Source organism: Aeromonas sp. 604176 (genome assembly GCF_049170755.1).
Classification (GTDB): Bacteria; Pseudomonadota; Gammaproteobacteria; order Enterobacterales; family Aeromonadaceae; genus Aeromonas; species Aeromonas veronii_A.
The window spans coordinates 1-57,671 of sequence record NZ_JAAKNE010000002.1; the positions used below are offsets into that span (position 1 = coordinate 1).

Consider the following 57,671-nt stretch of genomic DNA (forward strand, 5'->3'; position numbering starts at 1 on the left):
GGGCGCTGCTATCTCTCCTCCTACATGACTGGCGAGAGCCCCAACACCGTCGGCGCCTGCTCACCGGCCAAGTTCGTCCGTTGGGAAGAGACCACGAATGGTCTCGAGTCGCGGCTCAACGAGGTGCTGATCGATCGCTATGGCCCGGGCGAAAATGCCGGTTACCCGACCCTATGCAAGGGGCGTTTCGACGTGGATGGCCAGACCTACCACGCGCTGGAAGAGCCCACCAGTCTCAATACCCTGGGTCTCTTGCCCGAGCTGTTCAAGACCGGGATCCGGTCGGTCAAGATTGAAGGGCGCCAACGCAGCCCCGCTTATGTGGAGCAAGTGACCCGGGTCTGGCGTGCGGCCATCGATGCCTATCAGGCCAATCCCGAAGCCTATCAGGTCAAAGCTGAGTGGGATGCCCAGCTCGCCCGCGTCTCCGAAGGTAGCCAGACTACCCTCGGCGCCTACCATCGTCAGTGGCAATAAGGAGTCCACCCATGCAATTTTCTCTCGGGCCCCTGCTCTTCTACTGGCCCAAAGCCGATACCGAAGCCTTTTACCATGCCGCTGCCGACAGTCAGGCCGACATCATCTATCTGGGGGAGACCGTCTGCAGCAAGCGGCGCGAACTCAAAGTCGATGACTGGATTGCGCTGGCCCGTCAGATGGCCTGCTCCGACAAGCAGGTGGTGCTCTCGACCCTCGCCCTTATCTCCGCCCCCTCCGAACTCAAAGAGGTGAAGCGGCTGGTCGACAATGGCGACCTGATGGTCGAAGCCAACGATCTCGGTACAGTGCAACTCGCCTGGGAAGCAGGGATCCCCTTCGTCTGTGGTCCCGCCATCAACGCCTATAACGCCGATGTGCTGCGCATGTTGCTCAAACAGGGGATGAAACGCTGGGTCATGCCGGTGGAGCTCTCCCGTGACTGGCTGATCCAGCTCAATCAGGATCTGGGCTCCCTGCGCGACCAATTTGAGGTGGAGGTGTTTGCCTACGGCCATCTGCCGCTCGCCTACTCGGCGCGCTGCTTCACTGCCCGCTCCCTCGACAAACCGAAAGACAACTGCGAGCTCGCCTGCATCAACTATCCCACCGGACGACTGGCCAACAGCCGCGAGGGGCAGCGGGTGTTCAATCTCAACGGGATCCAGACCCAGTCCGGCTACTGCTACAACCTGGGTAACGAGCTGGCTGGTATGGAGGGTCTGGTAGATGTGGTCAGGCTGTCGCCGCAAGGGATGGATACGTTGGAGATGCTGGCCCGCTTCAAGGCTAACCAGCAGGGCAATCAGCCCCTCGTTCTGCAGCAGGATCGCGATTGCAACGGCTACTGGCGCCAGATCCCCGGCATGAGCTTGGTGGAATAAGCCCAAGGGCAAAACATAAGATAATAACGATCAAAAGGGGGCAATTAGGGCCCCCTTTCTAATCTACTCATGTCGATAGTGGCTTACTTGGCGCCATGCTGCTCCGCCAGATAGATCCAGGTATCGACCACGGTATCGGGGTTGAGCGACACCGAGTCGATACCCTGCTCCACCAGCCAGGCGGCAAAATCCGGGTGATCGGATGGCCCCTGGCCACAGATCCCCACGTACTTGCCCGCCTTGCGCGCAGCCTGAATCGCCATCGCCAGCAGCGCCTTGACCGCCTCGTTGCGTTCGTCGAACAGATGGGCGATGAGCCCGGAATCCCGATCCAGCCCAAGGGTCAGCTGGGTCATGTCGTTGGAACCGATGGAGAAGCCGTCCACGTGTTCGAGGAACTTGTCTGCCAAGAGGGCATTGCTCGGGATCTCGCACATCATGATCACCTTGAGCCCCCGCTCGCCACGGCGCAGACCGTTCTCGGCCAGGATGTCGATCACCTGCTCCGCCTCGCCCACGGTGCGCACGAAGGGGATCATCACCTCGACGTTGGTCAATCCCATCACATCGCGCACCCGCTTGATCGCCTCGCACTCGAGGGCAAAGCAGGGGCGGAAGCTGTCGGCGATGTAGCGGGATGCGCCACGAAAACCGATCATCGGGTTCTCCTCGTGGGGCTCGTAGCCACGACCGCCCACCAGATTGGCGTACTCGTTGGACTTGAAGTCCGACATCCGCACGATCACCCGCTCCGGCCAGAAGGCGGCCCCCAGAGTGGCGATCCCCTCGGTCAGCTTGGCCACATAGAACTCCCGCGGGCTGTCGTAACCGGCGATCATCTTGCCGATGGTGGCCTGCAGCTCTGGGGTTTGCTGGTCAAACTCCAGCAAGGCCTTGGGGTGCACGCCGATCATCCGGTTGATGATGAATTCAAGGCGTGCCAGTCCTACGCCAGCATTAGGCAACTGGGCAAAGTCGAACGCCCTGTCCGGGTTGCCGACGTTCATCATGATCTTGATGGGCAGGCGTGGCATATTGCCCACCTCGGTCACTGCCACATCGAAGTCCAGCTCGCCGTCATAGATAAAACCGGTATCCCCTTCCGCGCAGGAGACGGTGATCCGCTGGCCCGGCTGAATATGGTCGGTGGCGTTGCCACAGCCCACCACTGCCGGAATGCCCAGCTCGCGGGCGATAATGGCAGCATGGCAGGTGCGGCCGCCACGGTTGGTGACGATGGCGGAGGCCCGCTTCATGATGGGCTCCCAGTCCGGATCGGTCATATCAGTCACCAGCACGTCGCCGGGTTGCACCTCGTCCATCTGGCTGATGGAGGAGATGACCCGCGCCGGGCCCGCGCCAATCTTGTGGCCGATGGCACGCCCCTCGATCAACACCTTACCCGCTTGCTTGAGTGCAAAACGCTCGAGGGTGTTGGCCTCCTGACGGCTGCGCACGGTTTCCGGGCGAGCCTGCACGATATAGAGCTGGCCATCCTGACCATCCTTAGCCCACTCGATATCCATCGGGCGGCCATAGTGCTGCTCGATGATAAGGGCCTGTTTCGCCAGCGCCATCACCTCCTCATCTGTGATGCAGAAGCGGCTGCGCTCGGCCTCATCGGTGTCGACAATCTTCACCTGACGGCCGTGACCGGCATCGTCCGAATAGGTCATCTTGATAAGCTTGGAGCCGAGGGTCTTGCGCACCACCGCCGGGCGCCCCCCCTTGAGGGTCGGCTTGTGCACATAGAACTCGTCCGGGTTGACCGCCCCTTGCACCACCATCTCGCCAAGACCATGGGCCCCGGTGATAAAAACCACGTCGTTGAAGCCGGACTCGGTATCCAGAGTAAACATGACGCCGGAGGCGGCGAGATCGGAACGCACCATCCGCTGCACCCCGGCCGAGAGGGCAACGCCCTTGTGGTCATAGCCCTGATGCACCCGATAGGAGATGGCGCGATCGTTGAACAGGGAAGCAAACACATGCTTGACCGCCGTCATGACGGCATCAATGCCACGTACGTTGAGGAAGGTCTCCTGCTGACCGGCAAAGGAGGCGTCCGGCATATCCTCGGCGGTGGCGGAGGATCGCACCGCAAACGAGGCCTCGACTCCTGCACTCAACTTTTCATAGGCAACCCGGATCGCCTGCTCCAGCTCGGGCTGGAACGGGGCTTCGATCACCCAGTCGCGGATCTGCTGACCGGCCCGGTTGAGGGCGGCGATATCGTCCACGTCCAGATTGTCGAGAAGATGGTGGATCTTGCCGTTGAGGCCGCTTGACTCCAGAAACTCGTGAAACGCAAAGGCGGTGGTGGCAAAGCCCCCCGGCACGGATACGCCGGCGCCAGAGAGGTTGCTGATCATCTCGCCAAGGGATGCGTTCTTGCCGCCAACTCGTTCTACGTCCTGCATTCCGAGTTGTTCGTACCAGAGCACGTACTGTTGCACTTGGATGTCTCCAGGTTGGTGGGCACCGATGCCATAGCACCTCGTGCGCCCGATTTAATCGATGAGGTTATGGGTAAGTCAGGTGCGTTATTGTCTGTTTCTTCTGTTGCCAACGACCATGAAAACGTTTTCTATTGGTTTTCAAAAAAATCCCCGAGCAAGCATTGGGGATGGTCGAATGACCGGAACATTCTACAATGGCGACACAAAAAGATAACGATTCAGGTTTGCAAGCCACTTCACAACTTGGGCACAGCAGACTGGTTGACAAAACTGATATGGTTTCGGGAGATACTTCTCACCCCTTACCCCATGCGACCCCACCCGCGGTATCACAGGAGCCCTACGTGCACACCGTATTTTATGTTTCAGACGGAACCGCCATCACCGCCGAAGTGTTCGGCCACGCGGTACTGAGTCAGTTTCCGCTGGCCTTCGAGCAGATCACTATCCCCTTTGTGGAGACACTGGAGAAAGCCCGTCAGGTACGGATGCGGATCGACGAGCAGTTTCGCCAGACCGGGGTACGCCCCATTCTGTTTCACACCATCGTCGACCCGCTGGTACGGGAAGAGGTACTGAAATCGGAGGCGTGCGGCCACGACTTTCTCAATACCTTCGTCAGCCCGCTGGAGCAGGAGCTGGGGGTCAAAGCCGAGCCCCGCCTCCACCGCACCCACGGCATGGAGAACCGCAAGCTCTATGACGATCGCATCGAGGCGGTCAACTTCGCACTTGCCAACGACGATGGCATCACCACCAGGGAGTACGATGAGGCGGACATCATCCTGATCGGGGTCTCCCGCTGCGGCAAGACCCCCACCAGCCTCTATCTGGCGCTGCAGTTTGGCATTCGCGCCGCCAACTACCCCTTTATCGAGCAGGACATGGGGATGCTGGAGCTGCCCGCCCCCCTCAAGGCCAACCGTCACAAGCTGTTTGGCCTCACCATAGCGCCGCAGCGGCTGCACGAGATCCGTAACCAGCGCCGTGCCAACAGCCGCTACTCCTCCATCGAACAGTGCGAGCAGGAGCTGGCCTGCGTGGAGCGACTGTTTCGCCAGGAGGCGATCCGCTTCCTGGATACCAGCTCCCACTCGGTGGAGGAGATCAGCGCCAAGGTTCTCGAGGCAACCGGTCTGCGCCGCCAGCTCTGTTAAGCCAGCTTGACAGCTATCGGCATCAACAAAAGATAAAAATTACAGTGTCGCGGCGAAAGTCAGCTGTGGCGAACTGCAATTCACATAGATGGCAGTGAAAAGCATGGATAAAAAGGGATAAGCACCACAAATACTTGTCCCTCTTCTTGTCGACCTTGGCGTTGTGCCCTTGTCACCCGCTGCCAGTTAGCCGCTATTCGATTCCGTTCTGCTGCGCTCGGCAAACAGCCAGCGTTCACTAACGATTGAGCTCAGGGTTGTTCATCAACCGGGCATAGAAGGCCAGCAAACCGTGGCGCAGGCGAACCCGCTCCGCCAACCAGCCGCCAACGAGCGCCCCCGTTACCCCACCAACCAGCAACAGCGGCTGCCAGTAGTGCAGCAACTCCTGATCACCGAGTAACAGCCAACCCAGCAACATAATCGCGGCCACCAGCAACAACAGCGGACTGGCGGCAATCCCTAACCAGAGCGCCACCAGCACACTCCGGGCAACCCCTTGTTGCAGCACGCTTTCGCGTTCCCTGTGCTCCAACTCCCTGCACTCTTCCTTGCACTCCCGCTTGTTTGGCATCATTTGCATCCATTTGTGGCTCGGCACAACAAAAGCACACCAACAAGACAAAATGTCAACAAAACAGAATTCGATTGCACAAACATCAACCAAAAACTACCAACGTGCCTCTTCAGATCATGAAAAAGCTGCCATTGGTACAAAATACGGCCATTCGAGATGGAAAATAGGTGCATTCATGGCGGATTATCACTATTCTGCTTCGGTTGCCAGCCAACACTAAAAATTGAAAACGGCATGGCGTAACGAAATAAATACAGATTTCGTCAGGTTTTGGCTACGCACTGCGGCCTGCTCAGGATGAGCCCAACACCGACCAGAGACAACAGAGACGTAAGGACAGACCCATGGATTTGAAACAAGACGGTGAGGAGCTGAAGCGCGGCCTTAAAAACCGCCACATTCAGTTGATTGCTTTAGGCGGCGCCATCGGCACCGGCCTCTTTCTGGGCATTGCCCAAACCATCAAGATGGCAGGCCCCTCGGTCCTGCTGGGGTATGCCATCGGCGGCTTTATCGCCTTCCTGATCATGCGCCAGCTCGGTGAAATGGTGGTGGAAGAGCCGGTAGCCGGTTCATTCAGCCACTTTGCCTACAAATACTGGGGCGAGTTTGCCGGTTTTGCATCCGGCTGGAACTACTGGGTGCTCTACGTGCTGGTGAGCATGGCCGAGTTAACCGCAGTGGGCATTTATGTCCAATACTGGTGGCCCGAGATCCCGACCTGGATGTCGGCCGCCTTCTTCTTCGTGCTGATCAACGCCATCAACCTCTCCAACGTCAAAGCGTTTGGCGAGATGGAGTTCTGGTTCGCCATCATCAAGGTGGTTGCCATCATCGGCATGATTGGCTTTGGCGGCTATCTGCTCCTCTCCGGTGCCGGCGGACCCGAGGCCAGCGTCACCAACCTGTGGGCTCAGGGCGGCTTCTTCCCCAACGGCATCAGCGGTCTGGTGATGGCGATGGCGGTGATCATGTTCTCCTTCGGCGGTCTGGAGCTGGTGGGCATTACCGCCGCGGAAGCGGACAACCCCGAGAAGAGCATTCCCAAGGCCACCAATCAGGTGATCTACCGCATCCTCATCTTCTACATCGGCGCCCTGGCTATCCTGATGTCCCTCTATCCCTGGGGTAAAGTGGTGGAAGGCGGCAGCCCGTTCGTGATGATTTTCCACGCTCTGGACAGCAATCTCGTCGCCACCGTACTCAACATCGTGGTACTGACGGCAGCACTGTCGGTCTACAACAGCTGCGTCTACTGCAACAGCCGGATGCTGTTCGGGCTGGCCAAACAGGGCAACGGCCCGAAAGCCCTGCTCAAGACCAACAAGAGCGGCGTGCCACTGGTTGCCCTCTCGGTCTCGGCCATCGCCACCCTGCTCTGCGTGCTGATCAACTACCTGATGCCGGGCAAGGCGTTCGGCCTGCTGATGGCGCTGGTGGTCTCCGCACTGGTGATCAACTGGGCGATGATCAGCCTCGCGCACCTCAAGTTCCGCAAGGCCAAGGTCGCAGAGGGTGTCCAGCCCAAGTTCAAGGCGTTCTGGTACCCCTTAGGCAACTATCTCTGCCTCGCGTTCATGGCCGGTATTCTGGTGATCATGTATATGACCCCCGATTTCCGCATCTCGGTCGAACTTATCCCCGCCTGGCTGGTGGTACTGGGCATTGGCTTTGTCATCAAGCGCAAGGGACAAGCTCAAAGCAAGGTTGCAGCCAATCTGGGTTAATGCACGCAGTTGAGAAAAACAATGCAAAACGCCGATCGCATGATCGGCGTTTTTTTATTACGCGCAGCACTACTAGCAGCCATAGCCCTCAGGAAGGCAGCTCTTGCCTTTGATCTTGCCGATGCTCCGGGCTGTTGACGCAACACTCATCGCGGAAAAAGGCGATGATCTCCTCCAGCACCGCGTATTGAGAGACGCACAGCAGGGTGCGACTCTCCCGGTTTTGCTTCACCAGCCCCACCGAGACCAGCGCCGCGATATGGTGGCTGAGGGTGGAAGCGGGGATCACCAGCTGCTTTTGCAGCTCCCCCACCGGCAACCCCTGCTCTCCCGCCTTGACCAGATGCTTGAAGATAAACAGTCGGGTCGGATGACCCAGCTCTTTCAATGCCTTGGCGACCTCTTCCAGTTGCATCTCTGCGCCCTCCACGAATTTGATATTTCGATAATACCAGAAATATCTTGACCGACCATTAATTTCGATTATTTTGGAAATATAGAAACCAAGTGAGGATAAGACAATGAATGAGTGGTTAACCATGCTGACCGATGCAGCCCAGATGTTCCTGTTTCTGGCTGTCGAGCTGTCGGTGCTGTTTCTGGTCATTAGCGCCGGGGTCAGCCTGATCCGTCAGAAGATCCCCGACGAGAAGATCCAGCGGATGCTGGGGGCCCGCCACGGCAAGGGCTATCTGCTCTCTGCCCTGCTCGGCGCCGTCACCCCCTTTTGCAGCTGCTCCACCATCCCCATGCTGAGAGGGCTGCTCTCGGCCAAGGCTGGCTTTGGCCCCACCCTCACCTTCCTGTTTATCTCGCCACTGCTGAACCCCATCATCGTCGGCTTGATGTGGGCCACCTTTGGCTGGAAAGTGACCCTGCTCTACGCCGTGATCGCTGCCAGCGTCTCCGTCATGGCGAGCATGCTGCTCGACAGGCTCGGGTTCGAGCGCCATGTCATCGACCCCAAAGAGGCCACCCCCTCTTGCGGTAGCGGCTGTGGCCCGGCGACCCGCGCCACCACTCAAGCACATTGCAGTGACAACCAACGCAGCGCCATTCGTGCAATCAAACCCCTCAACGGGGCAGCGTGCTGCCCGGCACCGCAACCAGAGATGGCAGAACAGGCCACCCTCTCCTGCTGCGGCGATGGCACGGCAACCCTGACTCGTGCGCCACAGCTCCCCACCGCCTGGGTCAAAGCTCGCCTCGATGCCTGGCAGCAGTTCAAAGCGGTATTGCCCTTCCTGCTGCTGGGGGTGCTCATCGGCTCGTTTATTTACGGTTTTATTCCGGCCGAGTGGATCGCCGCCCATGCTGGTGCCGACAACCCGCTGGCCATCCCTTTCAGCGCCATCGTCGGGATCCCGCTCTACATCCGTGCCGAGGCCGTGATCCCTCTAGCGTCGGTACTGCTGGGCAAAGGGATGGGGATGGGCGCCGTCATGGCGCTGATCATCGGCAGTGCCGGTGCCAGTCTAACCGAGGTGATCCTGCTCAAATCCATGTTCAGAACCCCGATGATTGCGTCCTTCCTTACCGTGATCCTCGGCATGGCGATCCTGATGGGCTACCTGACGCAACTGCTGTTTTAAACCACCCATTTTTAAGCAGGCAGAGTGTTAAGCCAGCTGAGTGTGAAACCATCAGGCTTCACATAGACAAAACGCCGATCAACAGATCGGCGTTTTGCATGTTCTGTATGACAATCTGCAACCGGCGTTACAGATATTGCCCGACGATGGTGAGCAGATCCTCGACGTCACAGACGATATGGTCGGGTTGGTGTTCCCAGCGCTCCGGGGTCGCGCGGCTCTGCTCGCCAAGCGCCCCTTGCAAATGACGGGCAAACTGCACATCCGCTTCATGGTCACCGATATAGATCAGCGACTGGCACCAGGCTGGGCCGAAGATAGACTCCAGACATTTGAGGCCACCGAAAGGATGAGGTTTTTGCTGCAGTCCGGGCACGTCATCATAGCCGACCACAGCCTTGAACCGGCTGTTCACGCCATGCAGTTCAAGCACCCGGAGAAGGTTTTTTAGGCGTTTTTCGAACAAATGCCATGGGAAATGGCAGAGAAATGGTCAATCACCACCTCCAGCTCCTAAAAAATGCACCTAAGTCCCTGTCTCTCCTGATGTTTGGCTCACTGACTGCCAGCCTGCACTAGGCTCGTCCCGCGACAGGCCGTACTAATCCATATCGAGCGCCTGCCAGTTCTTGGCGGCGTGATTGGCGTGGTGATACTCCGCTTCGCTGCGCAGATAACGAGGTAACTGATCGCCGGTCAGATGGGGGGCGACCTCAGCCAGGATCTGCTTGGCGATATCGATATTCTGCGGCACCGAATTGACCAGGGTGCCGTCATAATTCCATAAAATCGCCCCCAACTTAATTGCCTTACCTGTATCGCTGCGTGGCTATAACTCATGCGATGTTACTTGGCTTGCGTCCCCCGCCAAACCGTTGCGATGGAAGATGTGTAGATGCCCCTGCTAGGCGCAGAACAGTTAATGAGCAACAACACAATAAAATGAGCAGCCTCTGCCATACTCAGACGATGCATTCCGTTATGGTAAAACCGGAGCCTGATCATGGTAACCAACACACCTCACACTACAGATACCGAAGTTGAATTTACCGACAACGTCCAGTTGGTATCGACCACCGATCTCAAAGGAGACATCACCTACGCCAATCCGGCGTTTTGTCAGGTGGCAGGCTATAGCCTTGAAGAGATGCTGGGACAACATCACAACCTGGTACGCCACCCAGACATGCCCAAGGCGGCATTCGCCGATCTCTGGGCCCATCTAAAAGCGGGCAAGCCGTGGCGGGGCATAGTCAAAAACCGCTGCAAAGATGGTAGCTATTACTGGGTTGATGCCTATGTCACCCCGATCTATGAAGATGGCAAGATGGTGGGTTACCAATCCGTTCGTTGCCGACCCTCCGCAGAGCACAAAGCGCGTGCCAACAAGATGTACAAAACCCTTAAGGCACGCGAAACCGGCTCCGCCATTCACATGGGGCAGCGCCTGCTCACTCCGGCCATCATGACCATACCCCTGCTGCTGCTCAGCGTGATTAGCGCGCTCTGGCTGCTCACACCACTGCAGGCGCTCTGGATCATCATTCCCCTATTGGCCACCCTCTGGTTCAACCGTAATGCGCTCTTCCTCACACCGCGATTCTTGCAACAGCTTGAGCAGGACTACGACAGCATCAGCCGCCTGATCTTCTCGGGGGATGCCCCCCACAGCATTGCCGATTTCCATATCAAGCTCTGGCAAGCCAGAATCCGTACCGTGCTGGGAAGAGTCGATGACACCACACTCTCGCTCAATGCCATGGCCAACAATTTGAGTGGTTCGGCCGCACTGGCCAGCAGGGATATCTCCTCACAGGATATGCAAATTCAGCAAGTCGCCACCGCAGTTACCCAGATGGCATCAGCTGCCGAAGAGATCAGCCGCAATATTCAGGACAGCAACCAGCAGATAGAAGAGGCGCGCAACCATTGCATCACCACCAGCAATCAGCTTTCCGATGCGGGAGAAGAGATGTCGGCACTGGCTACCCAGGCAGAGCAGGCCTTCCAGTCAGCCGTCGAGCTGGCAAGCGAGTCCGAACGGATCGGCAGCATCATGAGTGAAATTCGCGGGATTGCGGATCAAACCAACCTGCTGGCACTCAATGCCTCCATTGAAGCAGCGCGGGCGGGCGATCAGGGACGCGGCTTTGCAGTGGTGGCTGACGAGGTACGCAGCCTGTCGACCAGAACCCATAGAGCAACAGAGCAGATCCAGAGCAGCATTGGTCATATCCAGCAAACCCTCGGGGGATGGAAAGAGATGATGCATCTCAATGTGACCAGAACCAATGATTGCCTCGCAACCACTCGGGCAAGCACCGGCAACCTGAATCAGGTCGTGATCGAAATAGACAAGGTCTCTGATTTTTCCAATCAAGTTTCCGCTGCAGCGACCCAGCAGCAAGCGGTGATCGAGGAGATCTGTCGTAATATCAATCAGATATCCTCACTTTCTCACGATAACAGCCTCAAAATCGATCAGGTCAGTAAAACCAGTGCCAACTTGCAGAGCAAAGCGAGCCAGCTCAAGGACCTAAGCCGGACATTCGGATAGCAGCATGCAGATAAAGTCCATGTAAACGAAGGGCCACCCGTCTGGGTGGCCCTGTTGTTTATACGGCTTAACTGTTGCTCCTGGACGCTACTTACTTGGCGTAATCCTCGGTCGGAATGCAGGAGCAGAACAGGTTGCGATCGCCGTAGACGTCGTCGATGCGGTTCACAGAGGGCCACAGTTTGGCGGCGCGCACAGCGTCGGACGGGAAGACCGCCTCGGCGCGGCTGTAGCCACGGGACCACTCTGCATCCATAACGTCATCCTGGGTGTGCGGCGCATGGACCAGCGGGTTGTCGGTCAGGCTCCACTGCCCCTCCTGCACCTTGGCAATCTCGACGCGGATGGACGTCATCGCCTCGACGAAGCGATCCAGTTCGCGCTTGGATTCCGACTCGGTCGGCTCGACCATCAGGGTGCCCGCCACCGGGAAGCTCATGGTCGGTGCGTGGAAGCCGTAGTCCATCAGCCGCTTGGCCACATCCATCTCGCTGATGCCTGAGGCTTCTTTAAGCGGGCGGATATCAAGAATGCACTCGTGGGCCACCCGACCGTTTCGGCCGGAATAGAGCACCGGGAAGGATTCACCCAGCTTCTTGGCCAGATAGTTGGCGTTGAGGATGGCGACCTGAGTGGATCTCTTCAGTCCTTCGTCACCCAGCATGGCGATATACATCCAGCTGATGGGCAGGATGCTGGCCGAACCGAACGGTGCAGCCGACACGGCGCCGTTATCACGGCTCTCCTTGTCGGTCTTGACCACGGCGTGACCGGCCACGAACGGTGCCAGATGTTTCTTCACGCCGATGGGGCCCATGCCCGGGCCGCCACCACCGTGAGGAATGGCGAAGGTCTTGTGCAGGTTGAGGTGAGAGACGTCCGCGCCGATAAAGCCCGGCGCCGTCAACCCGACTTGCGCATTCATGTTGGCGCCGTCCAGATAGACCTGACCACCGTGCTGGTGAACGATGTCGCACACCTCCTTGATGGTCTCCTCATACACCCCGTGGGTAGAGGGGTAGGTCACCATCAGACAGGAGAGTTGATCCCCCGCCTCGGCCGCCTTGGCGCGCAGATCATCGAGATCCACGTTGCCGGACTTGTCACAGGCGGTGACGATCACCTTGAGCCCCGCCATCTGGGCAGAGGCCGGGTTGGTACCATGGGCAGAAGCCGGAATGAGGCAGATGTCGCGATGCCCCTCGCCGCGGGATTCGTGGTACTTCTTGATGGCCAAGAGACCAGCGTACTCACCCTGCGCCCCGGAGTTGGGCTGCATGCAGACCGCATCGTAACCGGTCACCTTCACCAGCCAGTTTTCGAGGTCGGCCAGCAGTAGCTGGTAGCCCTTGGCCTGCGCCAGCGGGGCGAACGGGTGCAGTTTGCCGAACTCGGGCCAGGTCACCGGGATCATCTCGGCAGTGGCGTTGAGCTTCATGGTGCAGGAGCCCAAGGAGATCATGGCGTAGTTGAGCGCCAGATCCTTGGCTTCGAGACGGTGGATATAACGCAGCATCTCGGTTTCGGAGTGGTACTTGTTGAACACCTCGTGGGTCAGCACGGCATCGGTGCGCAGCAGATCCTGCGGGATGGCGTGATGGGTCTGAGCCGCCTTGTCGAGGGCCTCGATATCCAGTCCATGGCCTTGACCGAGGAAGAGATCGAACAGCTCGGCCACATCAGCGCGGGTGGTGGTTTCAGACAGCGACACACCTACCGCACCATTTAGGTCTGCACGCAGGTTGATGCCGAGCCCCTCGGCCTTGGCAATCAGCGCGGCCTTGTCAGCAGTTTGCACGGTCAGGGTATCAAACCAGCTGGCATGCTTGAGGGCCACCCCCTTGGCCTTGAGGCCGAGCGCCAGAATGGTGGTGAGACGGTGCACGCGGGAGGCGATGGTTTTCAGCCCTACCGGGCCGTGGTAGACGGCGTAGAAGCTCGCCATGTTGGCCAGCAGCACCTGAGCGGTACAGATGTTGGAATTCGCTTTCTCGCGGCGGATGTGCTGCTCGCGGGTCTGCATCGCCATGCGCAGCGCGGCCTTGCCACGGGCATCCTTGGAGACACCGATGATGCGGCCCGGCATGGAACGTTTGTAGGCATCGCGGGTGGCGAAGAAGGCGGCGTGGGGGCCACCGTAACCCATGGGCACACCAAAGCGCTGGGCGGAGCCCAACACCACGTCGGCGCCCAGCTCGCCCGGGGATTTGAGCAGCAACAGGGAGAGCAAGTCGGCGCTGACGCAGGCCAGCCCTTTCTGGGCCTGTACCGCGGCAATCAGGGCGCGCAGATCTTTCACTTCACCGGTGGTGGTGGGGTACTGGAACAGGGCACCGAACACCTCTTCGCTCACTGCATCGCTCGCGGCGCCAACCGCCACGTCGAAACCAAAGTGAACCGCACGCTCCTTGACCACGTCGATCACCTGCGGGTGCACATCATCGGCCACGAAGAAGAGGTTGGATTTGGACTTGGCCATCCGCTTGGCCAGCGCCATCGCCTCGGCAGCGGCAGTCGCTTCATCCAGCAGGGAGGCGCTTGCCAGATCCATGCCGGTCAGATCCAGCGTCAGCTGCTGGAAGTTGAGCAGGGCTTCGAGACGGCCCTGTGCCAGCTCGGGCTGATAGGGGGTGTAGGCGGTATACCAACCCGGATTTTCCAGCACATTGCGCAAAATGACGTGGGGCACATGGGTATCGTGATAACCCATGCCGATATAGCTCTTGGCAATCTTGTTCTGAGCGGCATAGCCCTTGAGCTTGGCCAGCGCCTCCACCTCGGTCATGCCGGCACCGATGCCGAGCGGGCCCGGCAGGCGAATGGCGGCAGGCACGGTCTGTTCAATCAAATCGTCCAGGCTTTCGGCCCCGACGGTCGCCAACAGCTGGCGCAGCTCTTCCTCGCCCGGGCCGATATGGCGGCGGACAAAATCGGTTTTTTGCTCGAGTTCAAACAGTGACTGGGTCATTTCCCTATTTCCTGATAAATAAGTCCTGGCATGACATCCTGATAACCAAGACCTGATGTTCCTGATGGTCGGCTGATACCGACTCCACTCATGTTCTGGGTCCCGCAGACAAGGTGCGGCACCGGATGCTGCGGCAGCATCAAGAGGGGATCGCCTTGTTGCGGACCGGCCCGTTTACCCTGGCAAGAGCAGGCTGGTAAACGACAGACGCGGGCGACTTCACCCTTCCACCGGCCGGTGCTTGCCCGGCTGGCGGTCATACAAAGGGGCCCTGCTGTGTTGGCAGGGCCCGGGGGCATTACTCTTCGTCCACCACGTTCTGGTAGCCTTCGGCATCCAGCAGGTTGGCCAGCTCGCTCTCGTCATCGAGCTTGATGCGGAACAGCCAGCCAGCGCTGTAGGGGTCGGAGTTGACCAGCTCGGGGCTCCCTTCCAGCTCTTCGTTGACGGCGATGATCTCGCCGCTCACCGGGCTGTAGATATCGGAGGCCGCCTTGACCGACTCGGCCACGGCGCAGTCGTCACCGGCACTGACCTGCTTGCCCACTTCCGGCAGCTCGACAAACACCATGTCACCCAGCAGCTCCTGGGCGTGCTCGGTGATACCGACCACGGCCTCGCCGTTGGCTTCAACACGGATCCACTCGTGGGAAGTGGCATATTTCAGTTCGCTCGGGATATGGCTCATTTGTGCTTCCTTTGATCTTTGAGTCGCGTTTAAAAACGAATATGAAAAGGGATGGGGGAGGCACTGCCCTCCCCCAAAACGGTATTAAACCAGCTTCTGGCCGTTACGGACGAAAGCGGGCTTGGTGACCTTCACGGTGACCAGCTTTTTGCGGATCTCCACCTCGGCCAATTCACCGATATCGCGGGGCACCCGTGCCAGGGCAATACTGTAGCCCAGGGTGGGGGAGAAAGAGCCGGAGGTGATCACACCTTCCCGCTTCTCACCGTTTGCCGCAGTGAAGGTAACGGGCATACCGGCACGCAGCACCCCTTTCTCCTCCATCACCAGACCCACCAGCTTGGGCTGGTTGCCCGCCGCTTTCTGCGCTTCCAGCACGTCACGGCCGATGAAATTGCGATCGCTCGGCTCCCAGGCGATGGTCCAGGCCATGTTGGCGGCGAGTGGAGAGATTGACTCGTCCATATCCTGACCGTAGAGGTTCATCCCCGCTTCGAGGCGCAGGGTATCGCGGGCACCGAGGCCGCAGGGGGCCACGCCGTTATCCAGCAGTGCCTGCCACAGCTCGCAGGCTTTCTCTTGCGGCACCACGATTTCATAACCATCCTCGCCGGTGTAGCCGGTGGTGGCGATAAAGAGATCGCCAGCCTGCACGCCGAAGAAGGGTTTCATCCCCACAACGGCGGTACGCTGGGCGGCGCTCAGCACGGCTGCGGCTTTGACCTTGGCGTTGGGGCCCTGCACCGCAATCATTGCGAGCTCGGGACGCTCGGTGACTGTGATATCGAAATCGATGGCGTGATGGCGGATCCAGGCCAGATCCTTCTCGCGGGTAGCGGAGTTGACCACCAGTCGGTAGAAGGTATCGGTCAGGTAATAGGTGATAAGGTCATCGATCACGCCGCCTTCCGGATTGAGCATGCCGCTGTAGAGGGCCTTGCCGGGGACAGTGAGTTTGGCCACGTCGTTGGCCAGCAGGTGTTGCAGAAAGGCTTTGACCCGTTCGCCGGTCAAATCGACGATGGTCATGTGGGAGACATCGAACATACCGGCATCGCTGCGCACCGCGTGGTGCTCTTCCAGCTGGGAGCCGTAGTTGATGGGCATTTCCCAACCGTGGAAGTCCACCATCTTGGCGCCGGCTTCCAGGTGTTTGGGATGCAGTACAGTAGTCTGGATCATCGCATTCTTTCCTTAGCAAAAAGCCTTTTCGCTTTAGCGACCACCCTTGCGACCCGCGCCACCGCACTGACTGCACCGCGTGCAGCAAAAAGCGACCGGATCCAAAAGTGTGTGCTCGCTCCTGCCCTTGCCAGGCAAGAGGGATTCCTTGAACGGAGCGGATTATATGATAAGCAGGCGAGCGTGCCGCTCAAAAAAAACTAATCCCCTCCTGTAAAACTGACTCCAGACACTAAGATAAATGCAGTGATAAAAACAGCCATAAGCCGACTCAGGCGAGATTAAATTTTGATTTTTACCGTTTCGTCACAATTTGCAGAAAAACGTTTCGCTCCAGAGCAAAATTAAAGGCTGACACCCAGAACGGGTCATCAGCCTTGTCGGATTACTTTTGTTGTCAAAAAAGGCGAGTAATATTAGTTTTTTTCACCCTTGGCCTGCATGGCACAGCCCTTGGTCGCCGCAACGACCCAGTCAGGACGGGCCAATGCGGGCAACTCGCCCTCCAGCCCCATGGCAACGCGGATCACCCCCTCCTTGAACGGCGTCAGCAGATTGGCCGCGCGCAACCCCACGCCCCGCACCAGCTTCTTGAGCGGGTTGGCCCCGCTGAACAGCCGCTTGAGCCCCTCCATTGCAGCGAGCATGCGAGCCGCCTCGCTCTTGCGCCAGCGCTCGTAGCTGCGCAGGTTGTCGAGCAGGCCGATATCCTCACCCGCGGCATGATTTTGCAAGATCTGCTCCGCCAGCGCGGCAGCATCCAGCAGGCCAAGGTTGACCCCCTGCCCCGCCAGGGGGTGGATGGTGTGGGCGGCATCTCCCACCAGCACCAACCGCTCGCGAGCAAAGTCGCGGGCATAGCGGGCAGTGAGCGGAATGGCGCTGCGCGGCCCCTCCACCTTGCATAGACCGAGCCGGGCATCGAAGGCGGCGGTAAGCTGGCGATTGAACTGCTCGTCATCGCAGGCGCAGAGCGCCTCGGCGCGGGCCGCAGGCAGCGACCAGACGATGGAACAGAGGTTCTCCTGCCACAGCGGCAAAAAGGCGAGCGGGCCATCCGGGGTGAAGATCTGGCGAGCAACAGCTTCATGGGGTTCGGCGCAGCGCACCGTCGCCACCAGCGCGTGGTGGCCATAATCCCAGCTGGTGAGCGGGATATCAGCCTGACGGCGTACCCAGGAGTGAGCGCCATCGGCAGCCACCACCAGTTTGGCCGAGATGGCCTGACCATCTTCAAGGAGCAGCATGGCGCCCGCCGGGCCGCTCTGCAGGCTCTTGGCTCTGGCGGGGGTCAGCAACTGGATATTACTGACGCCTTCAATCGCCTCAAGCAGCGCCAGCTGGATCACCCGATTCTCGACGATGTGGCCGAGGTTGGCCTGACGCAGGCTGGCGGCATCGAAGTCGATATGGCCGAAACTGTCCTGCTCCCACACCGCCATCTTGTCATAGGCCTGCAGGCGGCGCGCTTCAATGCCGTCCCAGGCGCCGACATGGCGCAGGATCTGCTGGCTGGCCAGACTCAGGGCGCTGACCCGATTATCGGCCACCTCCCCCAGCTGCGGGTCGGGCAGTTGCCCCTCCACCACCAGTACCTTGAGGGCGCTATGTTTCAAGGCCGCAGCGAGCCCCAGCCCCACCATGCCGCCACCGACAATCACCACATCCACATTTTGCATCTGCATCATCTCATCCTTTCAGGGCTGACCGGCTGGCCAGCGAGGGGACGCCCGCAAGCATCACCTCTTTATTCAATAGGTTTTGATCAACGAATGGTGGTCAACAGGTTCCACTCAACAAGTGCAGGCTAGTTGCCGCACACATCAGCGACAAAGCCCAAGGTGCGCGAGGCAAGCGGCGCCTTGAGGCACGGGAATCGCCCCATCAGGGTGAGCGCCAGATTGCGCCCCGCCACCAGCGGATCGTGACCATTGGAGAAGAGCTGGGCCAGCGAAGAGGTGAGCCAGACGGTCTGCTCCTGATCGCGCTGACGCTGCTGCCAGTAGCCACTCAGTACCTTGCAGCTGCCGATATCCTCCCCCTCTGCCAACGCCTTGGCTACGGCGCCGGTAAGCAGGTCGAGATCCCGCATCCCGAGGTTGAAGCCCTGTCCGGCAATCGGGTGCAGGGCGTGGGCGGCATTACCGACCAGCACGGTGCGCTGGGCCAGCGGGTAGTCGCAGGCGGTCAGAATGAGCGGATAGACGTGACGCACGCCACATCGCTCGAAGCGACCAAGCCGCCAGCCAAAGGCCTGCTGCAGACGGGCAAGAAACGCCGCCTCATCGAGGGCCGTCAGCTCATCCACCTCATGCTGCCCGACGCTCCACACCAGCGAGGAGAGCCCCTCCTGCATCGGCAACAGGGCCAGCGGCCCCCCTTCGGTAAAACGCTCGAAGGCGCGTCCCTCAGGGTCTTGCGCCGTTTTGACCGTGGCGATGATGGCGTGCTGCTCAAAGTCGTGGCGGGTCACCGGCAACTTGAAGCACTGACGCACAAAGGAGTTGCCGCCGTCTGCCGCCACCAGCAGGCGGGTTTCAATCTGTTCACCGCTCTCGAGGGTGAGGGTCACCTTCTCCTCATCGGGCGCAATCTCGCTCACCCGGGCCGGACAACATACCCGGATATTGGGCGAGGCCGCCATCGCCCGTTGCAGATCATGACCGGCAGCTGCAAGCTCGATCACTTGGCCCAGAGCAGGCAGACCGTATTCGGCAGCCGACAGGCGAGCCTGACCGAAGTGGCCCCGATCCGAGACATGAATCTGGGTAATGGGGGCGCAATGGGGGGCAAACAGCGGCCAGAGTCCGCGTCGCAACAGCGCATCACAGGTACCGGCCGAGAGCGCAATGGCGCGGGCGTCGAACCCTGAATGGGTGTGCTGTTCGGGGAGGCTTGCCTCCAGCAGCAGGATCTCGAGGGGGGAGCCATCGGATCGAAGCAGGGCTGCCAGCGAGAGGGCCAGCACGGCACCGCTCATTCCACCGCCGACCAGGGTGACATCGACCTGTCGCACATCAGATTGAGGCATAAGCAGAGAGGAAGAAGTGAAAAAGGTGGCCTCATGCTATCACAAAGCCGCTGGCCGAATGCGAGGTCACCGGCAAAAAACCGGTTGCACCTCACAGGGTTAGCCACCACAAGGGAATAAAAAAGAGCGCCATCAGGCGCTCTTGCAGATTCAGTTAGGATCGCGTTGACCCGCGCCTCAATGAAGGGTCGGCGGCGCGCTCGGGGTATCGGGACGCTTGCCAAACTCTTCGAAGGCCATCATGACCCCCAGTTTGACGTGTTCGTAGAGCACCAGGAAGGAGGCTTCGTTCTCATCATCTTCCTGATCGAACTCGGCGGAGACCTGAGTGATGCTGGCGATATCCTGGATCATCTCCTGCAGCTCTTCCGACGCGCGGGAGAGCTCCTGCTGCACCACGCCAAAACCGGCCAGAAATGCCTGTGACCAGTCCACCAGCGAATCGATGCGCTCGTCGAGGGGGGCATCATCACTTGGCAGCAGCAGCTCGACGCCCTTCTGGGCCATCAAGCTCTCGACTACATTGTGATAAAGATCGGTCATCACCTGGCGCACCGGGGCCGGCAGGCCGAAACCGTCGTTCACCAGATCGTTGAAATGGGGCACCCAACTCTTGTCGTCCAGTGCCACACCGCCGCACACCAGACCGCAGATCACACCATGGGCCTCTACTGCGCTGGCCATCAGCTCATGTTGTTCCATGATGTCGGCCACTGCCGCATATTTAAGGGGGTTCGTTTTGCTCATCGAGGATCCGCTCAAAGTTCAGTCAAATTTGCAGAATTAATGGTCAGGATCCTAGCATTCTCCCTCTTGCAGAGCCAGCAAGGCCTTGAAACTTATGCATCTGCGCTATATAGTCCCGCCCAGTTGTCCACGTGGATAAAGGCGGAAATCAGCTCCGCCGTATTGAGGAAGGCATGAGCACAGAGGCCGTAGAAATCGTCATTTTGGGACGTCCCTACAAGGTATCCTGTCCCTTGGGACAGCAGGATGCCCTGCGCCAGGCCGCCGAGCAGCTGACCGACAAGTTGATCGACCTGCGTCAACGCTCCAAAGTCTCCAGCAACGAGCAATTGGCTATCATGGCAGCGCTCAATTTCTGTCATGAGCTCTGCCTTGAAAAAGAGAAGAACCACCAATACTCTGAGACCATGGACAAGCGGATCAAGATGCTGCAGCGCACCATCGAAGCGGCCCTGATCGAGCACGGACAATATGGTGATTCCAGCGAAGAGGGGCAGCAGCCCTAATCGCAAACCGTTTTAAAATTCCCTGGGATGTTTGTCAGCCGGTTCAAGTCCCCGAGCCGATATTCATACCAAACAGGGGATCTGCCTTCTGGCTATTGCGCATGCTCGGCACGACCGAGAAGCCTGCGGTCAGATCCGATCCCCGCCTTGAACCGACGGTTCAAGGGCCCAAACCGGCAACGGCATCTCGGGGTACCAACAGCAAAAGCCCGTCACCAGCGTGACGGGCTTTTTCTTTGCCTGATGATCAACGAACTGTCCCGTCCTGAATATGGTTTACACCTTTCCCCCCCCAATAAATGGAGAACCCGATGGGACAAGGTGTGAAGCGGACACAGCCATAACGACAAAGCCCGCCAAAAGGCGGGCTTTGTTTTGCAGCAGGCAAGCACGTTTAGATGGCCATCTGCTCGTGGGGGGAGCCGTGGTGGCGCAACCAGACAAAGCTCAGCGCCACGATCAGCACCATCAGGGTCATGATGGCCCCCAGGGTCACCTGTCCAGTCATCGGGAAACCGGCGGCCAGCAGAGTCACCACGCCCGCCCCCAGATTCTGCATCCCGCCGAGAATGGCCCCCGCGGTGCCGGCCTGACCCGGGAAGGGCTCGATGGCGCAGGAGGTGGCGGTCGGGTAGAGAATACCGCTACCGATGAAGTAGACAGCCGCACCACCAACCAGCGAGGCAGCACTCACCACCCCGAACAGCCCCGGCACCAGAATGATGAGGGAGCCTAGCGCCAGAAAGGCGATCCCCAGACGCATCAGCTTGCCCTGAGTCAAACGGAAGCTCAGCTTGGCAGAGAGCCAGGCCCCGAACAGATAGCCGGGCAGCGGCAGCACGAACAGCACGCTCACGGTACGAGCGCTCAGTTTCAGCACATCGCCCAGCAGCACACCGGCCGCAGCTTCAAATACCGCGAGTCCCGCAAAGGTCGCCATCAGGCAGAGCAAGTTGCCCTGAAACTTGGGGTTGCCCAGTACATGGCGATAGGCAGCACCGACGCGCAGTGGCTGACGGGCAGCAGCAGGCAGAGTCTCACCAAACCAGGCCATGATCGCCAGAGTGGCTACGGCACCAAAACCAAACAGGAACCAGTAACCGGCACGCCAGTTGAACAGCTCGGTCAGCCAGCCACCCAGCACCGGTGCCAGCAGCGGGGAGAAGATCACACCCATGCTCACCAGACTATTGGCGCGGTTGAGCTCGGCGCCATTGTAGCGATCGCGCATCACGGTACGGCTCATGGCGCCACCGGCACCGGTACCTAGCCCCTGAATAAAGCTACCCACCAGCAGGGCGGCAAAATGGGGGATGACCTGAATGATCAGGGTGCCCACCAGAAACACCATCATGCCGACGATCAGCACCGGACGACGACCGATGCGATCCGACAGCGGCCCGTAGACAAACTGGGAGAGGCCATAGGGGATCAGGTAACAGGCCATCACCGCCTGTAACTGGCCCGAGGCCACATTGAAGTCCCCAGCCATCATGGGAATGGAGGGAACATAAAGGGTCTGGGTCATCTGGCCCACAGCGACCATCAGAATGGTCAATAAAAACAACGGATAAAAACTGTGCCGATCCATATCAGTCCCAAAAAAATCGAAAAAATGCTGCCGCACCTCTGGCACAAAATGGCCCAGAGGAATCTGATCACAGAGGCTGTGATGCAATCAAAAACAGTGTTGGAAACAGTAGGCGGGGAGCCCGCCAAGCCACCGCACAGGACGCTTGGTGGTATGGGGGCATCATAGTGATTCAGCTCACAAAAAACGAACGAATCTTTATAATCGGCTTGCCTTAGTTTTTCTAATATTACGGGGCAACACGCCCCGTCAGCAGTTAAAAATCAACGTGTTACCATCTGCTGCGCCTGCTTGATCAGCTCATCGGGCTGCTCCTTGCGTGGCGGTATGGTGATCCCCTTCTGGCAGGCAGGTTTCTCTGCCATGCGACCCATCCAGGCTTGCAGATGGGGCAATCCCTCGATGGAGATGCCACTCCAGTCATAAATACGCACCCAGGGCCAGGTGGCAATGTCGGCGATGCTGTACTCGTCCGCCAGATATTCATGATGGGCCAGATGGCTGTCGAGCACCTCGAACAGGCGGCGCCCCTCCTTCTGGTAGCGTTCGATAGCGGCGGGGATCTTCTCGGGGAAGTAGCGATAGAAGACGTTGGCCTGCCCCATCATGGGCCCTACCCCACCCATCTGGAACATCAACCACTGGATGGCCTGAGAGCGGCGTTTGGGATCAGCGGGCAGCAACTTGCCTGCTTTCTCCGCCAGATAAATGAGGATGGCGCCCGATTCAAATACGGCGAAATCGTCGTTATCCCGATCGACGATGGCCGGAATGCGGCCATTGGGATTGATGGCAAGAAACTCGGGCTTCTTCTGATCCAGTGCCGACAAATCGAGGGGAATGACCCGATAGGGCAAACCCAGCTCTTCGAGGGCGATCGCCACTTTGAAACCATTGGGGGTCGCGGCAGTGTAAAAGTCGATCATGATTCACTCCTTGTTGGTCATAGCCAGATTGCACGGTTGGAATAGGGTGCAACACCATAGCCGCCTAATCTTGCAACAAATGACCGGCTCCATACCATTAAAAAGCGGCGCACCGTAGGCCAAACAAGGCCACGGTGCGCCGCTTGTGCGCTCTGGCGATGGTAGATATTAGTTGATCATGGCAACCGGCTTGCGCTGGCGCAGCATGATCAGGCGGGAAAGCAGCGGGAAGTAGGACTCCAGCTTGCGCAACAGCACCCGGCTGCAGGCAGGCTCGGCCAGCTCCGACTCATCCAGCACGATGCCGTTTGAGACAAAATAGAAACGGGGGTCACGCACATCCGGCCCGCAGACCGTCAGCTCCTTGTCTCCCTTGCGGATCAGCAACGGCAAGACCGGCAAACCGATCGTCTCATCCTCTCCCCGGGCAAATCCGGCATCCTGCCAGGGCGCATCGCCGTCGATCAGCAGGATCGCCGCCTCCGTCTTGGCCGGTTGCCACTGGGCCAGGGGGGTCACGGTGATGTGGGCAAAGTGATCACCATACTCGGGTGATGACCGCAAGATGGCCAACAGTCCCTCGCTGGCCGCTGACACGTTCTGACTCACTAATGACAAATTCATGGTTCACATCCCTATGCTCATGACAGCCTGTATCCGGCTGCTGGGATAAGACTAGCGCAGATCTGGTCTATATTGGAGCCGTCAAATCTGGCAGTGGTAATCAATTGGTCGTAGGGGGATAACAGTTGCCATCGCACAAAATACTGGTATCATACCGCGTCCTTTTATCCCCCGTTCTTTAACATCCAGTGGTGAACCTATGCATCCGATGCTGAATATCGCCGTGCGCGCTGCGCGCAACGCCGGTCAAGTTGTAGTAAAAGCCTTCTCCCAGCCTGAGAACATTGAGGCTATCCAAAAAGGCAGCAATGACTTCGTGACCAACGTTGACCGTGAAGCCGAAGCGGCCATCATTCACACCATCAAAAAATCTTACCCGGAGCACAGCATTGTTGCTGAAGAGTCTGGTGAGATTGCCGGTACCAATCCGGACTACCAATGGATCATTGACCCACTGGATGGCACGACCAACCTGGTCAAAGGCATTCCGCACTTTGCCGTCTCCATCGCCCTGCGCGTCAAGGGCAAGACTGAACAAGCCGTTGTTTACGATCCGATCCGTGACGAGCTGTTTACTGCTACCCGTGGTAGCGGCGCCCAGCTGAACGGCTACCGCATTCGTGTCGGCAAGGCCAAAGAGCTGGCTGGCACCGTGCTGGCGACCGGTTTCCCGTTCAAGCAGAAGCATCACATCGAGCCTTACCTGAAGATGTTCCAGAGCATGTTCATCGAATGTGCCGACATCCGTCGCTCCGGCTCTGCCGCACTGGATCTGGCCTACGTGGCTGCCGGTCGTGTCGACGGTTTCTGGGAAATCGGCCTGAAACCCTGGGACACCGCTGCCGGTGAGCTGCTGGCAAAAGAAGCTGGCGCCATCGTCACCGACTTCGTTGGTGGCCACAACTACGAAAACTCCGGCAACATCGTGGTTGCCAACCCGCGCGTCCTGAAAGAGATGCTGGGCAAGATCCGCGAAGATCTGCCGGAGTCTCTGGCCAAATAAGCCAGCCTTCGAGCAGACAGATAAAAAAACCGGCGCAAGCCGGTTTTTTTATTGCTGCGATATGCCCTGTTCGGGCATTCCAACCAACTGCTTATGCTCTTCTTCCCCTAGCGCACGCCCCAACCGCTCGCCCCGTTCCCCCTCCCCAAAACCGTTCGTCGCCCTTCTCTCGTTAGCAAATTCGCCTTAACCAACCTTCTTGAATATCACCGCACACAGGCCGTGATAAGCACCTAGCATCCCTGTTTGCCCTGACCTTCATCCCCTTGCGAAGAACCCCAACCATCAGGCCTCGTCCCCATCGCCAGATAAAAAAACACCCGGCACATGGCCGGGTGTCGTGAGGGCATGCAAAGCGCCCCGACTTTTATGAATGAAGAGGCCGGCGTACGCCAGTCCCTTTATCAGGCGAGGCGGAAACGACCGATGGTCTGCTTCAGACCCACCGCCAGCTGGCTCAGCTCCAGACAGGCACGGGCAGTATGATCGGCGCCCAGAGCCACCTCGTTGGCGGACTCGTTGATCCGCTCGACGTTGCGGCCCAGCTCGTCGGAGACCGCATCCTGCTCGCCGCAGGCGCTGGCAATCTGGATCGCCATGTCGGCAATCTGGGCGACCGCCTCTTCAATCTGCTGGATGCCGTTGCTGGTCTGCTCGCTCTGATCCACACACAGGCGGATCATTTCGCAGCTCTGGCCCGTCACCTCTTTGGCCTGATTGGCACGCGCCTGCAGGGTTTCGATGATGGCCACGATCTCGCCGGTCGATGCCTGGGTACGACCCGCCAGAGTGCGTACTTCATCGGCCACCACGGCAAAGCCACGACCTTGCTCGCCGGCACGGGCTGCTTCGATGGCCGCATTGAGGGCCAGCAGATTGGTCTGCTCGGCAATGCCGCGGATCACATCCACAACGACGTTGATCTGGGCGGATTCACGCTCCAGCTCGGTCACCAACGTACCGGCCTGCTCGATCTCCTCGGCAACCCGGGTGATGGCCACCAGCGAACGCTGCACATCCTGATTGCCGCTGCGGGCCAGCGCATTGGCTGAACTGGCGGAGCTGGAGGCGGTTTCGGTATTGCCAGCCACATCGGCCACGGTGGCCTTCATCTGGGTCATCGCGGTCGCCACCAGCGAGATCTCCTGCTGCTGGCTCTGAATGCCCTTGGCGGACTGCTCGGAGACGGCGCTCACCTCCTCGATGGCAGTGCCAAGCTGGGTGACAGCAGCCACTACCTCTTCGATCAGACCGCGCAGGTTGTCCTGCATCTTGAGAGAGGCTTTGGCCAGCATGCCCAGCTCGTCGCGGCCGATGTGCTGACGCTCCAGCTGATGGGTCAGATCGCCGGCGGCAATGGCATTGGCCTGAGCCACTACGGCTTGCAGCGGCAGGCAGATCTGGCGGGTCAGGAACCAGGTCATCACCACCATGAATACCAGCAGGGCACCGATGCTCACCATGGCAAAGGTGGTCACCATGCTGACGCTGCCAAGCAGGCTGCCACGGTTCTCTTTGACGAAACCGAGGTTCACCTGGATCAGCGAGTTGACCGCCTGCTCCAGCGCCCCGAAGAGCGGGTTGGAGGCAAACAGCTGGGTTTTGGCCTGATCATGCTGACCCTGCACCAGCAGCATATCAAACTCGTTTACCGAACGTTGATAAGTGAGCCACTGTTGTTTGGCCTGGTTAAACACCTGGCGCTCGTTGTCGGCCCCTACGGTCGCCTCGTAGGCACGAAATGCCTCGTCAACCTTGCGAATATTCTCCTGAATACGGCCACGGCGGGCCTGCAGGTCGGCAGCATCATCCACCATCAGCAGGGCAAACTGGGCCCGACGTACATAAGAGACGTCGTAGAGCAGGGTTTCGACCGAGAGCACGCTCGGCAAAGTGGAGTCGGTAAAATTCAACACCCGATCGCGCACGCCGCGCAATTCACTGGAGAGAAAAACACCGAAGACAACGTTGACTGCGGCAATGACCGCAAAAACCACGGCAATCTTTTTGCCGATGGAGAGATTCTTGTAAAACATGATTGGCTGTTGATCCTCAACTGCTGACAAGCAGGTAAACAGTAGCGATCACATCCGTATGAGCTGATCCCGGCCATTCCTGACGGGAGATGGAAGGTTGCGAAAGCGGGGGAAGGACGATTTCGCGAGGCGCGCACTCTATCACAATATCGCCTAACGCCTCACCAGATTTCACCAAATGAATGCAAGCTGATTTCCTTCACAACCCGACATTCATCACAAAATATTTATAGCGACCAAATCATTTCAAATAGTTAACCGATAAATGCAATCGAGGCAGTGGCATGGACAAGGTGCCATCAACTCGTTGTAATGACCAACATGACCCGATGGCGGAGCACCATCCCCCTTCGTTGTAACAATTTGCTGTAACAAGAGGCCTTGTTTATGGATAACAGCTCGTATCTGCCTGCTTCAACCTGGTCTGCCCAGCTGCGTGAACAACTGCAGGCGCGGCCACTTACCGCCCTCGGTCTCTTTATCGCGCTGGCTGCCGTCTTGTTGCTGCTGTTGCAGAGTCTCATCATGCTCGCTACCGGCGAGGTGACCAGCGGCGTGCGCTACGGCCTGATCGGTGGTGCCGCCGGGTTTGCCGCCACCGCCATCGGCGCCCTGCCCGCCCTGTTTCTGCGCTCGGTACCGCAAAAGGTAGAGGACACCATGCTGGGCTTTGCCGCCGGCATGATGCTGGCTGCCAGCGCCTTCTCCCTGCTGCTGCCGGGGCTGGAGGCCGCCGAGGGGATCACCGGCAACGGCTTTAGCGCCGCCGCCGTGGTGGTGGTCGGCATGACCCTCGGGGTGCTGTTGATGCTGGGGCTGGATCAGTTCACCCCGCACGAGCATGACAAAACCGGTCCCTGCGGCCCCGGCCACGAGAGCTGCTCCCGGGTCTGGCTGTTCGTCTTTGCCATCGCCCTGCACAACCTGCCGGAGGGGATGGCCATCGGGGTGAGCTTCTCCCAGGGTGATATGTCGGTGGGGCTGCCGCTTACCACTGCGATCGCACTACAGGATATTCCGGAAGGATTGGCGGTGGCGCTGGCCATGTGCGCTGCCGGTTTTCGCCCCTCTGTCGCCGTGCTGGTTGCCATCGCCAGCGGCCTGCTCGAACCGGTTGGCGCCCTGCTCGGGGTCGGGCTCTCCAGCGGTCTTGCCATCGCCTACCCCATCGGACTTGGACTCGCCGCCGGCGCCATGCTATTTGTGGTCTCGCACGAGGTGATCCCGGAGACCCACCGCAACGGTCACCAGACCTATGCAACCCTCGGTCTGATGGCAGGCTTTGCCCTGATGATGACCCTCGATACCGCGCTCGGCTAAAGGCCCTCTCCCCTCCTCATCAATGCTTTTTGTCACCTGCGGCGCTCCCATATGGAGCGCCGCACGTCATCTCTCCTTTCGCTTGTGCCTCTCGGCGCCGACGACATCTTTTGTTATGATCTACAGCAACTTAAATTCAGCCACACGGCTATCAAGACGAGGTCAGCAATGAAAGTAGGTATTATCGGCGCCATGGAGCAAGAAGTAGCCCTGCTGCGCAGCCAGATGAGCGACCCCACCACCCTGCAACTGGGCGGCTGCGAGTTCTATCAAGGGATGCTGGCAGGCAAAGAGGTGATCCTGACCCGCTCCGGTATCGGTAAGGTCGCCGCCAGCGTCGCCACCAGCCTGCTGCTGGAAAAATTCGCTCCCGACTACGTCATCAATACCGGCTCTGCGGGCGGCTTTGCCCAGGATCTGCACATCGGTGATGTGGTGATCGCCAGCGAGATGCGTTTCCACGATGTCGATGTGACCGCCTTTGGTTACGAGATGGGCCAGATGGCGCAGCAACCCGCCGCCTTCCCCTGCGACGAGAAGCTCATCGCGGTCGCTCAGGATTGCATCGCCGAGCAGGGCAAGCACCAGACCAAGGTTGGCCTTATCTGTACCGGCGATCAGTTCATGTGCAAACCGGACGCCATCGCCAAGGCTCGCGCCGACTTCCCGCAGATGCTGGCGGTCGAGATGGAGGGTGCCGCCATCGGTCAGGTGTGCCACATGTTCAAAGTGCCCTATCTGGTGGTACGCGCCATGTCCGATATCGCCGGCAAGGAACAGGTTGAATCCTTCGATGCCTTCATCGAAGTGGCCGGCAAGCACTCCGCCGAAGTGATCATCAAGATGCTCGGCAAGCTGTGAGCGAGACCGGCTCGCTTGATTTGATGGCCGACGCCCTCCTCTCGACGACGGCGGCCATTCTGGTGGGGGCAGCCCTGCTGGAGGCGGTGATCCCGTGGCCATCCCATCTGCGTCTTTCGGCCGTCACGCCCCTGCTGACCCGGCTGGGGCACAAGGTACACAGACCCGATGGTTCACCCGGCCAGCAAATGCAGGCCGGCCTGCTAGCAATGCTGGTAGTCTGGCTCCCCTGCGCAGCCGGGCTCTGGTCGCTTCGCAATCTGGCCCTGAGCGAGCCGGTCTTCGACCTGCTGTTCCTGCTGCTGATGCTCGAATCCCGCCCACTACGCGAACTCGCCCATGCCACCCGCTCGCTCGCCACCCAGGAGACCCTGCCGCTGGCGAGATTGCAGTCTGCCCCCTGGCTCAAGCGGGAGACCGGTAAACTCTCGACCATGGGGCTCGCCAAAGCAGTGACGGAGAGCTGCGCCCTGCGCCTGGTGGGCCAATGGGCTGGCCCGCTGCTGGGATTTGCCCTGGCTGGCGTACAGGGCGCCCTGCTCTGGCGGCTGGTGCAGCTGATGAACCTGAGCTGGAGTCGCAAAGATCCCGCCTTCGACCATTTTGGTCGCGCCGCCAGCACCCTCTATCAGGGGCTCAATGCCCCCGTCATTTTGTTGCTGGGGCTGCCACTGCTGGCAAGCCGTCTCAAGCAGGCAGCGCAGTTGCTGCGAAGTGGCGCGCTCTGGCCCTATCCCGCCATGGGGATGCTGCTCACCCTGCTGGTAGACAAGTGCCGGATCCGCCTTGGTGGCCCTCGCTACTATCAGGGGGCTCTCCAGCGCTGGCCAGTCATCGGCACAGGTGCTGAGCCAGATAGCGAGACTCCGCGCAAGGTGCTCAACATTCTGCAAGGATGCGGCTGGGGCTGGTTGATACTGGCGCTGGTTGTCACGATAGCGGGGTTATTTCATGGATAGATGGCTGCGATTGCCGACTTGGCTGCCCTGCGCGCTGCTGGCCTGGTTGCCCGGCGTACTGTTTGCCGCGACTCCGAGCCGGGTGGTGAGCGTGGTACCCCATCTTACCGAACTGCTTTACGACATCGGTGCCGGTGACAAACTGGTGGCCGTTGATGATGCCTCAGACTATCCCGCCGAAGTGAAAACCAAGCCCAAGGTGGCCAATTATCGCAGCATCAATGTCGAGGCCCTGCTGGCACAAAAGCCGGACTTGATCCTCGGCTGGCGCTCGGCCCAGTCACGAATGCTGGCACCGCTGGAACAACTGGGGATCCCGATTTTCTACTCAGAGCCCACCGATTTTGCCTCGCTGGCCACCGAGATGCGGGCCCTGGGCAAATTGCTGGGTGTGGAAAAGAGTGCCAACGAGGCCGCCGATCGCTATCTGGCGCGCCTGCATGAGCTGCAACAGCGTTATGGACAATCAACCGGCGTCAAGGTGTTCTACCAGCTCTGGTACCCACCGCTCACCAGCGTCAGTGGCAATGCCTGGCCGGCTCAGGCCATCGAACTCTGCGGCGGGGTCAACGTCATGGCAAATGCCAAGACCCCCTACCCTCAAGTGGACATGGAACAGGTGATCAAAGCGAACCCCACGCTGATCCTGGCGGGGAGTCAAGATCCTGACGCCCTGAATCACTGGCAAAAGTGGCCCAATCTCGATGCGGTGCAGCACCAGCGACTCGATTTGATCAACTCGGATGAACTACACCGCTTCACCCCGAGAGCCCTCAATGGGGTTGAAGAGGTTTGCCAGGCTATTCAGCTAAGCACGCAGAGCTCCAGCACATCTTGATAAAGCTCTACTGATGCGAGCCAATCCGAGGTGGTCTGGGTGCGCCCAAATCTTTGAAACTGTTTTTGTGAATGGATCACACTCTTTGCCAAAAAAGCTGGTACTTTATTTGCTAGCATATGATTCATCTACTGTTTTTATGACGAGATGCCCACAATGTTCAACGATAAAACGCTACTGATCACAGGTGGCACCGGCTCGTTTGGCCAACGATTGGTCAAGACAGTACTGGAACGTTATAAGCCGAAACGGCTCATCATCTATTCTCGTGACGAACTGAAACAGTTCGAGATGCAACAGGAGTTTAACGACCCCTGCATGCGCTATTTTATCGGTGATGTCCGAGACGCCAACCGGCTTACCATGGCAATGCGTGGCGTCGATTACGTGGTTCATGCAGCAGCACTGAAACAGGTTCCAGCCGCTGAATACAACCCCATGGAGTGTATTAAAACCAATATCCATGGTGCAGAGAACGTGATCCAGGCCGCTTTGCTCAATCAAGTCAAAAAAGTTATTGCCCTCTCCACTGACAAAGCTGCCAACCCGATCAATCTCTATGGCGCCACCAAGCTCGCATCAGACAAACTCTTCGTGGCGGCCAACAACATTGCGGGGCAAGACCCCACCCGTTTTGCAGTCGTTCGGTACGGCAACGTTGTTGGTTCCCGCGGTTCTGTTGTTCCCTTCTTCCAAAAGCTGATTGATCAGGGTATTGATGCCTTGCCCATCACCCATGAAGAGATGACTCGTTTCTGGATCACCTTGCAACAAGGGGTGGATTTCGTTCTGGATAATTTTGGGCGGATGAAGGGGGGGGAAATATTCGTTCCCAAATTGCCATCTGTTCGCATCACAGATTTGGCCAGTGCCATGGCACCAAACCTGCCACACAAGATCATCGGCATTCGCCCGGGAGAGAAGCTCCATGAAGTAATGTGCCCTGCCGATGACTCTTATCACACCTTTGAATTTGATGACTTCTTCGTGATCGGCCCAACAATCAACTTCAATAATCGCAACAACGACTTCTCCAAGACAGCTGCGGGCGAAAAAGGAAAGATGGTCGAGCAGGGATTTGAATACAACTCTCGAAGCAACCCTGACTTTTTCTCCATTGAACAGCTTTTGAAAATGAACCAAAAGGGGAGAACTGAATGATCCCTTATGGCCGCCAATCCATCAGCCAGGCAGATATCGATGCTGTTGTGGACATTCTCAAGTCCGACTTCCTGACCCAGGGACCCGTAGTCCCCCGCTTCGAGCAAGCAGTAGCCGATTACTGTGGAGCCAAATTCGGGGTGGCAGTCAATTCAGGTACCGCAGCACTCCATGTAGCCTGTCTGGCACTTGGCGTTGGCCCCGGCGACTGGGTCTGGACATCCCCCATCAGCTTTGTTGCATCCGCCAACTGTGCTCTCTACTGCGGTGCACAAGTCGATTTTGTCGATATTGAACCAGATACCGGTAACATGTGCGCTTTGGAGCTGGAGAGGAAGCTGATTGCAGCCAAGGCGGAAGGAAAGCTACCCAAAGTAGTCATACCGGTGCACTTTGCCGGCCTCCCCTGCGACATACAGGAGATCCACCGCCTGGGACAAAAGTACGGTTTCAAGATCATCGAAGATGCCTGCCACGCCCTTGGTGCCCGTTATCATGGTGAGCCTACCGGCAATGGCCGCTATAGCGACATCACAGTATTCAGCTTCCACCCGGTGAAGATCATCACCACTGGCGAGGGTGGCATGGCCATGACCAACGACCCTGCGCTTGCCAAGATGATGCGCATGCTCCGCAGCCATGGCATCACCCGTGAACCGGAAGACTTTATCAATGAGCCGGACGGCCCTTGGTACTATGAGCAGCAGATGCTCGGCTTCAACTACCGCATGACCGACATTCAGGCTGCGCTGGGGTTGAGCCAGATGGCCAATCTGGAGACATGGATTCACACGCGTAACGAGATTGCCCAGTACTACTTCGAAAGACTGGCACCACACCAGCTACCTCGTCATTTCAACACCGAGCGGCGTAGTGCCTTCCATCTCTATGTTCACCATGTAGCCCCTGAACAACGCAGTGCGCTCTTCCAAAAAGTACGTGCACAGGATATCGGCGCCAACGTGCACTATATACCTATTTACAAACAACCTTGGTATCAAAAGTGGACTCATACTACCCTGCCCTCTACTGAGCAATTTTACGCAGGCGCAATGACCTTGCCACTCTTTCCTGGTTTGACAAAAGCACAGCAATTGAAAATATGCAGTCTGCTTTAGTCGTAGCCAAAAATGTCTCGTGTATAGACCTTATCAATCACATCGGCTAAATCAGGACTCATTCGGTTGGCAAGTATAATGTCACACATACCTTTAAATACGGATACTTCAGTGATGACTTTTGACCTAAAGAAATAAGGTTCCATTAAGGATGGCTCATAAACAACAACCTCAATACCCTTCGCCTTGATTCTTTTCATGACTCCCTGTATTGCCGATGCTCTAAAATTATCCGAACCAGCCTTCATAACTAGTCGATAAATACCCACTCGTTTAGGATTAGTCGCGATAACTGTATCGGCAATAAAATCTTTTCTCGTTGTATTAGCATCAACAATAGCTCTAATCAGGTTGCTGGGCACTTGGTTGAAATTTGCCAGAAGCTGCTTGGTGTCTTTTGGCAGACAATAACCTCCATAACCAAAAGATGGATTGTTGTAATAGTGGCCAATACGAGGGTCCAGGCAAACACCATCAATAATATCCTTTGTTTCTAGATTATTTTTTTGGGCATATGTATCCAACTCATTAAAAAATGCGATTCGCATCGCCAGATATGTGTTAGCAAATAATTTTACAGCCTCTGCTTCCGTACTTTCAGTAAAAATGACTGGCACATTTTTTTCTATTGCCCCATCAATCATAAGTCTAGAAAATGTTCGTGCATATTCACTTGTTGCCCCGACTATAACACGTGATGGATAAAGGTTATCATATAATGCTCTCCCTTCACGTAAAAACTCGGGGGAAAAGAAAATATTCTCGTAATTATGAGTCATCCGCATTTTAGCGGTAAAACCAACAGGAACAGTAGACTTGATTACAATTACTGCCTCAGGATTAATTTCCATAATATCAAAAATAACTGACTCTACCGACGCAGTATCAAAGCAATTTGTATCAGGATCATAATTAGTGGGCGTCGCAATTATAATATAGTCAGCATGTTCGTAAGCGGTTGATTTATTCAAGGTTGCGGTAAGATCCAAAGTCCGTTGTTTAAAGAACAGATCGATATCAGAATCAATAATTGGAGATTGTCGCCTGTTAATCATGGACACTTTTTCTGGATTGACATCAAACGCAACAACATGATGGTTCTGAGCTAACAATATTGCATTAGACAAACCTACGTAACCTATACCGACAACGGCAATTTTCATTATTGAACCTTCACATCCAAAAATTGATAATAAGAGCGATACCATTCAACAAAATTCTGTATGCCCTGTTCTATCTTCATTGATGGGCGATATGAAATAGTAGCAAATAAATCCTCAGTATCCGCCCATGTCGCATAAACATCACCCGACTGCATGGGCATCATATTTTTTATAGCTTTAACCCCCAGCGCTTGCTCGAGAGATTGAATAAAATCAACTATTTTAATCGGCCTACCATTACCAATGTTAAATATACGATAAGGGGCACTGCTATCAGCTGGAGAACCAGTTGCGCAACGCCAGGCAGAATTTTCAACCGGTATCACGTCCGCTACCCGGATCACACCTTCAGCAATGTCATCTATATATGTGAAATCTCGGCTTAACAGACCATTGTTATATACATCTATTGGCTGTCCAGACAGCATACATTTAGTAAATTTAAATAATGCCATATCCGGCCGTCCCCACGGGCCATAAACTGTGAAAAAACGCAATCCTGTGGTTGGGATACCATACAAATGAGAATATGTGTGCGCCATCAGCTCATTCATTTTTTTTGTCGCTGCATATAACGAAATAGGATGGTCAGTGGGTTCACTCACTCTAAATGGCATTTCCTCATTCATTCCATATACGGAGCTAGAAGATGCATAAACAAGATGCTCAATATGATGATGACGACAACCTTCCAGAATTGCCAAAAATCCGTCTACGTTGCTATCAATATAAGAAAAGGGAGACTCCATTGAATGGCGAACACCGGCTTGAGCGGCAAGATGAATTACTCTGTCAAACTTCTCTTTGGAAAAAAGAGTCAGGATAGATTTTCTATCAGAGACATCCATTTTTACAAACTTGAAGTTAGAAAATGGAGTTAACTGTTCAAGTCTACTTAATTTAAGAGATACCTCATAGTAATCATTTAGGTTATCAATACCTATAACCTGATACCCTTTCAAGCACAGTAGTTCGCACACCTTCGCACCGATAAATCCCGCTGCACCAGTTACAAAATATTTCATACGACATACCTGTTAAAAATTGCTTTTGGTTATACGCTAAGGTGAAATCATTATCTTACTGAGTGCCAATATCCATATGTATATTACAAATATTATAGCTTATGAATATTTATAAGATCATTAATAAAATGCATCTAATTCATTTAAATTTATGATTAGCTTTAATTATTGACTACAAAAAAGTGTCTGACCGCATCAATAATGAATACTTGCTCCGACTCAGTCAGGCTTGCATGTAAAGGTAAACGTAACAGCATTCTAGAAACCGCTGTGGTATTTATATCATCGCCATGAAATCTACCATATCGAATACCAGCCGGACTAGAATGCAGAGGTACAAAGTGTGAGGTAACTTCCACATTAAGATTGCGCATGAATTTAAATAATCCCTGTTGTTCGTCAGGGGATCTTGTTCTTATATGATATATATGAGCATTATGCTCAACATGTGCCGGAACGGCAGGAAGTGTGAGCACTCCAGCATTAGCCAACTCAGATAAACATGTATGATAAAAAAGCCATTTTTTTAATCTAGCATTCGTAATTTCTCTCGCGTTTTGTAATTGCTGCAACAAGACTACAGCTTGAACCTCTGACATTACATAACTAGATGATAAAATTTGCCATGTATATCTATCAACCTCTCCACGCAAAAACCTTGAACGATCAGTTCCTTTCTCCTGAATGATTTCACATATACCATGGTACTTATCTTCGTTTACTAAAAAAGCCCCGCCCTCACCACCGGCATGAATATTTTTAGTATGATGAAAGCTGACGCAGCCAAATTGACCAATTGAACCAAGTGGCCGTCCTTTATATGTTGACATGATACTTTGTGCAGCATCTTCAACCAATACAAGATTATAGCGATTGCATATATCGACTATAGAAGACATTTCTGATGCAACACCGGCATAGTGAACAACCACTACGGCTTTCGTTCTAACTGTAATAGCCTCTTCAATAAGCTGCTCATTTATATTCAAAGTGTCTGGCCTGATATCGACAAATACTAATTTTGCGCCCCTTAAGGCAAAAGCACTTGCAGAGGTAACAAATGTAAAGCTTGGCAGTATTACCTCATCCCCTGGCTGCAAATCCATCGCTAAAGCTGCCATCTCCAAAGATGCACTACAGGATGGCGTTAAAAAAACTCGCCTTGCATTATATATATCGTGTAATAGTTCCTCACATTTTTTTTTATTAACACCGATACCTAAACATTCTCCATCACTTTCAGTGATATGGCCAATATTATTGGGGCGATTATATGGTATCCAATTGCGATATGATTTCATTTCATAATAACCTTAATGTCACTGACAAGATTTGCATAACTTCTTCCTGAATCAGGCCATGTTGTCAGTCTCCAATCAGGACATTGCCCACAAAAAGTATGGCATTTGAAATCGTTATTAAGATGAGCCTCTCGCAGTTCGTTTAAAAATGCTCCCTGCCAAGCAGTTTTTAGCGTTGTCTTCCTGTAATCAATGAAACTGGATGCATACGCCCAATCTGTCGGGCAAAAAGAAAGCTCACCTTTTGGATCCAGGGTCAAACGCTCCCATGGATATAAGCATGGGCGCCTTGACTCATGGGAATGAGCTTCCCCTTGAGCCAACATACCTGCCGCCGAATGTAAATTCCTGATCAGCACTTCATCAGCTCCCTGATTTTTCCAAAAAAGAGAAAAATCATCTACCTCATCTTCATTTCCTGCCTGACGAATAAAACTCACAACAATACGAGTTCTGTATTGCCCTGTCTTGATATGTTCGATCATTCTAATTATATTACGTCGCACTTGCTCAAGACGCCCGCCACGAATCTTCGCATAAGTCTCATCGTTAAAGGCATCAATGCTGACATCAATCATATGAAGGCCACTTTCTAATAACTGTTTTAGTTTTTTCTCATTAAGAACTGTACCATTAGTGGTTAACGTGACAAACGTGCCACTATGCTCGACAGCATACTGGATCATTTCATGTGCATGTGGATGCATAAGTGGCTCACCATTGCTGGTATATCGTATATACTGGCAATGTCCGTCGCTATTGTCTCTTATATCATCGATCAGCTTCTTGTTTAGTTCAGGGTCTAACAATCTTGCGGAATAATGTTCAGACTCTTTAAATTGAGGGTGTGGACAATGTATGCATCTTAAATTACAAATTTCAGCAATATCTACAATGACCTGTGATGGAAACTCCGATGACAGTCGATCATAGAAACCATATTTAGCCATGAGTCCTCCTATTAATAATTTAGTTCGCTATGAACAAAATCACCGCCAGCACATAATAAAGCATCGATAATACTGACGCGGCAATCAAAACCAGGTCCGTTCTGGGGATAGCGAGCATATTCAGGATATTCCATCCAGGCAACACCGATACCCCTTTCCTCAAAGCGCCCGATATCTAAATAATTTTTTGCCGCCGGCCCAGAAAAATAAATACTTGCATCAGCTCTTTCAGCAATGACGATCAGTCTTTCCGTTGCATCGCTAAACCCCCCCCCATTCAAGTAATGACTATCCGTAAAGATGGGGGTGGTGATCCCTAATAAATGCATGATTTTTTTAATAAACATGATATTTATATCAGAGATATACTCAAATTCACGTGCATCTTCATACCAAGATTTAATTTCATCTATATATCTATCAAAAAAAAGCGCCTTTTTGTATCGCTCTTTAATTATAGCAAAATGTTTCTGACACCATAGATTATCGACAACTTTTGTGGATGATATTCTCTGATTTCTATCAACATGACATACGGGTATTGTTAACCATACAGCACCCTGTGTGGTCATAATCCTATTGCGGTTACGCCAATCTCTTGTTGTATACTGGACAGAATCAAGAAATATAAATTCGTCCACCCTGTTTATAATATCAAAGTAGCCTATCCAAGGAATATAATTAGATTGAATGATTGCTATCTTTTTATGCAAGTTAGTATGCTCTTAATATTTTTGAACGTGTTAAACCACATGAAATCATCTGTGCTTTAATCTCGGGCCAGTAATCAGAAGCAATAATAACCACATCAAGTTCATTGGTGGCCTCCAGTGTAAATTTTTCTATTGGGGCATTACAAAATATAGCACCAAATTTACTATCGTCATTATCAAAAAAACACTTCACCTTTATTTCCCTGTCAGTAAAAACAAGGTCAGAATGAAGTTTTCCATAGAATTTTTTTGCGCCAGAGCCAGTGCCAAAAATAGCTATTTTAATATTTCTTTTTCTTCCAAATCGATAGTAAAACTCATCTGGCAAATTTCGTTTAAATCGATACGTAAATTTCTCTGAAAATGAACTTTCAAGTAAAAAACCTCTGATTTTCGGCAAGATAACGTCAATATTATGAAACTGTTCAACATAGTTGCAGCAGCTTCTTGATTTATTTTCGAGAAAACCATATTGGAATACATCTTCAAGCATAACATGAATATCATTTCGCTGTGGGGAAGGCTCCCCAATTAGCGAGAGATAAAGACTTGAGCCTTCATCAAACTCGTCTGAAGCTTCATCAAGCCACACCCCTTTCACTAGACGACGGTATCCTTTAACACAAGAGTCTATGGCAATCACAGGTAATCCGATCATTGCAAGATGATATGCTGAGGAGCCCATTGCAACACCGAAATGATATTTTTCAGATTCAATTAGGCTGTATATATCAGATTCATTTCTCTTTCCTAAGATACGAATTTCAAGGCGTTCATGCGCAAGCTTTTTATATGATTCAACTTCATCCTCATAGAGAGCATATCCATATCCTATCAAATCAAAAAGTATATGCAGCTGAGGTTTATTGTTAAGAACAACATTCAAGCTGTCAATAAAACTCAAGATGCTTTCATTCTTGAAAAAGTCAAATCTCCCGAGCCAGAGCACCTTCATAAACTCTTCTGGAGCAGAAATATTGTACCGTATCTTTTGTGTTACGGGCTCAACAGGAACAGTGGCAGATGAGTGATGATTAAGTGGAACAGAAAAATACTCAGAATTATATTTACGATATATGTCATTGGGATACCAGATTGCATGTGCTCGATCCAACTTTAATAATAATTGGCGCTGGTAGTGCCAAGTTTCATTAATTAACTTTGGTTTGAATGCACGAGATGCGTTAAATCCAATCCCTGGCTCCCAGATACTCCAAGCTTCTGGATGCAACATCCCAGTCAATATATGAACTCTTTTATTTCCATTGAAGACATGCATAGCCCTATGCAAAACTTCAAAATATGAAGCGAGAACATATATATCTTCCCCAAAAAAATCATCAATAATTTTCTGTCCAAGTGCCCCCAGATACGATTGATTTGAAATAGAAACAAAGAAATCATCCATTTCTGGAATGATATACTTTTTTATCTTTACACTCTTGTTATCCAATAGCCCAAAAAGTGCAGAGTCCTCGTATCCAACTACGGCAACGGAATCACCTAATCCAACAAGATAGTCAATAAATCTACAGTTAAATGTCTCCGCACCACCGACACTCTTATTGAAATCAAAAACAACAATGTTCACGCCGCCCCCACAACCCTGTGTTAACAATACGTCGAATAAAATTACCAGCCTTAAATAATAACTGATGCGATTAATACCATTTTTTCAAAAAATGAACAATCTATAACATATAGGAATCTCTAAAAATCAATACACTAGCTCGAACTGGTTCGTCAAGGAAGAATCAAAGGATAAATTTAAAGAGTAATTCATAAAAAATTGGAGACTAAAAACAAAAGGAAAGTAATAAAATAACTTATAATATCTATAGCTATTTATCAGTTTAAAAAAACAACTCTCCCATCAAATTTCATCAATAAAGCACGTCTAATTTCCTCTCGATAGAAATCCGATGCTATATAGACTGGTGAATTAATAGCATCTAAATCCCCCAACGTGTTAACCTTGAAGTCATTCATAGCATGCGAGTGTTCATCAACAATAATATTAATTTTTTTCCTGTGCTTGGAAAATTTTAAAATGGCCTGTCCGATATGACCAGCACCATATAGAAGTACTTCAGAATAACTATTGCTTACCTCATCGAAGATGAGCGTATGATTTAGAACATTATCCGTGAAAGGATATTGAACAACTTGGCTCAACAAATAGATGTCATCAGAGCACAACGCTATCACTTTATCAATAGAAATCAAAGGGTTATATATTATCTGCTGCGGAGAAACAAATTTATCTTCCAGACATTTTCTAGCCACTAGGAAAGCATATTGTTCAGTTGTCTGATGCTCAACGACGTCTGACAATGAGCCAAATGTATACTCACCATCAGTACCTCTCCAACCAAATACTAACTCAACGACTTCATAGTTGTTTGAAAAACAAAGTGAAATGAAAAAATCAACATTATATGTAAAAAGTCCATGTGGGGAATGCTTCATAGGCAAACAATGAATCATTAATCCATTTTTCTTTGTAATGTTATGTATTGACGCAAAAACATTATATTGATTAAAAACATGTTCACTAGTTCCAAGATTAGTTACCACATCATACTGATGAGATAACTCGAGCATCTGACTATTAAAATCGCAAAATATTGTCCCATCATAAACATCCACAGAATCATATTTTAAACCTAGGTTTTCATACATAGATTTTGTAAAATCACCATCCTGATAATTCTTTAATTCTTCATCAATTATCTCTGCCGAGTTTAATGAATAAAACTGCTGGCACCCTAACTCAATTATCGAATTAAAGTTTTCAGGAAAGTGATTCTTCATTTTATTAAACATAGCTGGCGTCATACCCATCACAGAACTCCCGTAACATATAATATGAAGTTATAAGAAAGACTTATCAATTCACGAATGAATTATATTTCACAAACAATGTAAACAAGGCTATAATTTCAACCGCAGTTATAAACTTCAAAAATTCTTCGCCTTAATTATATAGCCATAAAATATATTCATAATAGTGGGCTCGGTCATTATAATTAATATTATTTAATAACTTTTAGCCCAAAGCGTTATCTCACAAATTGAACTCATGGGACTGCAACCAGATCTCAAGCACCAATAAACCCCAAACATGATAGAAGGTCATACCGTCAAACTGGTTATCCAGCAACATCCGCAACCGGTCGGGAGCGATAAACTGATGCAGACAGAGCTGGCCTGAAGAGGCCTGCTGACGCAGTTGCGTAATCGCACTCTGTTTGGCCTGTTGATTGAACGGATCTATGCTGAAACCCTTTTTCGGCCTGTCGATCCATTCCGCCGGCAAGTAGCGTTTGGCCAACTGGCGCAACAGGAACTTACCCTGTCCTTGTGCAATCAGCTCTGACTGTGCCAAACCTGCGGCAAACTGAGCTACTTCGGTCGACAGGTAGGGCGTGCGGCACTCAAGGCTGTGCAGCATGCTCATTCGATCTACCTTGGCCAATACCAACGGCAGATAATTGGCAATATCGGCCTCACGGAGGCGATTAAGATACGGGCGGCTATCCATATCGATACGCCTGCGCAGCGCCATCAAGTGATCACCAGTACCGGACGGAATGCGACCGAACAACTGTTCCAACTGGCGATCGGCATACAGCAAGATGCGACCAGAGTAGTACTCCCGCCCAAGATGCCAGCTACGCGCCTGCATCTGTTGCTCTCTGCCCTCGGCGGCGACCAGTGTCTGCAGGTAACGGCCATAACCGCCAAACAGCTCATCCCCCCCGTCACCCGTAATCGCGACGGTGACCTGCTGACGAGCAAGCTGCGAGACCATATAGGTCGGTACACAGGAGGTGTCGGCATTGGGCTCATCCATGCGCCGCGCCAGATCACCAACCTGTTCAACAAAAGCCTCGGGACGCAGCAGTTGCTCAGTGTGTTCGGTTCCGAGAAAGTCGGCAAAAGCCCGAGCCTCCTCATGTTCGCTCTCCGGCGCCTGTTCAAAACCGATGGAGAAGGTGCGGATCGGCCGTTGCAAACGACGGGTGATCAGGGCCACCGCCGTCGAGGAGTCGACACCACCGGAGAGAAAAGCCCCCACCGGCACATCGGCGACCAAGCGGCGCGATAACGAACGCAGCAACAGATCCTCAAGCTGGTCAACCTGCTCCTCCAGCGGGCGTGACGGCATATGGTCACCGGCACAGATAAAGTGGAAGTAACGCTCTGCCTGTGAGACCGCTCCTGTCACGGCACGCATCAAGTGCCCCGGCAGCAACTTTCTGGCGTGTTGATACAGGGTGCGTTCCCCGACGGGGTGCTGGAAAGCCAGATAATGGGCGACTGTATCAACCGTAATGCGGGCAGGGAATCCTGGCACCAGGGTCAAAGCCGCCAGCTCGGAGGCAAAGACCAACAAACCGTCAAACTCGGCATAATAGAGTGGCTTCTCGCCAAACGGATCACGCGCCAGCAGCAACTCCCTGCGCTCACGATCATAGTAGGCAAGTGCAAACATCCCCTCGAGCCGGGTCAGAAAGTCAGCACCTTCCCGTACCAGGCCATTGACCAATACCTCGGTATCAGAATGGCCAGTAAATGATATGCCGGCGTCTTTAAGACGCCCCCCCAACTGAAGATGGTTGTAGATCTCCCCATTAAATACGATACAGGCTCGTTGCTGTGCATCATGCATTGGTTGATGCCCGGCAGGCGATACATCCAGAATACTCAATCGACAATGTGCCAGAACACAGCGTCCGTCATCCGACTCCCAAAGACCCCGGTCGTCAGGCCCTCGATAGGTCATCGCCTCCGCCATTCTATTAGCCTGCTGTTTCAACCACGCAGGATCATGTTGACCATGAATACTCATTATTCCGGCTATACCGCACATTTTATAACTCCCTAAAGGTAAGCCAACACATGATGTCACGCATGAGACATCATAGAATAATCAACTATCATGCGATGGCTTTTCCAGAACGAATAGCACACCAGCGACTTCCAAATCCTCCCATCCCAGTGATGCATACTCATCTGCGAAATCGACAGAGACTTCCTGAATATGCTCTCTATCATTCTTCATATATTTATCTTCAGCAACAATCCTGAAGCCACATTGTAAAAATATCTGTCGATAATCACTATAACGCAGCTGATTACCATGTAAAAAGTGGCCAGCATCACCATAATGGTCACGCCACTCTGACTTGCCTATTGTCAGGAAATCAAGTGGTCGTGAAAAATCCCGGTGGTCTCGGAGGTCAATCCAGTGAAAAGCAAAACCACCTGATGCTAATAGCTCAAATGTCTTGGCTACGAATGAATGAATATCTACAACATGCTCCATTACGGCACACGAATAGCATACATCATATTTTTCATCATCATTGAAATCTTCAAGCTTTATCTCAGGAAAGTAATTTAGTCTAGTGCCATGATGATCATGAAGATGGAATGATTCAACATCATCATTAAATACAATGTCATCATTTACCTTACATGGGACATTGAAAAGCCCCATTAAATCTTTAATCATTGAAACATGATCATTGAAAGGATATTTCCCGCTTAGTCCCGGGAATGGCTCGATCGCGGTCCACTCCCCTCCCCATCGTAATAGACTATATATCTCCACCCCAAGGGAATGACCAAAACCTATATGTAAAAATCGATTTACCGGCTTTGAAATATATTGTTTACGGCATTTCTCGAAATGATTACCAAGTGATATGTGATAAAAAACACTGCCACTGGTGTTTTTACTTCCTATTATCTCATCCACGAGCTCACGTCCAATTAGCCCTTTCACTTCCTGCTTCTCTCGATCTTTTTTTTCACTTTCCTCATCATAAGGAAAGGGTAAATATAAATCATCCAACCCCAATTTGACGAGTTGAGCACAGATATCTGAGACATGCCTCTGAAGACAAGAGAGAATAATAAAACTTGGCTTATATAGATGAATTTCATCAGGAGAGATAATAGGAAGCTCACCCTTAAACTGACCATGTAAATTTTCGTTATTATCAGCAATAGCCAATATTGAAAATCGTTTAGGAAGTCTTTTTATAAATGAATCACAAACTTCACCAGCACCGAACAAGATAACATCCATATTCCGTCTCCGATTTATTTTTTAATAGTCAGTGCCAGTGTTTTTTCAGCAAGTATACGTGGTGAATAATGCTCACTCATCTTTTCCACCAAACCAACTGGTGTTTTCTCTCCACTCCCCATTAATAATGACACTATCTTTTCAACCATCAAACCCCATTCCCCATAGGGAATCAAGTCACAAGAAAACTCTGTCAGTACAGTTTCTCTATTTCCTGGAATATCTGTCGCTACAACAGGACAACCAAGTGCCTGTGCTTCCAAAATAACATTAGACATTCCCTCATGACTGGAGGTGGAAATGAGCAGGCTGGCACAACTTAACCATTCAAAAATATTATCTTTCACACCCACGACATGAATGTTATCGCGGCACGGCTGCTGCGCAATGCAAGCAAGGACCTCTGAGCGCAATGGTCCATCACCGATTAAAATTGCATGGGTTTGAGGAAGTTTGGCAATGACAGAAGCGACAACCTCTATAAAGCGACATGGGGACTTTTCCGGAGACAGTCGCATTATCCCCATCAATATTGGGGCCGATAAATGAATATCTAACTGCTGTAAAGGCTCTTGTCCCTCAACCCGCTTGGCCATGACCGCATTTTTCACTACGGGGATGCTCGATTCAGGCAAATTTAGCCAGCGAGCATACGACTGCGCCCCTGCCATGGAGTTAACACTCAAAACGATTCCTGGCAACTCGGTCATCAGACGATAGTAAGCTGCCAACCTCGACTCATCATAAACGGCCAGGTATTCAGGAAACTCTGAGGGTGCAACACTCCTTCCAGAGATAATGATCTGTTCTACTCCCGCGAAAATTGCGGCCATAGAAGCAATGACATTACCGTCTTCTAGATAGGCGATAACCAGTTTGGGCTGAACACGTTGCATATAGTCATAGGCAGTGAGAATGCCGTGAAGCAGTCCGGGCTCAAAGAAGGGTGCCAATTGATTAGCCAACTGGTAGCTATTTTCCTCCTGCTCCAAGTTCGGCCAGCACTCACGGGCAGAAGGCACGAAGTAGAGCTCTACACCATGAGTACGCAAAAGCGCCTCCCAGTTATTAACCTCCAACCCCTTATTCTTCACCGAGATCAAATGCACTTCCCATCCCTGCTGGCGCAATCCGATGGCCAGCAATACCATCTGCCGCTCAGCACCGCCTTTGACCAAGGAGTGGATATATAGCACGACACGCTGCACTACTTGGGGCAGCCGATGTGCTCGACGCTCGCGGATCAACCGCTCAAGCTTTTGCTGCAACATCGCCGATGGCTGGCAGGTTGCCTCAACATAGGGAGTGATATAGGGATAGTCGCCATAATGACCTAGTTGCTCGATAATCTGCCCACCGAATTGCTGTAAATCTGAAAAGATGACAATGACCACCTCCTCTGCTGGGTAATTATTAAGCAGTTCTGGCCCTACAATCGGAATGCCACAGGCGAACTGACCGACTTGAGGACCGTTAAGACCATCGATGATGGCGACGAATGGATAAGGGGATTGGAGCACATGATAATAAAGATTTCCCGCCACCCCCCAGGCAATCGCCTTGCGTTTCCCGGACAGCAGTTCCTGATGCAATAACGCATCAAAAGGCAGGGCATGTTTCATCGACAGATCCAGCATGTGTCGGTTTCCTTGGAATTCAATTCAATGACAATATGGTCACATCTTGGCTGGATATAGTCGCAAAGATGTCTCGTTTTATTTCGTCCACAAAGGAGGCGGACGCGACAATCAGTACAGAACCAGATGGAATTGAGCACTCGGATAATGATATAACGTCATATCCCATCACTTGGTAGTGTCCAAAGTTGGCTTTTTTATCGATCACGGTACGGATACGGATGCTTTTTTTAATCAGTTCAGGTGCCAGACACTCAAAGAATTCTCCCGCCCCATACACTATGACTTCGGTGGCATGTTGACTTTGCATCAATTCCAGAAGTCTATCGATCGCTTGGGCATGCTTATAACGTGCATCGCGTAAGCCGACAAAATCCATCATCAAATCAGGATCCAGCCGACTCAGGGAACCTTGTGGCCAAGCCAACCAACGCTCACCATAAGACATGTTTTTACTGAACTTGCGATAGAAGGTTTCTATTCCTTCTGAGTGGATCCGCGCCAACCCGGAGGAATTAATAACCTTGTAACTACGCTCCGAGCCAAAGTTGTCTTCATGAACCAGATTACCAAGATAGTGCACCTCGCTCGATACCGGACACTCGACCAGACGCTCCATCATGCGTAAAAATGAGATGCGCTCACTCAAATCGGATTCGGCGATGCCCAGCGACTGGTCCCATAACTGATAGGCATTAACTCCAGCCTCAAAACTCCGGATATTTTGCTGATGCTGGACACTGTAGCGAACCTCTGCCTGTCGCGGCACAACTTTCCCTTCCGCTGTGCGCCGATACCCCAGTGTGCTCCCTTCCAAACCAACGAGAACAATTTCAAAAATCTCTGGTGAACGGGCAATCTTCTTGATCCCCTTTATGGTATCGTTACGCACCGGAATAAAGGCACTGATCGGCGTGATAACGGAGTTTTTGCTGCCTCTATGGTTACAGTAGAGCAACAGACTGCTCATTGGCTGTTGCAACATGGCCTTGCTAATTTGAGAGGGAATCGTCCCACCGCCACCCAAGTCGACTAGCAGATAGGGAGCATCTCCCGTCAAGCCAACAAAATAATCTCGCATGTCCAGCCTGCTTTGCTGAATACTGCTCTTGATCTGCTCGATATTTTGCTCAAACACTTCAGCCATCAGTTGCAGACCATCTTGCCCATCGATGGCAATTTGATCCAAAAGCGCCAGTGGCGTGTCAAGAAAGGATGCCAACCTGACATCCTGAACACCAAATTCATTGAAAAAGTCACGAACGGTGTAATTGCGGCGCATCAAGGTCTGGGAAACAGCCTCTTCCACTTGGCTATCATCTATCGCGGGCAAATAGGTTGCCTTGCGTGAGGCATAACAGGTCTGACAGCGTATATCTGGGTACTGCTGTGATTGAAAATCGACCTGGCGGTTGATACAGGCAGCAAAGATCCCGCCCTCTCGCATCAGCGACAAAATGTTTTTTACCTGCAGTCGTTTGGCTGACTGCAGAACCCACTTGGCAAATGCCGTCAGGACGGGTCCAAGGATGAAGGCGCCATATGTGTAGAAAAATTGCTCCTCCTCGGAAAGCTGTTGTGGCATCGACAGGACGGCCAGCTTCCTGGCATGTTGCATGGTCGATGGCACATTTACCCGATAAACTTTCTCGTTTTCCAACACCTCAGACAGATTCTCTGGGATATCAAAATGCAATGAAGCCAAACCATGTTGCCGTGCCGACTGCACATCAGCCCTGGGATTGTCACCGATATGCAAAACTTGCTCTGGTTTCAGCTTTATCTGAGTAATTACATGGCTAAAGAGAGCGCCACTCTGCTTGGTCAACCCAACACTTGATGAAACAAACAGATAATTATAAGAAATTTCAGGGCATTTTTCTGAAATACAGTCGCGCAAAAAAACTTCTGGCAAATACATGTCGGAAATAAAAACAATCAGTTTATTTTTACGTTGTGCACGTACCAAAACCTCTTGAATAATCGGGTCTGGATAAAGAACTTCTCGTTCTACTTTCAGCTCTTCAACTTTAAGCACCGCCTTAATTTCATCACTAAAAGGCAGCTGTTCAAAAATATCGTCAAAACTAATTTCTTCACCTGAAATTAGTTTGCGAGCACGAGCTTCAGCCTCGAGGCGGCAAAATCTATAATCTTCTGCCTCTATTGGCAGATTAAGACCTCTATTTAGCAACCGTCTCGCTGCTTCCTCAAAAACCCACGAGGGTTCATCACATGCACGACGCAATAATGTATCAAAAACATCCAATGAAATATGTGTTATTTTATCAATGCAAAGATACTGATCAAGAGCAGTTAGAAACTGGCTATTTTCTAGTAAATCACGCAACTCGGGAGACATCACCGCATAATGACTCATATATACCTACACATGCATCAAAATAAAAGAAATCACATAAAAAACATTCACACTCAAAAACTCGAATACTTTTGCGGAATGAAAATATCTATCTCTGCAATAGATTATATTCATTACTTATTTAAAACGGCAAAACAGGCATCGGAAACCAATCGAGAGAAATTGTTCAGCGCGTTATCCACTGCATCATCCATATCGAAATAGCGATACTCGGCAAGGCGGCCCAAAGCAATCAGTTGCGGGAACTCGGCCAATTCATCGCGGCAAGTCTGATAATGCTGTTTGGCTGCATCGGTAAACAGCGGGTAGTAAGGCTCCAGCCCCTGCCCGGCCACATAGGTGCAGGGGTATTCATAAACGATGCTGGTGCCGGGATGTTGCTGCCCCGTCAGATGCTTGAATTCAGTGATGCGGGTATAGGCCTCTTCATTCGGATAATTGACCGTGGTCACCGGCTGAAATTGAGCTTGCGGCAGATGACAGTGCTCAAAGCGCAGTGAACGGTACGGCAAGCCGTCGTGCCCCGCCGGCATCAGCTGATCCAGCATCCCCGTATAGACCAAGGGCCCGGCAAAGGGCACGCCATCCAGCAGTATCCGTTTCTGTTGCCAATCCAGACAGACGCGGGACCCCATGGGAATGGATAGCCTCACCTCAATCAAGGGGTTCGCCAAGATGCGCTCGAACATGGCGGTATAACCCTGCGCGGGCACCGCCTGCCAGGGATCAATAAAGTAACGGTCATCACGATTGACGACAACCGGCACGCGCGCAGTGACCTCGGGCGAGACCTGCTCTGGCGATACACCCCACTGCTTGCTGGTGTAGTTGACGAAGGCTCGCTCATAGATGAACTGGGCCAGCTCAGCCAGCAGAGGCTCAGCTTCCTGCCGCAGTGCCATGATGGGCACTCTGGCCCCCTCACCAAATCTGGCCTGAAGGGCCTCAATCATGGCCGCTGCCTTCTCCGCCGGAAAGCAGCGTTCAATGCTGGTCAGGTTGAACGGGATGGGCACCAACTGACCATCTATCCGTGACAGCACGCGATGCTCATAAGACAACCACTCGGTGAACTGCGACAGGTAATCCCAGACTTCCTGCTTGTCGGTATGGAACAGGTGTGGCCCATAACGATGGATCAGCACGCCGTGCTCGTCATACGCGTCGAAGCAGTTGCCACCGATATGATCGCGCTGTTCCAGCACCAGCACCTTCCAGCCAAGCTGGCTGGCCATTCGTTCAGCCATGACGGCACCCGAAAGCCCAGCGCCGATGACGATCGCCTGATAGCTCACGCTCTATCTCCAAACAGTTGCTGCATGACACGCGCGGGATGGGCCCGCTCTGCCCATGCCAACTGATGTCGTTCGTCGAAGAACCAACCCGGGGCTAGCCTTGCCACAGCATCGACCGACTGCTCGATAAGCTGAGTGAAGCGCACGACATCATCCTGCCGCAAAAAGTAGAGCGCGGCAGAGTAGTAGTGATGGGCACGCCCCTGAGCAATGATCACGGGATCAGCACCGAATGCCGCCGCATTGTCACAGGCACGCAGCAAATCGCGCAGCGACTGTTCACGACGTTCAGCCGATTTGCGGGTTTGCCCGCCAAAGCTCTGGGTATGGAAGCGATAGCGGCCCAATAATTCGGGGATAAAATCCAGCGTCCCCGGATTGTGGGAGAGGTTCAAGATATGCCAGGGATAATCGAGGATGATCTTGCACCCCTCATCGATGGCGTTCGCCATCCCTTCATAACGGCGAAACATAATGGAACTGGCATTGACGAACACCCCGAAGCGGATTAATGCCTCCCGCGTCATCACTAGTTCGAGATAGCGAGCATTGTAATAATCGCGGGTGAAGAGCTTGATCCGTGCATCGGTCTCATCATCAAACATCTCCGCTTCGTGGTAGCAAAGGGTGCAACCGGAATGCGCGTCCAGATAATCGGCCTGACGCTGCAGCTTGCCCGGCAGGGCCAGATCATCCCCGTCGACATAGGCGATATATTCGCCGTTCGCCTCTCTCAACAAGCGTTTCTGGGTTTTAGCCAACCCCATATTTTGCGCGTTCTGTAGTGCCCGTAGCCGAGGCCACTGTGACGCCAACCGCTGCATAATGGCCCAGGAGTCATCGCTCGAGCCGTCATCAATGGCGATCACCTCGAATTCGAAATCCGTTTTTTGTTCCAGCAGGCTAAGCAGGCAAGGTTCAATGAAGCGCCCGAGGTTGTATACCGGCACCAGTATGCTGATTTTCATAAGGAAACCCAGGGTTTGAGTAAAAAAGAAGCAAAACAAAGAAAATGGACAAGGCTACCGCACGGTCTCTGTCAACCTTTCCTGCCCTTCATCACAATAATTACTGCAAGAGCTGTGCCTGACCAAGCTAATTGATTGATATGACTTGATTTATGTGACCTGGCATCCACTATTCAATGCGGGCAAGCCGACGGCTACAGGCGGCTAGCATGTCGATGCCGTCCCAGAGCCATTCGAATGCCAGCGCCTGTCCCGGACTTGCCACCCTATCGATACGACAACCTGGCGATACCAGGAGCGCATGCTCAAGCTGCGTTTTATCCGGGCCAGCCCAGACAGAGGTCTGCATATCCCAAGGCTGTAGCAGCAACTCATCAAGGTTATCGGCAACAAATTCGGCGACTGTACCTCCTCCGATGTGTGCAAGCCGCAAAGAGGCGGTGGGAGTCAATAAGGTGACGCCAGAAAAGGTGTCCAGCTGCATCTGGCCATCATGGGCGGCATTTTGTTGACTATTGATAAGGCGTTCCATCATCAGGGAGGGATTATCTGCAAATGGGGCGAAGATCCCTTCGAGCAGACGACGGCGCAACGTGCTGGCGGGAGTGCCCAACCAGCAAATCGTAGTGGGTGAGGCGCAGGCTTGTTGATTGAAACGGGTAAAGTCTTGTTGCAAAGCCGCGACCACTTGCCGCCACGCAGCAGCATCCAGGTTGGCGAGCCATTGGCTATCCAACACCGCCATGGAGCGGCGATCCGGAAACACGATTTCCTGAGCGCGGGGTGAGAGCGGAATAGCCCGTACCCGGCTGATGGTTTCATCACCTCCCCAGATAATGCGAAGCCGACACCGGGCCGACAGCCAGGCGGTGATGCCCTCGTCGTGGTCATAGCGGATAAAACGGGTACGGGAGGCAATCTCTTGCCACTCGGGCAGAGAGAAGAGCTCGTTCAGGATGGCCAGCATGGCCTCTTGCACCGGGTCGATGCGCGATGAGAGACGTACCACGGACCCATTGCCCATCAGCAGCGCCATGATCCAGGAGTAGAACGCGACGGTCGGCACGTTGGAGGGGACCAGATGAAAAACCATCCCCAAGGGTGCACGCCCTGCCATGCGTTTGCGCTGTACCTCAATCTGGCGCGGCCGCAACAAAAAGCCAAAGGCGGCCAGATCAGGGTTCTCTCGCCCCTCCTTCAGCAGACGTGCAGAGAGCGCAGCCACAAAGTCGCAGATGACGGGCGCAAAGCTTGGCAACGGGCGAATGACAAAACCTTGCCAACCGCTGACGGGAGCTACGAAAGCGACTTCTGGCCCCGCTTGCCAGATGGCATCTTCTACATCTGATCGGCTCACTGGAAAGTGTCGCTGCATCCCCTCACCTCGGCGCCTTGCTGACGTCCTGATACATGGAAATAACGGCCACGACGGCCGCAGGGGCAATCATCCTCCCCCAGCAGCACGCCGAGATCCTCGGTCAGCAGGCTGTGGCCAGGATAACTTTGGGGAATGGCAGAGATCACCTGCAGCAAGCCGGGTTGGCCGACCCCGAGCGGTCGATGAGTCAGCGGATCCCGCACCAGCAGATCGGCAAAGAGGGGAGCATGAAGATGGCCATGCTCACACTCGACAAATACCGACCCCACCTGCTCCACCATGCCATAGAAGTTGTGCACCCGACTCAGCCCCAGCTGTTCATGGCAACGTTGCTTGAAAGCCGGATTATCCACCGCGAGGTGTTGCAGTTTTTTCCAGCCACCGCTGTGAAAAAGCGTGCCGTGCGTCAACGGCAGTTGCAGACCTCGCTCACGCAGCGGCTCCAGCAAACATTGCCAGACCATGAAGGTGAAGCCGAACAGCAGGACCGGCTGGCCCGCATATTTGTCACAAAACGCCTCGATGACAGGCCAGTTGGGCCGCATCTGCTCATCGAGGGCATAGGTATGGTCACGGCCAAGGAAGGAGAGCCCCAGCGCACCGGCTCCCCGAGCGGAAAAACCGCTGCGGTTTTGAATCAGGGCGGGTTGCTCCACCAGCAGCATAGGCAGCCGTTGCTTGCCGACGAACTCTTGCAGGATCTTCACCAGCACCTTGCTCTGCAACGCGGCGGTCTCCCTGTCCAGCACGATCCGTGACGGCGTTCCGGTAGTGCCAGAGGAGGTGAGCACCTTGAACACTTCTTCTTGCGGCACACTCTGCCATTGGGCCAATTTGAACAGGCGAGCGGCCAGATAGGGAAGCTCTTGATAGGTCGAGGCCTGACCCCAGCCAAACGCCGTCAGAATATTGGCAAAGGCTGGGCACCCCTGCCCATGGCACTGCGTCAATTTATTCAGACGAGCAAGGAGCAGCCCACTTTTTTCCTGTTGGGACAGCCCGAAAACCGGCGCATCAAACAGCCTGTTCATAGCTGCTCCAGCTCTGTTAACAGGGCCGGATAATCAATCTTCATATTGCTGCGTCGTGGCAAATGATGTTGGTAGATACGCACGCTTGATGGTGGCACCATCAGCCAGCGGGCCACCTCCAGCTGTAGTGCGTCACAGGGGCACGCGTCTGCCTCGATGGCTACCAGCAGGCGATCATCGCAGCCGGTCGCGGCGCAGGAATAGCCCCTCCCCTGCAACCAGGTTTCCACTTCAGCCAAGCTCACCCGTTTGCCAAACAGCTTCAGGAAACGGTTGAGTCGCCCGGTCAGATAGAAGCGGCCCGCCTCATCACAACGAGCCAGATCTCCGGTAAAGAGCGCATCCATATCACGCCCACGCGCCAGATCTTCAGGGCGCTCGGCATAGCCAAGCATCACGTTTGGCCCTTCGTAGACCAGCTCCCCCTCCCCGTCAGGAAAGCCGGGCTCATGACGCAGAGAGAGGCACCCGCCCGGTACGGCACGGCCGATGGCATCCGGGACAATCATCACTTCATCGTGCGCCAACCAGGCGATGCGCGGTGCCGCTTCGGTCTGGCCATACATCACGAAAAAACGGCGTCCCAGTGCAGCGGCCTGCTCAGCAAACTGTTTTGCCAGTGCCGGCTCAAGTCGTCCTCCAGCCTGGGTCAGTGTCATCAGACTGGGATAACGCGCCCAGTCAAAACGCAAGCGGTTTAGCATCTGAAAGGTAAAGGGTACCCCCGCCACACTGGTGACCTGATGGCGATTGACCTCATCCCAGAATTGGCGCTCAAGGGGACTGGCAGTGCATGAAACCAGCGAGGCGCCAACCAAAAGATGGCTGTTAAGTACCGACATACCAAAGGAGTAAAAAAGTGGCAACGAGGTGATGGCTCGCTCACGCCCGTTCAGCGCCAGATATTCGGCGATGGCCGCGGCATTGGCATCAAGATTGGTTCGCGACAATCGCACCCATTTGCAGGAGCCGGTACTGCCCGATGTCGGCAGCAGCATGGCCAGCTCAGGGTGAAGCGAGGGCGCATCGCCAAGATGCGCAACTGCCCCATCCTCCAATACCCGCAGACTAACACCAAAGCGCTGGCACTGCTCATGGTGCAACTGGGCATCCTGTGCAGGATCGGCCAGCATGATGGCGTGGCCATCACGCAGGGCCAGCAAGTAGTGAAGCAGATGCAGGGTGGACGTCACAAATGGCAGGTAGACCAAATGACGACCGACGGGATAGGTGGTGGCCAACTGCGCCACACGCCGAGCCAGCTCACCATAACTGAGCCACCCCTCTTGCGGGTCTCGCCAGGCGGGCTCGCTGTTACCCTCAACCAGATGGGTCAGCAAATCAGGCCGGTTCAAATCACCATCCCCCCATCGACTCCAATCACCTGCCCGGTCACATAGCTCGACAAGTCGGATGCAAGAAACAGGGCCACCTTGGCCACTTCATCTGGCGTGCCAATCCGTCCCATCGCGATGCTGGCCACCCGCTCGGCAAACTTCTCTTGCGGGATGGCATGCGCCATATCGGTATCAATAAAACCGGGAGCAATGGCATTGACACGGATCTGGCTGGCAGCCAGCTCCTTGGCCAGTGACTGGGTAATACCGATCACCGCCGCCTTGCTGCCGGCATAGCAACTGAGCCCGGCTGCCCCCACCAGCCCCATCAGGGAGGCGAGATTGATGATGCTACCGCCACCACTGCGCTGCATCATGCGGGCGGCATACTGGCTGCAGTAGATCACGCTAAAGGTATTGTTGCTGAATGTCTTTTGCAGATGGGTCTGGTTCGCCATTCCCAATAACGCCTCTTCCAGCATGCCGGCATTGTTGACCAACACGTCCAGCTGACGAGTCTGAGCAAACAGCTGCTGAAAAGCCTGCTTGACCGCCGACGGATCAGCCACATCAAAACAGAGAGGCTGGCAAGGCACCCCAAACTCGGTACCAATCGCGGTCACCAGCTGGCTCATGGTCACCTCATCACGGCCTCCCAGCCACAGTTCAGCCCCCTGAGAGGCAAACTGGCGGGCGATGGCAAGACCGATGCCACGCCCGGCACCGGTGATCAACACCCGCTTGCCCTGCAACAGCCCCAGCATCAGAAAGCGACCCCGTACTTGGCCAGGAGCTCGCGCGCCTTGCCGACCGAACTCATGTCGATAATGTCATCGGTGTCGAGCAGCACGCCGTAGTTATCCTCCAACTGGGCAATCAGCCCCATGTGGGCGACAGAATCCCACTGCGGGATACTGTTGTAGGCCAGCTCATCGCTGACGCTGCCGATATCGAGACCCAGCGCCTCGGCAAAAACCTGTTCCAATGCGATTGTCATCTGAAAAATCTCCGTAGCCGCTCACGGGCGGCATAGTAATTCGCCGGCAGCAGTTCCAATGCAAAAAATCCGTTCTCTTGTCCTATCTGGCTATAACCCAGTTGTTCATTCAAGCGCAGGGCAGAGCGATTGTTCTCCCGAACCAGGGTGCGGATACAACCGATGTGCAACTCATCAAAACCCTGATCAAGCTGAGATAAGGCAGCAGCGACAGCCAGCATGGGATGCCGCACGGGTGAGTTGCCCAGATAGAGTCCCGCATCGGCGATCGCCTGACCCAGCAGCTCGCCCTGAGACTCACCTTTAAGATTGACGTAGCCCGCTCGCACGTCTTTGCACCAGAGCACCCAGTGCTGCTGATCCCGCCGCTCACGGGTAGCAGTGAACCATTGGCGCTGTTGCCGTGGCGAAATACGCGTCTGGGATACCATCTGCATTCGCACCTCATCCTGATTGCGCCAACGCCGCAAAGCGGGAAGATCCCACGGCGCTATCGGGCGTAGCTCAACGCCATAACTCATCTTCAACGCCATACAGTTTCCATGACTTCCATGACCTGTCTCTCTTATCGACCACACGGCCGCCATTCCGTAGCAAAAATCGATAATACAAGCAGAAAAACCAGTATAATATCAAAAATAATCAAAGAGTTGTCATCGATTATCCTGGCTTTGGCCAGTCATTAATCCAGCAGAGAGAACCCATCATGGCCATCGCCATTATCCCGGCCCGGGGTGGCAGCAAACGCATTCCACGCAAGAATATCCGCCCCTTTTGTGGCCAGCCCATGCTCGCCTATGCCATCCAAGCAGCGCAACAATCAGGCTGTTTCAACAAGGTGGTGGTCTCCACCGATGATGAGGAGATTGCCGAAGTTGCTCGTCAACTGGGCGCGGAAGTACCATTTCTGCGACCAGCCAACCTCGCCGATGATCACACTGGTACCACCCCTGTGGTGATCGACACCATCCAGCGGCTCGACCAGCTCGGCATCCAGGCAGAGCACTACTGCTGCATCTATGCCACGGTCCCGCTTATTCAAGCCGATGACTTGAAGGCCGCCCATCAGCGACTGATCGCAAGTAATGCTCCCTTTGTCTATACCGTGGCCGAGTTTGGCTTTCCTATTCAGCGCGCCGTGCGCATGGACGAGCAGGGCCGGGTCACCCCCTTCTGGCCGGAGCAGATGGCGAAACGCTCTCAGGATCTGGAGCCTGCCTATCAGGATGCCGGCCAGTTCTACTGGGGCAGCCGTGCGGCCTGGCTGGGAGGGATCAGCCCGGTAGGGGGAGAAGGGATTGGCCATATTCTGCCAAGACACAGGGTGGTCGACATCGACACGCCGGAAGATTGGCACCTGGCCGAACTGCTCTATCAAGTGCTGGCCCAAGATGACGTTTAAGGTTGCCTTCCGGCTCGACGCCGGCACCGAGATTGGGCTGGGTCATCTGATGCGCTGTCTGGCCATCGCCGATCGGCTGAAAACGGCTGGCGCCGAGTGCCACTTCCTCTGCCATCAGCTACCTATGCACCTGTTGCCACTGCTGCACTCCCACCAGCATCACGCTCTCTGTGATCTGGACGATGCAGGCCCCTTGCCCACCTTGCGCCCGGAGTGGCTGGTGTGTGATCACTACCAGATTGATCGGCAAATCGAGCAGACACTGGCAAGTCACTGTGGTCAGTTGCTGGTGATCGACGATCTGGCCGATCGCCCTCATCATGGTCAGTTGCTGCTGGATCAGGGGCCACAGCGCAGCACAGCCGATTACCAGTCACTCGTCCCTGCCGACTGTCGGCTGCTGCTGGGCACCGACTATGCCCTGCTGCGCCCTGCCTATCGCCAGCTAGCACGCCAAAAGGCCAGCCGGTGGCGACATGGCCTCATCTGCTTTGGTGGTGCCGATCCGGCCGGAGCCTGCCTCATCACCCTCAATACGCTGGCTCGACTGCCATGGGCTAAAACCGTCAGCTGGACTCTGGTAGCCGGTGGGGCCAATCCTTTCTGGCCCGAGCTGCAACAAAGGGTTGCCGAACTGCCCGATCTGCCGCTCACCTTGCTGCGTCAGAGCGACCAGATGGCCGACCTGATGAGCCGACACGACTTCGCCATTGGCGCTGCGGGCGGCATGACCTGGGAGCGAGCCTGTCTCGGCCTGCCGACCCTGGCGGTGCCCATCGTCGACAACCAACAGTTTAACGATGAGGTGATCGCCCGCTTTCAGCTGGCAGAGCGGCTGACCCTGAGCGAACTGGATGAGCCTGAGCGGCTGATGCATGCCCTGCAACAACTTGAATTGCAAGCAGATGACTATCGCCGCCGTGGCCAGCTGCAGGTGGACGGGCTGGGGCTGGATCGGCTCACCGCCCGGTTGCTGCAACAATCGGATTATCAGCTGTTACCAGA

50 protein-coding genes and 1 other RNA gene (1 of these 51 running past the window's edge) are annotated in these 57,671 nt (G+C 54.1%); 17 read left to right on the plus strand and 34 right to left on the minus strand.

The window, feature by feature from the left end; all coding sequences use genetic code 11:
• Positions 1-477: peptidase U32 family protein (locus tag G5358_RS00410; protein WP_421323379.1), on the plus strand; the 477-nt coding region annotated here is incomplete at its 5' end.
• A gap of 11 nt (positions 478-488) precedes the next feature.
• Positions 489-1,361, plus strand: a complete 873-nt coding sequence (locus tag G5358_RS00415; RefSeq protein ID WP_337072069.1) for a U32 family peptidase — start codon at positions 489-491, stop codon at positions 1,359-1,361.
• A gap of 83 nt (positions 1,362-1,444) precedes the next feature.
• On the opposite strand, the gene ppsA is transcribed toward G5358_RS00415, so the two are convergent.
• Entirely contained in the window at positions 1,445-3,817 is a 2,373-nt protein-coding gene (gene ppsA, locus G5358_RS00420) for a phosphoenolpyruvate synthase (RefSeq protein WP_337072068.1), read from the minus strand.
• A 347-nt stretch (positions 3,818-4,164) separates the two neighbouring features.
• Between ppsA and ppsR the strand changes: the two genes are divergently transcribed.
• Positions 4,165-4,977 (plus strand): posphoenolpyruvate synthetase regulatory kinase/phosphorylase PpsR, encoded by an 813-nt coding sequence (gene ppsR / locus G5358_RS00425; protein ID WP_005333888.1) that lies wholly within the window; start codon positions 4,165-4,167, stop codon positions 4,975-4,977.
• Between the two features lie 238 nt (positions 4,978-5,215).
• Here ppsR and G5358_RS00430 read toward each other — a convergent pair whose 3' ends face one another.
• Positions 5,216-5,554 carry a hypothetical protein gene (locus G5358_RS00430; RefSeq protein ID WP_235671494.1) on the minus strand — a complete coding sequence of 113 codons (339 nt, stop codon included), beginning with the start codon at positions 5,552-5,554 and terminating at the stop codon, positions 5,216-5,218.
• Between the two features lie 344 nt (positions 5,555-5,898).
• On the opposite strand from G5358_RS00430, the gene G5358_RS00435 reads away from it, so the two are divergent.
• Complete coding sequence (locus G5358_RS00435) at positions 5,899-7,281, plus strand: amino acid permease (RefSeq protein WP_421312090.1); 1,383 nt, start codon at positions 5,899-5,901, stop codon at positions 7,279-7,281.
• A gap of 88 nt (positions 7,282-7,369) precedes the next feature.
• Here the strand turns inward: G5358_RS00435 and G5358_RS00440 are convergent, their stop codons facing one another.
• On the minus strand, positions 7,370-7,696 hold the full coding sequence (locus G5358_RS00440; protein WP_128815807.1) for an ArsR/SmtB family transcription factor: 327 nt from the start codon (positions 7,694-7,696) through the stop codon (positions 7,370-7,372).
• 106 nt (positions 7,697-7,802) lie between these two features.
• Here G5358_RS00440 and G5358_RS00445 point away from each other — a divergent pair, with 106 nt between their 5' ends.
• A complete protein-coding gene (locus G5358_RS00445) occupies positions 7,803-8,873 on the plus strand; it encodes a permease (protein ID WP_421312088.1) in 1,071 nt (356 codons plus the stop codon).
• Positions 8,874-9,000: 127 nt separating this feature from the next.
• Here the strand turns inward: G5358_RS00445 and G5358_RS00450 are convergent, their stop codons facing one another.
• Entirely contained in the window at positions 9,001-9,339 is a 339-nt protein-coding gene (locus G5358_RS00450; RefSeq protein ID WP_323912126.1) for an HAD family hydrolase, read from the minus strand.
• 135 nt (positions 9,340-9,474) lie between these two features.
• A complete protein-coding gene (locus tag G5358_RS00455) occupies positions 9,475-9,672 on the minus strand; it encodes a hypothetical protein (RefSeq protein ID WP_323912128.1) in 198 nt (65 codons plus the stop codon).
• 204 nt (positions 9,673-9,876) lie between these two features.
• Here G5358_RS00455 and G5358_RS00460 point away from each other — a divergent pair, with 204 nt between their 5' ends.
• The gene (locus tag G5358_RS00460) at positions 9,877-11,430 is read left to right on the plus strand and encodes a methyl-accepting chemotaxis protein (RefSeq protein ID WP_216953960.1); all 1,554 of its coding nucleotides are present in this window, start codon (positions 9,877-9,879) and stop codon (positions 11,428-11,430) included.
• 91 nt (positions 11,431-11,521) lie between these two features.
• Here the strand turns inward: G5358_RS00460 and gcvP are convergent, their stop codons facing one another.
• From gcvP to G5358_RS00490, 6 genes are all read right to left on the minus strand, one after another.
• Positions 11,522-14,398 carry an aminomethyl-transferring glycine dehydrogenase gene (gene gcvP, locus G5358_RS00465; RefSeq protein WP_421323380.1) on the minus strand — a complete coding sequence of 959 codons (2,877 nt, stop codon included), beginning with the start codon at positions 14,396-14,398 and terminating at the stop codon, positions 11,522-11,524.
• A gap of 298 nt (positions 14,399-14,696) precedes the next feature.
• Positions 14,697-15,086 (minus strand): glycine cleavage system protein GcvH, encoded by a 390-nt coding sequence (gene gcvH / locus G5358_RS00470; protein WP_005333898.1) that lies wholly within the window; start codon positions 15,084-15,086, stop codon positions 14,697-14,699.
• A gap of 84 nt (positions 15,087-15,170) precedes the next feature.
• On the minus strand, positions 15,171-16,268 hold the full coding sequence (gcvT, locus tag G5358_RS00475) for a glycine cleavage system aminomethyltransferase GcvT (RefSeq protein WP_075115155.1): 1,098 nt from the start codon (positions 16,266-16,268) through the stop codon (positions 15,171-15,173).
• 416 nt (positions 16,269-16,684) lie between these two features.
• Positions 16,685-17,953: an FAD-dependent 2-octaprenylphenol hydroxylase gene (locus G5358_RS00480; protein ID WP_421323401.1), complete on the minus strand. Its 1,269-nt coding sequence runs from the start codon at positions 17,951-17,953 to the stop codon at positions 16,685-16,687.
• Between the two features lie 122 nt (positions 17,954-18,075).
• A complete protein-coding gene (gene ubiH, locus G5358_RS00485) occupies positions 18,076-19,299 on the minus strand; it encodes a 2-octaprenyl-6-methoxyphenyl hydroxylase (RefSeq protein WP_421323381.1) in 1,224 nt (407 codons plus the stop codon).
• A 177-nt stretch (positions 19,300-19,476) separates the two neighbouring features.
• Positions 19,477-20,046, minus strand: coding sequence for a UPF0149 family protein (locus G5358_RS00490; protein WP_005346580.1), 570 nt, complete (start codon positions 20,044-20,046; stop codon positions 19,477-19,479).
• Between the two features lie 173 nt (positions 20,047-20,219).
• On the opposite strand from G5358_RS00490, the gene zapA reads away from it, so the two are divergent.
• Both zapA and ssrS read left to right on the plus strand, forming a co-directional pair.
• Positions 20,220-20,552, plus strand: coding sequence for a cell division protein ZapA (zapA, locus tag G5358_RS00495; protein ID WP_005333910.1), 333 nt, complete (start codon positions 20,220-20,222; stop codon positions 20,550-20,552).
• Between the two features lie 16 nt (positions 20,553-20,568).
• Positions 20,569-20,750, plus strand: a non-coding RNA gene (gene ssrS / locus G5358_RS00500) — 6S RNA.
• Between the two features lie 196 nt (positions 20,751-20,946).
• On the opposite strand, the gene emrD is transcribed toward ssrS, so the two are convergent.
• From emrD to G5358_RS00515, 3 genes are all read right to left on the minus strand, one after another.
• Positions 20,947-22,143, minus strand: a complete 1,197-nt coding sequence (emrD, locus tag G5358_RS00505; RefSeq protein WP_005333920.1) for a multidrug efflux MFS transporter EmrD — start codon at positions 22,141-22,143, stop codon at positions 20,947-20,949.
• A gap of 263 nt (positions 22,144-22,406) precedes the next feature.
• Positions 22,407-23,069 carry a glutathione S-transferase family protein gene (locus G5358_RS00510; RefSeq protein ID WP_421323382.1) on the minus strand — a complete coding sequence of 221 codons (663 nt, stop codon included), beginning with the start codon at positions 23,067-23,069 and terminating at the stop codon, positions 22,407-22,409.
• A gap of 168 nt (positions 23,070-23,237) precedes the next feature.
• On the minus strand, positions 23,238-23,693 hold the full coding sequence (locus G5358_RS00515) for a hypothetical protein (protein WP_064342011.1): 456 nt from the start codon (positions 23,691-23,693) through the stop codon (positions 23,238-23,240).
• 199 nt (positions 23,694-23,892) lie between these two features.
• Between G5358_RS00515 and suhB the strand changes: the two genes are divergently transcribed.
• Entirely contained in the window at positions 23,893-24,696 is an 804-nt protein-coding gene (gene suhB, locus G5358_RS00520) for an inositol-1-monophosphatase (protein ID WP_162516794.1), read from the plus strand.
• 404 nt (positions 24,697-25,100) lie between these two features.
• On the opposite strand, the gene G5358_RS00525 is transcribed toward suhB, so the two are convergent.
• The gene (locus G5358_RS00525) at positions 25,101-26,732 is read right to left on the minus strand and encodes a methyl-accepting chemotaxis protein (protein WP_421323383.1); all 1,632 of its coding nucleotides are present in this window, start codon (positions 26,730-26,732) and stop codon (positions 25,101-25,103) included.
• 387 nt (positions 26,733-27,119) lie between these two features.
• Between G5358_RS00525 and G5358_RS00530 the strand changes: the two genes are divergently transcribed.
• The 6 genes from G5358_RS00530 (at position 27,120) to pseC (ending at position 32,989) form a co-directional block, all read left to right on the plus strand.
• Positions 27,120-28,052 carry a ZIP family metal transporter gene (locus tag G5358_RS00530; RefSeq protein ID WP_019446013.1) on the plus strand — a complete coding sequence of 311 codons (933 nt, stop codon included), beginning with the start codon at positions 27,120-27,122 and terminating at the stop codon, positions 28,050-28,052.
• 168 nt (positions 28,053-28,220) lie between these two features.
• The gene (gene mtnN, locus G5358_RS00535) at positions 28,221-28,913 is read left to right on the plus strand and encodes a 5'-methylthioadenosine/S-adenosylhomocysteine nucleosidase (RefSeq protein WP_421323384.1); all 693 of its coding nucleotides are present in this window, start codon (positions 28,221-28,223) and stop codon (positions 28,911-28,913) included.
• A complete protein-coding gene (locus tag G5358_RS00540; RefSeq protein WP_421323385.1) occupies positions 28,910-29,872 on the plus strand; it encodes a cobalamin biosynthesis protein CobD/CbiB in 963 nt (320 codons plus the stop codon). Before mtnN ends, G5358_RS00540 begins: the two co-directional genes overlap by 4 nt.
• The gene (locus G5358_RS00545) at positions 29,865-30,710 is read left to right on the plus strand and encodes a cobalamin-binding protein (RefSeq protein ID WP_421262778.1); all 846 of its coding nucleotides are present in this window, start codon (positions 29,865-29,867) and stop codon (positions 30,708-30,710) included. The genes G5358_RS00540 and G5358_RS00545 overlap by 8 nt, the downstream gene beginning before the upstream one ends.
• Positions 30,711-30,866: 156 nt before the next feature.
• A complete protein-coding gene (gene pseB / locus G5358_RS00550; RefSeq protein WP_421323386.1) occupies positions 30,867-31,871 on the plus strand; it encodes a UDP-N-acetylglucosamine 4,6-dehydratase (inverting) in 1,005 nt (334 codons plus the stop codon).
• On the plus strand, positions 31,868-32,989 hold the full coding sequence (gene pseC / locus G5358_RS00555) for a UDP-4-amino-4,6-dideoxy-N-acetyl-beta-L-altrosamine transaminase (RefSeq protein WP_421323387.1): 1,122 nt from the start codon (positions 31,868-31,870) through the stop codon (positions 32,987-32,989). The genes pseB and pseC overlap by 4 nt, the downstream gene beginning before the upstream one ends.
• Here pseC and G5358_RS00560 read toward each other — a convergent pair.
• The 19 genes from G5358_RS00560 to G5358_RS00650 all read right to left on the minus strand — a co-directional run bounded on the left by G5358_RS00560 (position 32,986) and on the right by G5358_RS00650 (position 55,797).
• Positions 32,986-34,152, minus strand: a complete 1,167-nt coding sequence (locus tag G5358_RS00560; protein ID WP_421323388.1) for a nucleotide sugar dehydrogenase — start codon at positions 34,150-34,152, stop codon at positions 32,986-32,988. The two genes, pseC and G5358_RS00560, sit on opposite strands and share 4 nt — an antisense overlap.
• Positions 34,152-35,177: an NAD-dependent epimerase gene (locus G5358_RS00565; RefSeq protein ID WP_421323389.1), complete on the minus strand. Its 1,026-nt coding sequence runs from the start codon at positions 35,175-35,177 to the stop codon at positions 34,152-34,154. The genes G5358_RS00560 and G5358_RS00565 overlap by 1 nt, the downstream gene beginning before the upstream one ends.
• A 161-nt stretch (positions 35,178-35,338) precedes the next feature.
• Positions 35,339-36,478, minus strand: a complete 1,140-nt coding sequence (gene rffA / locus G5358_RS00570; RefSeq protein WP_216953973.1) for a dTDP-4-amino-4,6-dideoxygalactose transaminase — start codon at positions 36,476-36,478, stop codon at positions 35,339-35,341.
• Complete coding sequence (locus tag G5358_RS00575; RefSeq protein ID WP_216953974.1) at positions 36,475-37,428, minus strand: radical SAM/SPASM domain-containing protein; 954 nt, start codon at positions 37,426-37,428, stop codon at positions 36,475-36,477. The genes rffA and G5358_RS00575 overlap by 4 nt, the downstream gene beginning before the upstream one ends.
• A gap of 11 nt (positions 37,429-37,439) precedes the next feature.
• Positions 37,440-38,141 (minus strand): WbqC family protein, encoded by a 702-nt coding sequence (locus G5358_RS00580; protein WP_421323390.1) that lies wholly within the window; start codon positions 38,139-38,141, stop codon positions 37,440-37,442.
• 1 nt (position 38,142) lies between these two features.
• Positions 38,143-39,732, minus strand: coding sequence for a hypothetical protein (locus G5358_RS00585; RefSeq protein WP_421323391.1), 1,590 nt, complete (start codon positions 39,730-39,732; stop codon positions 38,143-38,145).
• Between the two features lie 257 nt (positions 39,733-39,989).
• Positions 39,990-40,988 (minus strand): hypothetical protein, encoded by a 999-nt coding sequence (locus G5358_RS00590; RefSeq protein WP_227340778.1) that lies wholly within the window; start codon positions 40,986-40,988, stop codon positions 39,990-39,992.
• Positions 40,989-41,208: 220 nt separating this feature from the next.
• The gene (gene asnB, locus G5358_RS00595) at positions 41,209-43,017 is read right to left on the minus strand and encodes an asparagine synthase (glutamine-hydrolyzing) (RefSeq protein WP_129505123.1); all 1,809 of its coding nucleotides are present in this window, start codon (positions 43,015-43,017) and stop codon (positions 41,209-41,211) included.
• A gap of 60 nt (positions 43,018-43,077) precedes the next feature.
• Complete coding sequence (locus G5358_RS00600) at positions 43,078-44,241, minus strand: hypothetical protein (RefSeq protein WP_421323392.1); 1,164 nt, start codon at positions 44,239-44,241, stop codon at positions 43,078-43,080.
• A gap of 14 nt (positions 44,242-44,255) precedes the next feature.
• On the minus strand, positions 44,256-45,878 hold the full coding sequence (locus tag G5358_RS00605) for a glycosyltransferase (RefSeq protein WP_421312074.1): 1,623 nt from the start codon (positions 45,876-45,878) through the stop codon (positions 44,256-44,258).
• A 19-nt stretch (positions 45,879-45,897) separates the two neighbouring features.
• Positions 45,898-48,258: an HAD family hydrolase gene (locus G5358_RS00610; protein WP_421204702.1), complete on the minus strand. Its 2,361-nt coding sequence runs from the start codon at positions 48,256-48,258 to the stop codon at positions 45,898-45,900.
• 113 nt (positions 48,259-48,371) lie between these two features.
• Positions 48,372-49,553, minus strand: a complete 1,182-nt coding sequence (gene glf / locus G5358_RS00615; protein ID WP_227340782.1) for a UDP-galactopyranose mutase — start codon at positions 49,551-49,553, stop codon at positions 48,372-48,374.
• A complete protein-coding gene (locus G5358_RS00620; RefSeq protein ID WP_421323393.1) occupies positions 49,550-50,521 on the minus strand; it encodes a glycosyltransferase family 2 protein in 972 nt (323 codons plus the stop codon). The genes glf and G5358_RS00620 overlap by 4 nt, the downstream gene beginning before the upstream one ends.
• Before the next feature lie 169 nt (positions 50,522-50,690).
• Positions 50,691-51,896 carry an acyl-CoA reductase gene (locus tag G5358_RS00625; protein ID WP_323912156.1) on the minus strand — a complete coding sequence of 402 codons (1,206 nt, stop codon included), beginning with the start codon at positions 51,894-51,896 and terminating at the stop codon, positions 50,691-50,693.
• On the minus strand, positions 51,875-52,930 hold the full coding sequence (locus G5358_RS00630; RefSeq protein ID WP_323912157.1) for an acyl-protein synthetase: 1,056 nt from the start codon (positions 52,928-52,930) through the stop codon (positions 51,875-51,877). Before G5358_RS00630 ends, G5358_RS00625 begins: the two co-directional genes overlap by 22 nt.
• On the minus strand, positions 52,927-54,285 hold the full coding sequence (locus G5358_RS00635) for an AMP-binding protein (protein ID WP_421223456.1): 1,359 nt from the start codon (positions 54,283-54,285) through the stop codon (positions 52,927-52,929). Before G5358_RS00635 ends, G5358_RS00630 begins: the two co-directional genes overlap by 4 nt.
• The gene (locus G5358_RS00640; protein ID WP_227340787.1) at positions 54,282-55,031 is read right to left on the minus strand and encodes an SDR family NAD(P)-dependent oxidoreductase; all 750 of its coding nucleotides are present in this window, start codon (positions 55,029-55,031) and stop codon (positions 54,282-54,284) included. Before G5358_RS00640 ends, G5358_RS00635 begins: the two co-directional genes overlap by 4 nt.
• Positions 55,031-55,264 carry an acyl carrier protein gene (locus G5358_RS00645; RefSeq protein ID WP_421223454.1) on the minus strand — a complete coding sequence of 78 codons (234 nt, stop codon included), beginning with the start codon at positions 55,262-55,264 and terminating at the stop codon, positions 55,031-55,033. Before G5358_RS00645 ends, G5358_RS00640 begins: the two co-directional genes overlap by 1 nt.
• Positions 55,261-55,797 carry a GNAT family N-acetyltransferase gene (locus G5358_RS00650; protein WP_421223452.1) on the minus strand — a complete coding sequence of 179 codons (537 nt, stop codon included), beginning with the start codon at positions 55,795-55,797 and terminating at the stop codon, positions 55,261-55,263. Before G5358_RS00650 ends, G5358_RS00645 begins: the two co-directional genes overlap by 4 nt.
• 173 nt (positions 55,798-55,970) lie before the next feature.
• Here G5358_RS00650 and pseF point away from each other — a divergent pair, with 173 nt between their 5' ends.
• Together pseF and pseG are read left to right on the plus strand one after the other, a co-directional pair.
• A complete protein-coding gene (gene pseF / locus G5358_RS00655; RefSeq protein WP_227340789.1) occupies positions 55,971-56,666 on the plus strand; it encodes a pseudaminic acid cytidylyltransferase in 696 nt (231 codons plus the stop codon).
• A protein-coding gene (pseG, locus tag G5358_RS00660) for a UDP-2,4-diacetamido-2,4,6-trideoxy-beta-L-altropyranose hydrolase (RefSeq protein WP_216954003.1) crosses the window boundary here: on the plus strand, positions 56,656-57,671 show its 5' portion. Its footprint extends 241 nt past the window's final position; 1,016 of the gene's 1,257 nt are visible here — the first part of the coding sequence; its start codon is at positions 56,656-56,658; the stop codon falls past the right edge of the window. The genes pseF and pseG overlap by 11 nt, the downstream gene beginning before the upstream one ends.

Bases quoted from the DNA above. Each gene is read 5' to 3' on its own strand.
- pseF (WP_227340789.1), top strand. From the start codon at position 55,971: ATGGCCATCGCCATTATCCCGGCCCGGGGTGGCAGCAAACGCATTCCA.
- ubiH (WP_421323381.1), bottom strand. From the start codon at position 19,299: ATGCCTCAATCTGATGTGCGACAGGTCGATGTCACCCTGGTCGGCGGT.
- mtnN (WP_421323384.1), top strand. From the start codon at position 28,221: ATGAAAGTAGGTATTATCGGCGCCATGGAGCAAGAAGTAGCCCTGCTG.
- G5358_RS00415 (WP_337072069.1), top strand. From the start codon at position 489: ATGCAATTTTCTCTCGGGCCCCTGCTCTTCTACTGGCCCAAAGCCGAT.
- G5358_RS00605 (WP_421312074.1), bottom strand. From the start codon at position 45,878: ATGCTGGATCTGTCGATGAAACATGCCCTGCCTTTTGATGCGTTATTG.
- G5358_RS00545 (WP_421262778.1), top strand. From the start codon at position 29,865: ATGGATAGATGGCTGCGATTGCCGACTTGGCTGCCCTGCGCGCTGCTG.
- asnB (WP_129505123.1), bottom strand. From the start codon at position 43,017: ATGTGCGGTATAGCCGGAATAATGAGTATTCATGGTCAACATGATCCT.
- G5358_RS00445 (WP_421312088.1), top strand. From the start codon at position 7,803: ATGAATGAGTGGTTAACCATGCTGACCGATGCAGCCCAGATGTTCCTG.
- gcvP (WP_421323380.1), bottom strand. From the start codon at position 14,398: ATGACCCAGTCACTGTTTGAACTCGAGCAAAAAACCGATTTTGTCCGC.
- suhB (WP_162516794.1), top strand. From the start codon at position 23,893: ATGCATCCGATGCTGAATATCGCCGTGCGCGCTGCGCGCAACGCCGGT.
- G5358_RS00460 (WP_216953960.1), top strand. From the start codon at position 9,877: ATGGTAACCAACACACCTCACACTACAGATACCGAAGTTGAATTTACC.
- G5358_RS00645 (WP_421223454.1), bottom strand. From the start codon at position 55,264: ATGACAATCGCATTGGAACAGGTTTTTGCCGAGGCGCTGGGTCTCGAT.
- G5358_RS00430 (WP_235671494.1), bottom strand. From the start codon at position 5,554: ATGATGCCAAACAAGCGGGAGTGCAAGGAAGAGTGCAGGGAGTTGGAG.
- pseC (WP_421323387.1), top strand. From the start codon at position 31,868: ATGATCCCTTATGGCCGCCAATCCATCAGCCAGGCAGATATCGATGCT.
- G5358_RS00560 (WP_421323388.1), bottom strand. From the start codon at position 34,152: ATGAAAATTGCCGTTGTCGGTATAGGTTACGTAGGTTTGTCTAATGCA.
- G5358_RS00435 (WP_421312090.1), top strand. From the start codon at position 5,899: ATGGATTTGAAACAAGACGGTGAGGAGCTGAAGCGCGGCCTTAAAAAC.
- G5358_RS00515 (WP_064342011.1), bottom strand. From the start codon at position 23,693: ATGAATTTGTCATTAGTGAGTCAGAACGTGTCAGCGGCCAGCGAGGGA.
- G5358_RS00565 (WP_421323389.1), bottom strand. From the start codon at position 35,177: ATGAAATATTTTGTAACTGGTGCAGCGGGATTTATCGGTGCGAAGGTG.
- G5358_RS00610 (WP_421204702.1), bottom strand. From the start codon at position 48,258: ATGAGTCATTATGCGGTGATGTCTCCCGAGTTGCGTGATTTACTAGAA.
- G5358_RS00525 (WP_421323383.1), bottom strand. From the start codon at position 26,732: ATGTTTTACAAGAATCTCTCCATCGGCAAAAAGATTGCCGTGGTTTTT.
- gcvT (WP_075115155.1), bottom strand. From the start codon at position 16,268: ATGATCCAGACTACTGTACTGCATCCCAAACACCTGGAAGCCGGCGCC.
- G5358_RS00480 (WP_421323401.1), bottom strand. From the start codon at position 17,953: ATGCAGATGCAAAATGTGGATGTGGTGATTGTCGGTGGCGGCATGGTG.
- G5358_RS00640 (WP_227340787.1), bottom strand. From the start codon at position 55,031: ATGCTGGGGCTGTTGCAGGGCAAGCGGGTGTTGATCACCGGTGCCGGG.
- G5358_RS00575 (WP_216953974.1), bottom strand. From the start codon at position 37,428: ATGGCTAAATATGGTTTCTATGATCGACTGTCATCGGAGTTTCCATCA.
- zapA (WP_005333910.1), top strand. From the start codon at position 20,220: ATGAGCACAGAGGCCGTAGAAATCGTCATTTTGGGACGTCCCTACAAG.
- G5358_RS00510 (WP_421323382.1), bottom strand. From the start codon at position 23,069: ATGATCGACTTTTACACTGCCGCGACCCCCAATGGTTTCAAAGTGGCG.
- gcvH (WP_005333898.1), bottom strand. From the start codon at position 15,086: ATGAGCCATATCCCGAGCGAACTGAAATATGCCACTTCCCACGAGTGG.
- G5358_RS00620 (WP_421323393.1), bottom strand. From the start codon at position 50,521: ATGAAAATCAGCATACTGGTGCCGGTATACAACCTCGGGCGCTTCATT.
- G5358_RS00440 (WP_128815807.1), bottom strand. From the start codon at position 7,696: ATGCAACTGGAAGAGGTCGCCAAGGCATTGAAAGAGCTGGGTCATCCG.
- G5358_RS00650 (WP_421223452.1), bottom strand. From the start codon at position 55,797: ATGGCGTTGAAGATGAGTTATGGCGTTGAGCTACGCCCGATAGCGCCG.
- pseB (WP_421323386.1), top strand. From the start codon at position 30,867: ATGTTCAACGATAAAACGCTACTGATCACAGGTGGCACCGGCTCGTTT.
- G5358_RS00600 (WP_421323392.1), bottom strand. From the start codon at position 44,241: ATGGATGTTATCTTGTTCGGTGCTGGTGAAGTTTGTGATTCATTTATA.
- G5358_RS00490 (WP_005346580.1), bottom strand. From the start codon at position 20,046: ATGAGCAAAACGAACCCCCTTAAATATGCGGCAGTGGCCGACATCATG.
- G5358_RS00630 (WP_323912157.1), bottom strand. From the start codon at position 52,930: ATGAACAGGCTGTTTGATGCGCCGGTTTTCGGGCTGTCCCAACAGGAA.
- rffA (WP_216953973.1), bottom strand. From the start codon at position 36,478: ATGAAATCATATCGCAATTGGATACCATATAATCGCCCCAATAATATT.
- G5358_RS00530 (WP_019446013.1), top strand. From the start codon at position 27,120: ATGGATAACAGCTCGTATCTGCCTGCTTCAACCTGGTCTGCCCAGCTG.
- emrD (WP_005333920.1), bottom strand. From the start codon at position 22,143: ATGGATCGGCACAGTTTTTATCCGTTGTTTTTATTGACCATTCTGATG.
- G5358_RS00625 (WP_323912156.1), bottom strand. From the start codon at position 51,896: ATGCAGCGACACTTTCCAGTGAGCCGATCAGATGTAGAAGATGCCATC.